At 69.7% G+C, this 55,707-nt stretch carries 51 protein-coding genes and 2 pseudogenes (1 of these 53 only partly in view); 26 read left to right on the forward strand and 27 right to left on the reverse strand.

The window, feature by feature from the left end:
* Nucleotides 1-64 precede the first annotated feature (64 nt).
* The 7 genes and pseudogenes from IE226_RS36235 to IE226_RS36260 form a co-directional block, all read right to left on the reverse strand.
* On the reverse strand, nt 65-298 hold the full coding sequence (locus IE226_RS36235; RefSeq protein ID WP_190085742.1) for a hypothetical protein: 234 nt from the start codon (nt 296-298) through the stop codon (nt 65-67).
* A 255-nt stretch (nt 299-553) separates the two neighbouring features.
* The gene (locus IE226_RS36240) at nt 554-1,501 is read right to left on the reverse strand and encodes an FAD-dependent oxidoreductase (RefSeq protein ID WP_190085743.1); all 948 of its coding nucleotides are present in this window, start codon (nt 1,499-1,501) and stop codon (nt 554-556) included.
* A gap of 200 nt (nt 1,502-1,701) precedes the next feature.
* Nucleotides 1,702-2,166, reverse strand: a complete 465-nt coding sequence (locus IE226_RS36245) for a cyclic nucleotide-binding domain-containing protein (protein ID WP_190085744.1) — start codon at nt 2,164-2,166, stop codon at nt 1,702-1,704.
* Between the two features lie 112 nt (nt 2,167-2,278).
* A pseudogene (locus IE226_RS44365) lies at nt 2,279-2,396 on the reverse strand (polyphosphate kinase 2); the annotation flags it as partial.
* Between the two features lie 133 nt (nt 2,397-2,529).
* Entirely contained in the window at nt 2,530-3,384 is an 855-nt protein-coding gene (locus IE226_RS36250) for a universal stress protein (protein WP_190085745.1), read from the reverse strand.
* Nucleotides 3,385-3,414: 30 nt separating this feature from the next.
* The gene (locus tag IE226_RS36255; protein WP_190085746.1) at nt 3,415-5,766 is read right to left on the reverse strand and encodes a phosphoketolase family protein; all 2,352 of its coding nucleotides are present in this window, start codon (nt 5,764-5,766) and stop codon (nt 3,415-3,417) included.
* A 54-nt stretch (nt 5,767-5,820) separates the two neighbouring features.
* Entirely contained in the window at nt 5,821-6,693 is an 873-nt protein-coding gene (locus IE226_RS36260) for a universal stress protein (RefSeq protein ID WP_229871757.1), read from the reverse strand.
* A 430-nt stretch (nt 6,694-7,123) separates the two neighbouring features.
* Between IE226_RS36260 and IE226_RS36265 the strand changes: the two genes are divergently transcribed.
* From IE226_RS36265 to IE226_RS45140, 3 genes are all read left to right on the forward strand, one after another.
* Nucleotides 7,124-7,300, forward strand: a complete 177-nt coding sequence (locus tag IE226_RS36265) for a HypC/HybG/HupF family hydrogenase formation chaperone (protein WP_229871758.1) — start codon at nt 7,124-7,126, stop codon at nt 7,298-7,300.
* 96 nt (nt 7,301-7,396) lie between these two features.
* On the forward strand, nt 7,397-10,090 hold the full coding sequence (locus tag IE226_RS36270; RefSeq protein ID WP_190085748.1) for a bifunctional acetate--CoA ligase family protein/GNAT family N-acetyltransferase: 2,694 nt from the start codon (nt 7,397-7,399) through the stop codon (nt 10,088-10,090).
* 40 nt (nt 10,091-10,130) lie between these two features.
* Nucleotides 10,131-10,415 carry a CBS domain-containing protein gene (locus IE226_RS45140; RefSeq protein WP_308429584.1) on the forward strand — a complete coding sequence of 95 codons (285 nt, stop codon included), beginning with the start codon at nt 10,131-10,133 and terminating at the stop codon, nt 10,413-10,415.
* A 168-nt stretch (nt 10,416-10,583) separates the two neighbouring features.
* Here IE226_RS45140 and IE226_RS36280 read toward each other — a convergent pair whose 3' ends face one another.
* A complete protein-coding gene (locus IE226_RS36280; RefSeq protein WP_190085750.1) occupies nt 10,584-11,156 on the reverse strand; it encodes an SMI1/KNR4 family protein in 573 nt (190 codons plus the stop codon).
* Between the two features lie 190 nt (nt 11,157-11,346).
* On the opposite strand from IE226_RS36280, the gene IE226_RS36285 reads away from it, so the two are divergent.
* Nucleotides 11,347-12,030: a response regulator gene (locus IE226_RS36285; RefSeq protein WP_190085751.1), complete on the forward strand. Its 684-nt coding sequence runs from the start codon at nt 11,347-11,349 to the stop codon at nt 12,028-12,030.
* Between the two features lie 11 nt (nt 12,031-12,041).
* On the opposite strand, the gene IE226_RS36290 is transcribed toward IE226_RS36285, so the two are convergent.
* The 4 genes from IE226_RS36290 to IE226_RS36305 all read right to left on the reverse strand — a co-directional run bounded on the left by IE226_RS36290 (nt 12,042) and on the right by IE226_RS36305 (nt 15,889).
* Entirely contained in the window at nt 12,042-13,775 is a 1,734-nt protein-coding gene (locus tag IE226_RS36290) for a sensor histidine kinase (protein ID WP_190085752.1), read from the reverse strand.
* A 216-nt stretch (nt 13,776-13,991) separates the two neighbouring features.
* A complete protein-coding gene (locus IE226_RS36295) occupies nt 13,992-14,435 on the reverse strand; it encodes a pyridoxamine 5'-phosphate oxidase family protein (RefSeq protein ID WP_229871759.1) in 444 nt (147 codons plus the stop codon).
* Nucleotides 14,436-14,509: 74 nt separating this feature from the next.
* Nucleotides 14,510-14,797, reverse strand: a complete 288-nt coding sequence (locus IE226_RS36300; RefSeq protein WP_190085753.1) for a hypothetical protein — start codon at nt 14,795-14,797, stop codon at nt 14,510-14,512.
* Between the two features lie 6 nt (nt 14,798-14,803).
* Nucleotides 14,804-15,889, reverse strand: coding sequence for a zinc-dependent alcohol dehydrogenase family protein (locus IE226_RS36305; protein ID WP_190085754.1), 1,086 nt, complete (start codon nt 15,887-15,889; stop codon nt 14,804-14,806).
* Between the two features lie 225 nt (nt 15,890-16,114).
* Between IE226_RS36305 and IE226_RS36310 the strand changes: the two genes are divergently transcribed.
* The 3 genes from IE226_RS36310 (at nt 16,115) to IE226_RS44370 (ending at nt 19,017) form a co-directional block, all read left to right on the forward strand.
* Nucleotides 16,115-16,627 (forward strand): hypothetical protein, encoded by a 513-nt coding sequence (locus tag IE226_RS36310; RefSeq protein ID WP_229871767.1) that lies wholly within the window; start codon nt 16,115-16,117, stop codon nt 16,625-16,627.
* A gap of 297 nt (nt 16,628-16,924) precedes the next feature.
* Nucleotides 16,925-18,340 carry an FG-GAP repeat domain-containing protein gene (locus IE226_RS36315; RefSeq protein ID WP_190085756.1) on the forward strand — a complete coding sequence of 472 codons (1,416 nt, stop codon included), beginning with the start codon at nt 16,925-16,927 and terminating at the stop codon, nt 18,338-18,340.
* A 431-nt stretch (nt 18,341-18,771) separates the two neighbouring features.
* The gene (locus tag IE226_RS44370) at nt 18,772-19,017 is read left to right on the forward strand and encodes a hypothetical protein (protein ID WP_229871760.1); all 246 of its coding nucleotides are present in this window, start codon (nt 18,772-18,774) and stop codon (nt 19,015-19,017) included.
* Nucleotides 19,018-19,075: 58 nt separating this feature from the next.
* Here the strand turns inward: IE226_RS44370 and IE226_RS44375 are convergent.
* Nucleotides 19,076-19,144, reverse strand: a pseudogene (locus IE226_RS44375) (hypothetical protein); the annotation flags it as partial.
* Between the two features lie 180 nt (nt 19,145-19,324).
* Here IE226_RS44375 and IE226_RS36330 point away from each other — a divergent pair.
* Nucleotides 19,325-20,002, forward strand: a complete 678-nt coding sequence (locus IE226_RS36330; RefSeq protein WP_190085757.1) for a molybdopterin-dependent oxidoreductase — start codon at nt 19,325-19,327, stop codon at nt 20,000-20,002.
* A 108-nt stretch (nt 20,003-20,110) separates the two neighbouring features.
* Here the strand turns inward: IE226_RS36330 and IE226_RS36335 are convergent, their stop codons facing one another.
* Nucleotides 20,111-20,701 (reverse strand): TetR/AcrR family transcriptional regulator, encoded by a 591-nt coding sequence (locus IE226_RS36335; RefSeq protein ID WP_190085758.1) that lies wholly within the window; start codon nt 20,699-20,701, stop codon nt 20,111-20,113.
* A gap of 85 nt (nt 20,702-20,786) precedes the next feature.
* Here IE226_RS36335 and IE226_RS36340 point away from each other — a divergent pair, with 85 nt between their 5' ends.
* A complete protein-coding gene (locus IE226_RS36340; RefSeq protein ID WP_190085759.1) occupies nt 20,787-21,800 on the forward strand; it encodes a Rossmann-fold NAD(P)-binding domain-containing protein in 1,014 nt (337 codons plus the stop codon).
* A 148-nt stretch (nt 21,801-21,948) separates the two neighbouring features.
* Here IE226_RS36340 and IE226_RS36345 read toward each other — a convergent pair whose 3' ends face one another.
* Nucleotides 21,949-22,146, reverse strand: a complete 198-nt coding sequence (locus tag IE226_RS36345) for a hypothetical protein (protein WP_190085760.1) — start codon at nt 22,144-22,146, stop codon at nt 21,949-21,951.
* 136 nt (nt 22,147-22,282) lie between these two features.
* Here IE226_RS36345 and IE226_RS36350 point away from each other — a divergent pair, with 136 nt between their 5' ends.
* Nucleotides 22,283-22,873 carry an NUDIX domain-containing protein gene (locus IE226_RS36350; RefSeq protein WP_190085811.1) on the forward strand — a complete coding sequence of 197 codons (591 nt, stop codon included), beginning with the start codon at nt 22,283-22,285 and terminating at the stop codon, nt 22,871-22,873.
* Nucleotides 22,874-23,079: 206 nt separating this feature from the next.
* Here IE226_RS36350 and IE226_RS36355 read toward each other — a convergent pair whose 3' ends face one another.
* Nucleotides 23,080-23,550, reverse strand: coding sequence for a DUF6640 family protein (locus IE226_RS36355; protein ID WP_190085761.1), 471 nt, complete (start codon nt 23,548-23,550; stop codon nt 23,080-23,082).
* A 565-nt stretch (nt 23,551-24,115) separates the two neighbouring features.
* Nucleotides 24,116-24,718 carry a CGNR zinc finger domain-containing protein gene (locus tag IE226_RS36360; RefSeq protein WP_190085762.1) on the reverse strand — a complete coding sequence of 201 codons (603 nt, stop codon included), beginning with the start codon at nt 24,716-24,718 and terminating at the stop codon, nt 24,116-24,118.
* Nucleotides 24,719-24,800: 82 nt separating this feature from the next.
* On the opposite strand from IE226_RS36360, the gene IE226_RS36365 reads away from it, so the two are divergent.
* From IE226_RS36365 to IE226_RS36375, 3 genes are all read left to right on the forward strand, one after another.
* Nucleotides 24,801-25,595 (forward strand): MBL fold metallo-hydrolase, encoded by a 795-nt coding sequence (locus tag IE226_RS36365; RefSeq protein WP_190085763.1) that lies wholly within the window; start codon nt 24,801-24,803, stop codon nt 25,593-25,595.
* Between the two features lie 119 nt (nt 25,596-25,714).
* Nucleotides 25,715-26,800 (forward strand): LLM class flavin-dependent oxidoreductase, encoded by a 1,086-nt coding sequence (locus tag IE226_RS36370; protein ID WP_190085764.1) that lies wholly within the window; start codon nt 25,715-25,717, stop codon nt 26,798-26,800.
* Between the two features lie 629 nt (nt 26,801-27,429).
* Entirely contained in the window at nt 27,430-28,701 is a 1,272-nt protein-coding gene (locus IE226_RS36375; protein WP_190085765.1) for an MFS transporter, read from the forward strand.
* Between the two features lie 126 nt (nt 28,702-28,827).
* Here the strand turns inward: IE226_RS36375 and IE226_RS36380 are convergent, their stop codons facing one another.
* The 3 genes from IE226_RS36380 to IE226_RS36390 all read right to left on the reverse strand — a co-directional run bounded on the left by IE226_RS36380 (nt 28,828) and on the right by IE226_RS36390 (nt 32,940).
* Nucleotides 28,828-29,463 carry a hypothetical protein gene (locus IE226_RS36380; protein WP_190085766.1) on the reverse strand — a complete coding sequence of 212 codons (636 nt, stop codon included), beginning with the start codon at nt 29,461-29,463 and terminating at the stop codon, nt 28,828-28,830.
* 242 nt (nt 29,464-29,705) lie between these two features.
* Entirely contained in the window at nt 29,706-30,074 is a 369-nt protein-coding gene (locus tag IE226_RS36385; RefSeq protein ID WP_190085767.1) for a YciI family protein, read from the reverse strand.
* Between the two features lie 139 nt (nt 30,075-30,213).
* Entirely contained in the window at nt 30,214-32,940 is a 2,727-nt protein-coding gene (locus tag IE226_RS36390) for a helix-turn-helix transcriptional regulator (RefSeq protein WP_190085768.1), read from the reverse strand.
* 460 nt (nt 32,941-33,400) lie between these two features.
* On the opposite strand from IE226_RS36390, the gene IE226_RS36395 reads away from it, so the two are divergent.
* Nucleotides 33,401-34,195, forward strand: a complete 795-nt coding sequence (locus tag IE226_RS36395; RefSeq protein ID WP_190085769.1) for an alpha/beta fold hydrolase — start codon at nt 33,401-33,403, stop codon at nt 34,193-34,195.
* Nucleotides 34,196-34,229: 34 nt separating this feature from the next.
* Here the strand turns inward: IE226_RS36395 and IE226_RS36400 are convergent, their stop codons facing one another.
* Nucleotides 34,230-34,649, reverse strand: a complete 420-nt coding sequence (locus IE226_RS36400; RefSeq protein ID WP_190085770.1) for a peptidoglycan-binding domain-containing protein — start codon at nt 34,647-34,649, stop codon at nt 34,230-34,232.
* A gap of 1,238 nt (nt 34,650-35,887) precedes the next feature.
* A complete protein-coding gene (locus IE226_RS36405) occupies nt 35,888-37,027 on the reverse strand; it encodes a PucR family transcriptional regulator (protein WP_190085771.1) in 1,140 nt (379 codons plus the stop codon).
* A gap of 86 nt (nt 37,028-37,113) precedes the next feature.
* On the opposite strand from IE226_RS36405, the gene IE226_RS36410 reads away from it, so the two are divergent.
* On the forward strand, nt 37,114-38,175 hold the full coding sequence (locus tag IE226_RS36410; RefSeq protein WP_190085772.1) for a ferredoxin reductase: 1,062 nt from the start codon (nt 37,114-37,116) through the stop codon (nt 38,173-38,175).
* Between the two features lie 7 nt (nt 38,176-38,182).
* Nucleotides 38,183-39,301 (forward strand): fatty acid desaturase family protein, encoded by a 1,119-nt coding sequence (locus tag IE226_RS36415; protein ID WP_190085773.1) that lies wholly within the window; start codon nt 38,183-38,185, stop codon nt 39,299-39,301.
* 686 nt (nt 39,302-39,987) lie between these two features.
* Here IE226_RS36415 and IE226_RS36420 read toward each other — a convergent pair.
* The gene (locus IE226_RS36420; RefSeq protein WP_190085774.1) at nt 39,988-40,290 is read right to left on the reverse strand and encodes a hypothetical protein; all 303 of its coding nucleotides are present in this window, start codon (nt 40,288-40,290) and stop codon (nt 39,988-39,990) included.
* A 339-nt stretch (nt 40,291-40,629) separates the two neighbouring features.
* Here IE226_RS36420 and IE226_RS36425 point away from each other — a divergent pair, with 339 nt between their 5' ends.
* The 5 genes from IE226_RS36425 to IE226_RS36445 all read left to right on the forward strand — a co-directional run bounded on the left by IE226_RS36425 (nt 40,630) and on the right by IE226_RS36445 (nt 46,184).
* Nucleotides 40,630-41,076, forward strand: coding sequence for a hypothetical protein (locus tag IE226_RS36425; RefSeq protein ID WP_190085775.1), 447 nt, complete (start codon nt 40,630-40,632; stop codon nt 41,074-41,076).
* A gap of 215 nt (nt 41,077-41,291) precedes the next feature.
* Nucleotides 41,292-41,930, forward strand: a complete 639-nt coding sequence (locus tag IE226_RS36430) for a nucleotidyltransferase domain-containing protein (protein ID WP_190085776.1) — start codon at nt 41,292-41,294, stop codon at nt 41,928-41,930.
* A 255-nt stretch (nt 41,931-42,185) separates the two neighbouring features.
* Nucleotides 42,186-42,722, forward strand: a complete 537-nt coding sequence (locus IE226_RS36435; RefSeq protein WP_190085777.1) for a dihydrofolate reductase family protein — start codon at nt 42,186-42,188, stop codon at nt 42,720-42,722.
* A gap of 491 nt (nt 42,723-43,213) precedes the next feature.
* Complete coding sequence (locus IE226_RS36440) at nt 43,214-45,373, forward strand: VCBS repeat-containing protein (RefSeq protein ID WP_190085778.1); 2,160 nt, start codon at nt 43,214-43,216, stop codon at nt 45,371-45,373.
* Nucleotides 45,374-45,617: 244 nt separating this feature from the next.
* Nucleotides 45,618-46,184 (forward strand): RICIN domain-containing protein, encoded by a 567-nt coding sequence (locus IE226_RS36445; protein ID WP_190085779.1) that lies wholly within the window; start codon nt 45,618-45,620, stop codon nt 46,182-46,184.
* 127 nt (nt 46,185-46,311) lie between these two features.
* On the opposite strand, the gene IE226_RS36450 is transcribed toward IE226_RS36445, so the two are convergent.
* On the reverse strand, nt 46,312-46,710 hold the full coding sequence (locus IE226_RS36450) for a hypothetical protein (RefSeq protein WP_190085780.1): 399 nt from the start codon (nt 46,708-46,710) through the stop codon (nt 46,312-46,314).
* Nucleotides 46,711-46,917: 207 nt separating this feature from the next.
* Here IE226_RS36450 and IE226_RS36455 point away from each other — a divergent pair, with 207 nt between their 5' ends.
* Nucleotides 46,918-48,081, forward strand: coding sequence for a serine/threonine-protein kinase (locus IE226_RS36455; RefSeq protein ID WP_190085781.1), 1,164 nt, complete (start codon nt 46,918-46,920; stop codon nt 48,079-48,081).
* A gap of 285 nt (nt 48,082-48,366) precedes the next feature.
* On the opposite strand, the gene IE226_RS36460 is transcribed toward IE226_RS36455, so the two are convergent.
* Both IE226_RS36460 and IE226_RS44385 read right to left on the reverse strand, forming a co-directional pair.
* Entirely contained in the window at nt 48,367-49,608 is a 1,242-nt protein-coding gene (locus IE226_RS36460; protein WP_190085782.1) for a hypothetical protein, read from the reverse strand.
* A gap of 276 nt (nt 49,609-49,884) precedes the next feature.
* On the reverse strand, nt 49,885-50,403 hold the full coding sequence (locus IE226_RS44385) for a hypothetical protein (RefSeq protein WP_229871761.1): 519 nt from the start codon (nt 50,401-50,403) through the stop codon (nt 49,885-49,887).
* Between the two features lie 212 nt (nt 50,404-50,615).
* Here IE226_RS44385 and IE226_RS36470 point away from each other — a divergent pair, with 212 nt between their 5' ends.
* The 4 genes from IE226_RS36470 to IE226_RS36485 all read left to right on the forward strand — a co-directional run bounded on the left by IE226_RS36470 (nt 50,616) and on the right by IE226_RS36485 (nt 54,886).
* A complete protein-coding gene (locus tag IE226_RS36470) occupies nt 50,616-51,695 on the forward strand; it encodes a serine hydrolase domain-containing protein (RefSeq protein ID WP_229871762.1) in 1,080 nt (359 codons plus the stop codon).
* Between the two features lie 463 nt (nt 51,696-52,158).
* Entirely contained in the window at nt 52,159-52,809 is a 651-nt protein-coding gene (locus IE226_RS36475) for a DUF6461 domain-containing protein (protein ID WP_229871763.1), read from the forward strand.
* A gap of 330 nt (nt 52,810-53,139) precedes the next feature.
* Nucleotides 53,140-53,991, forward strand: a complete 852-nt coding sequence (locus IE226_RS36480; protein WP_190085784.1) for an LLM class flavin-dependent oxidoreductase — start codon at nt 53,140-53,142, stop codon at nt 53,989-53,991.
* A gap of 457 nt (nt 53,992-54,448) precedes the next feature.
* Nucleotides 54,449-54,886, forward strand: a complete 438-nt coding sequence (locus IE226_RS36485; protein WP_190085785.1) for a hypothetical protein — start codon at nt 54,449-54,451, stop codon at nt 54,884-54,886.
* Nucleotides 54,887-55,003: 117 nt separating this feature from the next.
* Here the strand turns inward: IE226_RS36485 and IE226_RS36490 are convergent, their stop codons facing one another.
* Nucleotides 55,004-55,707: the 3' portion of a hypothetical protein gene (locus tag IE226_RS36490; protein WP_190085786.1), read on the reverse strand. It continues 232 nt past the right edge of the window; only the last 704 of its 936 coding nucleotides appear in the window; its start codon lies off the right edge, out of view; the stop codon is at nt 55,004-55,006.

The following is a 55,707-nucleotide window of genomic DNA, read 5'->3' on the forward strand; positions in this document are numbered from 1 at the left end:
AGGGGTGTCTGGACGGAGGAGGCCACGTCACCGCCAGTGACGCCCTACCTCCAAGCCCGGTCCTTTAGGACCGGGTCAAGTTGACATAGAGGGGGTCGGCGAGATCCCGCAGGGACTCCATGATCTCCGGAGCGAAGGCGATGGGCTCCTCCAGGTCCTCGTACACCTGCTTGATGTACTGGCACTGATGGTCAGCGACCCAGCTGTCGTCCATCCACCAAGGGAGCTTGAGGCCGTTCTCGTGGGCGACGTCAGCGCTGTGGACGGCCAGTTCGGCGACCGACTCCTCCACCGTCATGGTCTCGATCGGGAACCGCTCGGGGGCGAACGGTGCGAAATGAGAGCCGGTCGGTCGTGTGGGGTCCAGCAGAAGGTCGGCGATATGTTCGGCGATGGCCGGGGAGCAGTGGAATCCGTCGCGGTAGGTACCGGTGGCCGATGCTGCACGGGCCGATCACGGGGAAGCAGTCGAGCGAGATGGGGCGCACGCCCTGCAGCCATCGGACGATGGGCCAGGAGGCCATACGCCGGTCGATCTGTTCGCACACCGAGTTCAGCATGCCCTTGCCGGCGCCGAACTCGGGCCCGGCGACCGGGGTGCTGGTGATGACGTTGGAGGCACCGAAGTACTGCTGTCCGCTCGCGGGAAGGGGCACCGTGTGCATGCCGCACGTCGCGGCCCGGTTCGGGGTACGGATGACGTGGCGGGCCGCGGGCGTGGCGGCTCGACCACCAGGGCGAGGCCGGTGCCGTGGAGCAGCGGGGGCATGGCACCGGGCGGCAGTTCGGGGGCGGCGAGAGCGGCGCTCTGGCTGCCTGCCGCGAGCACTGCCGTGCCCGTGTCGATGCGGCTCCCGTCGCTCAGGTGGACACCTTGCATCTTGCCCCGGCCGGTGCTCAGGCGGCTCACGGTGTGGGGCGCCATGGTGATGTTGTGCCGGCGGCAGGCTGCTTCCAGCGCGCTCAGTACGCGGCGGGCGTCCACGGCCCCCTCACGCGGCAGGTAGAGCGCGTGGAAGGGGCGCGCAGCGAGGTCGGGTGAGAGGCCGTCGATCTCGACGTCGGTCGGGTCGACGTACTCATGAGGCTCGTCGTGCTCGGCCAGAGCGGCCCGGATGGCCTTGAAATTACGTGTGGCGACCCGCCCCGAACGGCCGCCCAGTACGACGAAGGTCCCCTCCACGCGGCTGGCGCGCAGCGCGTCGCCTTCCGGGCCCGCCGCCGCGGTGAGCATGTCCAGCCACTGGGGCCACATGTCCAGCGCTTGTCGTCCGATCGCGAACTTCGCCTCGGCCGCCGGGTGCCGGGCCGTGTACTGGGTGACCTCGCCGAAACAGTTGAACATCGCACCAGCTGCGGCTGAGGCGGCCCCTGGCCTCTCAGGCGGTCCGATCACGGCGACTCGAAGCGCGGGCGCGCGCCGTGCCACCGCGACGGCGACGGACAGTCCCAGAACGCCGTTGCCCACAACGACGACGTCGGCCGAAGGCCTGGTGGGCATGTGCTTCTCCCGGAGACCAGGCGCCGCAGCATCATGTGTGGTTCTCATAGGTACATGTCATCCCCGGTAGCGCTGCCTGGCCACCAGTGCTAGGCCAGGTTGGCCCCGCGTCGTCCAGGTCAGGCGTTGCGGCGTGCCGGGCGTGCATGGTTTCACTCCTTGATCGTTCACTCCTTTGTCGCGTCGGATTCGAGGTGTGATCACAGGGGGGTGCCGCTGCCGTACGGGGCGTACAGGTCAAGCAGCCGAGTGCGGGACAAACGCAGTCGCCGGGCGACGATGTTGCCCACCCACTGGGTGACCGCGTAGCCCAGGGCAGGGTCGTCCTGGCACATGGCCCGAACGGCCACAGCGTCGAACTCGTATGCCCGTACGGGCGTTGTGGTCTCGGCTCCCAGATGCCAGGAGTGTGGTCCGAACATCCAGGACCAGCCGACGAGTTCGTTGTGACCGAGAGTCTCGATGACGGCTGATCGCCGACCGGGCACGTGGACATCGAGGGCGATCGTGCCGGTGCGGATGATCCAGAACCGGTCGGCACGTCCGCCTTCCTCGAAGAGGCGGGTTCCTTGCGGGACTGACACCTCGCGTGCGATCCGCATCAACCGCTGCCGGAGCTCGGCGGGCAGGACCCGCAGCATGCCGTGTGAGGTCGAAGAATTCATGACGGCCCTCCAGGACGGGCGTTTTGACCTGTCGCATTCAGCATGTGTCGGAGCTGCGGGCACCGGCTATGGGCCACCCGGACGTTCGGCCGGGCCATCTGGTCCCGCGTTCCTGGTTGTCGTCGCTCTCGGTCACGTATCGCGGGGCTTCGGGGATGTCCGTGTGCGAACATCTCGTCCTTTGCCCGCGAGTACGCCTCCCAGCGCGTGATCGACTCCAGGTCGCTCGGCAACCGGGACCGTCCCGGTGCGGCACATCTGAGCGCGATGCGCGCATGCCGCGCTCGCCCGCGCGACCGAGTCGGTCCGGTCGCGCGGGCGCTTCGCGTTCTCCTGCGCTTACCGCGGGATGGAGAGCATCTGTCAGGCGTGCGGAACGATCGCGACCGCGCACCGGGCGTGGTGGATCGCCGAGTGCGCGGTCCGTCCCAGACGGGCCCCCGCAGGGATGCGGCGGCCGACTACGAGCAGGTCGGCGTCCGCGGCCGACTTGACGAGGTGATGGCCGGCCAGACCGTGTACGAGCCGCTCGGTGACCTGTGTTCCCGGGAACTTGTGCCGCCAGGGAGCGAGGGCTGCCGTGAGGTGGCGGGATTTCGTGGCCGCCGGATCGCTGGCATCAGCGGAGGGGACCAGGGGAGTCGCCCAGGCGTGTACGACATGGAGCGGGGCGCGGCGGGTGGAGGCAGTGAAGAAGGCGAACTCCAGCAGCTCGTCGCAGGGCCGGTACATGTCCAGGCCGAGCACGATTGGACGGCCTAATCCTTCTGGCGATGGCTCTCCCTCGTCCTCGGTACGGTCTTCGGCCCGCACCAGGACGACCGGGCAGTGGGCTCGTGCCGCGACTGCCAGAGCCACCGAACCGACCAGGACGCCGGCGAGCGCGCCGAAGCCGCGCGAGCCGAGGACCAACAGAGCCGATGATCCTGACGTGGCCAGCAAGGCCTCCGTCGGTGGTCCGGTGACCTGCTCGTGCAGGATTTCCTGGGTGGGGTGTGCGTGGGAGATCTGCCGGACGGCGCGGTCGAGCGCGCCGCTCTCGCGGTGGAACGGGACTTCGATCTCCGGCAGGTTGATGCGTTCCGAGGGCTGGTCGTAGGCGTGGACGATGTGGAGCGGCAGAGCGCGGTGCAGGGCTTCGCGGGCCGCCCAGTCGGCGGCGGCCAGGCTCTCGGGCGAGCCGTCGATGCCGGCGGCGATGGTCTGCGGTGTGGGCATGCTGTGCACCTCCGGGGTGCGGTCGGAGGATCAACCCGTCCAGGTCCAGTCGGCGACCTCCGGGAGGTCGGTGCCGTGTTCGCGGATCCAGGCATGGTGGCGGCTGCGGGTGTCGGCCATGGTCTGACGGACGTGCGCGGCGCGGACGGCGAGGCCGGGGACGCGGTCGATGACGTCCATGACGAGGCGGTAGCGGTCGAGGTCGTTGCGCACGACCATGTCGAAAGGCGTGGTGGTGGTGCCTGCCTCCTTGTAGCCGCGTACGTGCAGATGCGCGTGGCCGGTGCGGCGGTAGGCGAGACGGTGTACCAGCCACGGGTAGCCGTGGTAGGCGAAGATGACCGGCTTGTCGGCGGTGAAGAGCGCGTCGTATGCGGAGCCGGACATGCCGTGCGGATGTTCCTCCCGGGGCAGCAGTCGTGTCATGTCGACGACATTGACCACGCGCACGGCGAGTTCGGGCAGGTGGTCGCGTAGCAGGCCTGCCGCGGCCAGTACTTCCTGGGTGGGGACGTCTCCCGCGCAGGCCAGCACCACGTCGGGCCCGCGTTCACCGCTTTCGGTTCCGGCCCATCCCCAGATGCCGGCGCCGCGTGCGCAGTGGCTGCGGGCTTCGTCCAGGGTGAGCCAGTCGAAGCAGGGCTGCTTTCCGGCGACGACGACGTTGACGTGGTCGCGGCTGTGCAGGACGTGCTCGGCCACGGACAGCAGGGTGTTGGCGTCCGGCGGCAGGTAGACGCGGACGACCTCCGGGCTCTTGTTGAGTACGTGGTCCACGAACCCGGGGTCCTGGTGCGAGAAGCCGTTGTTGTCCTGGCGCCAGACGTGCGAGGTGAGCAGGTAGTTGAGGGAGGGCACCGGCGCGCGCCACGGCAGCAGCCGCGAGGTTTTGAGCCACTTGATGTGCTGGTTGACCATCGAGTCGACGATGTGCACGAACGCCTCGTAGCTGGAGAACAGGCCGTGGCGGCCGGTGAGGGTGTAGCCCTCCAGCCAGCCCTGGCACAGGTGCTCGGAGAGGATCTCGGTGACGCGTCCGTCCCCGGAGAGGTGCTCGTCGGTGTCGAGGGTCTGGGCCTGCCAGGCCTTGTCCGTCACGTCGTACAGCGCGGTGAGGCGGTTGGAGGCGGTCTCGTCGGGGCCCACGACCCGGAAGTCACGGCGCTCGGAGGTGTCCGCCATGATCCGTGCGAGCAGGCCGCCGAGGACCCGGGTGGGCTCGTGCAGGGTGGCTCCGGGCTTGTCGACGGGGACGGCGAAGCGCTCCAGCGGCTCCGTCGGCAGATCGCGGGTGAGCAGTCCGCCGTTGGCGTGCGGGTTGGAGCCCAGGCGCCGGCGGGCGGCGGGGACGCAGTCCAGAACCGCGGGGGAGGGGCGGCCGTGCTCGTCGAAGAGTTCCTGCGGCCGGTAGGAACGCAGCCACGCCTCCAACTGCTCCAAGTGGTCCGGGTTCTCGCGCACGGAGGGAAGAGGGACCTGGTGGGAGCGCCAGGTGCCTTCGACCGGTACGCCGTCCACGGCCGCAGGGCCGGTCCAGCCCTTGGGAGTGCGCAGCACGATCACAGGCCAGCGTGCACGGCCGTGCCCGGTCGCGCTCCGCGCGGACTGTCGGATGGCGGCGATGCGGTCGAGGGCCTGGTCCATGGCCTTGGCCATCGCCTGGTGGACCTTGCGCGGGTCGTCGCCGGTGACGTGCAGCGGCTCATGGCCGTAGCCCTTGAGGAGGGAGTCCAGTTCGGCCTCGGGGACGCGGGAGAGCACGGTCGGGTTGGCGATCTTGTAACCGTTGAGATGGAGGATCGGCAGGACCGCGCCGTCGTGCACCGGATCGAGGAACTTGTTGGAGTGCCACGAGGCGGCCAGCGGGCCCGTCTCGGCCTCGCCGTCACCGATCACGCAGGCCACCAGCAGGCCGGGGTTGTCGAAGGCGGCGCCGTAGGCGTGCGCGAGGGAGTAGCCGAGCTCCCCGCCCTCGTGGATCGAGCCGGGAGTCTCCGGTGCCACGTGACTGGGCACACCGCCGGGGAATGAGAACTGCCGGAACAGCTTCGCCATGCCCTCCGCGTCCCGGGTGATGTCGGGGTAGGTCTGGCTGTAGGAGCCCTCCAGCCAGGAGTTGGCAAGCACGGCCGGGCCGCCGTGCCCGGGGCCCCACACGCACAGGGCGTCCAGATCGCGCTCTTTGATGACGCGATTGAGGTGGGTGTGGACGAGGTTGAGGCCGGGGGAGGTGCCCCAGTGGCCAAGGAGGCGCGGCTTGATGTGCTCGGGCCGCAGCGGCTCGGTCAGCAGGGGGTTGCTCATCAGGTAGATCTGGCCGACGGCCAGGTAATTGGCGGCGCGCCAGTGGGCGTCCAGGGTCGTCAGTCGGGCGGATGCCACGGTGCCTCCAGCGTGTAGGGATGCGGGGTATGTCTCTGCGTTTACGGCGCGTGTTCAGGCGTGCGGGACGACAGCCACCGGGCATGCCGCGTGGTGCAGCACCGCGTGGTTGACCGGGCCGAGCTGCATGCCGACGTGCCCCTTGCGACGGCGGGCGCCGACCACCAGGAGATCCGCCGTGCGTGAAGCGTCGAGGAGCACGGTGCGCGCGTGGCCTTCGACGACCTTGCGGCGGACCGCGATGTCGGGATAGGCGGCCAACGCCTCCCGCAGGATCTCTTCGACCTGAGCCGTGGCACGTTGCTGATGTTCGTCGTGGACCGCCGTGGGGAAGTCGGGAACTTCCAGCGCCGGGCAGCGCCAGGTGTGCACGACGGACAGGGAAGCGTCTCGTGACTGCGCCTCGCGGAAGGCGAAATCCACGGCGAGGGTCGCCTCTTGCGGCAGGTCGATGCCGAGGACCACGCTGCGGAAGCCGCCCTTCACGTTCTTCTCGTGGCCGCGTACGACGATCACCGGTGACGCCGCGTGCGCGGCGACGGAGAGACTGACCGAGCCCAGCAGCAGCTCGGTGAGCTCACCGCGCCCTCTGCTGCCGACCACGACGGCGCCGGCTTCGGAACCGAGTCGCGCGAGCGCGACGGCCGGGTCCTCGGACAACACCTCGCCCGTCACCTTCACGGCACTGGTGCGGCGCTGGGCCCGCTCGACCGCCGAGGCCGCGATGTGGTCCGAAAGGGCCTGTACGGACGGCCGGTTGATGCCGAAGGACGGTTCGTGCCCCTCGTACCACTCCCACCGCGACGCATGGACGACCCGCAGCGGCACACCGTACGAAACGGCCACGTCCACCGCCCAGTCCAGCGCGCGCAGACTCGGATCCGAGCCGTCGACTCCGGCGATCAGGGGCTTGTCGGGCTTGTTCACGGTGCCACCACCTTCCGGCATGCCCCTGGCAGGGGCTCTGCTCCGGACGGTTCCACCGAGAAGACCGGCCGGGGAGGGGCGAACCGGCCCCGGTCGGGGACATTCGGCCCCTGTCGAGGCTGCCGACACATCCGCACAGTGGCAGCACGGCCCGGCGGAAGGAGGGGCGATGCCCCATCGGACGCGTATCGCGGTGATCGGCGTCGGCAACGAGTTCCGGTGCGACGACGGCCCGGGCCGGGTGGCGATCGACTGGCTCCGCGAGTGGTTCCGGCGGGCGACGGCGGATCAGCTACGGGCAGGTCGCTGCCGCCCGCCTGGCGGAGGAATGAGCGCGATGTGCCCGGGCATCCCGGCCGGGCCCTGGAGATCAGGGACGATGCCGGATTCCGCGTGCCACGGTCGACGTCGGGGGCGTGCGACGCGAGGCATGCCTCGCCTGCACACCGACGACCGCGCGGTCGGCATGTACGTCATCGTGCACGTCGGATCCGCCATCACCGAGGTCGACGAAGCCGAGGGCGAGCAGACCCTGGCCGTCCTGCGAGCGATGGCCGGGGCTGTGGAGGCAGAACTCGGCGGGTCGCTGCGCGGATCGGTCATATAGGGCCGGTCGGCCCTCGGCCGTACCCGGCCAGCCCCTGGGGCGCCGCACCTGACCGACCGATCCTCGAAGGGACGAACTGCCGTCAGGAGGCCCGAGATGACGCACGACGCGCGAAGCCGACCTCCGGTCCACGCCCTGCTCGCCGACGGGACGACGACCTGCATACGGGCCGTCCGACCCGACGATCACTCCCAACTGCGCGGCCTCTACGAGGAGATGTCACCGGAGAACCTTCGGCTGCGCTTCTTCACGGCGAGCCGCCGGTCCGCGGCACAAGCCGCGGACCGTGCATGCGCCGCGGCCCGCCCCGGGTACAGGGCGCTCCTGGCCGAGACCAAGGACCAGATCATCGGTCTCGCCGAGTACGAGAGGGCGGGCGAGCCCGAAACCGCCGAGATCTCGCTCGCCGTGGCGGAGGGCCTGCACCACCGGGGGGTCGGCACCCTGCTTCTGGAACACCTGGTCTCCGCCGCCCGCGCCGATGGCATCACCGCGTTCACCGCCGACGCGCTCGCCGAGAACCACGAGGTGCTGAGGGTCTTCGCCGGCCTCGGGCTGCGCACCGCCCGTTGCTTCGACGGCCCCGAGGTGCGCTGCACCATCCAGCTGGAGGAGGACGAAACCTACCTGACGGCCGTCGAGGAGCGCGGCAGCGCCGCCGACGTGGCCAGCCTCCAACCGCTGCTGAGGCCTGGCTCCATCGCCGTCGTCGGCGCGGGCCGCAAGGCCGGTTCGGTCGGCCGGGCCGTCCTGCGCAACCTACGAACGGGCGGCTTCACCCGGCAGCTCTTCACCGTCAACCCGAGCGTCTCGTCGCTGATGAGCGTGCCTGCTTATCCGTCGGTCGGCGCATTGCCCCGGGTCCCCGACCTGGCGGTCCTGGCGGTACCCGCGTCGGCCCTGCCCGCCACGGCGGAAGAGTGCGGCAAGGCGGGTGTGCGCGCCCTGGTGGTCGTCACGGCCGGCCTGGACGCCGTCCAGGCAACCGCCCTGTTGGCCACCTGCCGGACGTACGGCATGCGCCTGGTCGGCCCGAACTGCCTCGGCGTCTCCAACACGGACAAGGAGGTGGCGCTGGACGCGACCTTCGCCGCCCGCCGTCCACGTCCCGGCACGGCCGGTGTCGCCGTGCAGTCCGGGGGAGTGGGCATCGCCCTGCTGGACGGCCTGTCCCGCCTGGGCCTTGGCATCTCCACCTTCGTCTCGCTCGGTGACAAGTACGACGTGAGCGGCAACGACCTGCTCCAGTGGTGGGAGTGCGACGGCGTCACGGACCTGGCCCTGCTGCATTTGGAGTCCTTCGGAAACCCCCGGGCATTCTCGCGGACGGCGCGACGGGTGACCAGGCGCATACCCGTTCTCACCGTCGACGCGGGCCGCACCGACGCCGGCAGGCGTGCCGCCGCCTCGCACACCGCCGCCGCGGCCCCGCGGACCATGACCCGGCAGGCCCTGTTCACCCAGGCCGGCATCACGGCCACCCGAACGATCGCTGAGCTCATTCAAACCGCCGCCCTGCTGCACTCCCAGCCCGCGCCCGACGGAAACCGCGTCGCCATCATCACCAACGCGGGCGGTGCGGGAGTCCTCGCGGCGGACGCCTGCGCCGAAGCGGAACTCACCCTGCCGCTGTTGCCGGCCGACCTCACCGCCGACCTGCTCGCCGTCCTGCCCGAGGGCGCATCGACCACCAACCCGATCGATGCCACCGCGGCCGTCAGCGAGGATCAGCTCAGGAAGTGCGTGGACCGGCTCACGCTGTCCGGCTCCGTCGACGCCGTCCTGGTGGTACTGGTCCCCACTGCGGTCGCCACGGCGACCGGGGCCGACCTCGCCCGGGCCCTCACCCAGGCACCCGGTCGGCATGCTGGAGCTGTTGTCGCGGTCCGCCTCGACCAGGAGCTGCCCGTGCGGCTGCTGCCCACCACGACCACCGGCTCCATACCGTCCTACGCCGATCCGCAGTCCGCCGCCCGATCCCTGGCCCACGCGGTCCGCCGCGCCCGGTGGCTGTCCCGGCCGCCCGGCAGCGTTCCCGACCTGGCACGGATCGAGACGGCGCAGGCCCACGCCGTGGCCGACGCCTGGTTGGCCGGTCACCCCGAAGGCGGCTGGCTGGATCCGCGTACCTGCGCCGAACTCCTCGCCTGCTACGGCATACCCCAACTCCGCTGGGCCTGGGCCGAGACCGAGGACGAGGCCGTCATCGCCGCCGAGCGGTTGCGCGGTCCGGACGGCCGGGTCGTGCTGAAGGCGCACTGGCCCGGCCTGCTGCACAAGAGCGAGCAAGGAGCCATCCACCTCGACCTGCAGGGAGACGCCCAAGTACGGGCCGCCTTCCGAGACTTCGAGACCAGGTTCGCCGGGCTGCTGTCCGGGGTGGTGGTGCAGCCGTTGGCCGAGCGTGGCACCGAAATGTTCGCGGGCGTCGTCCAGGACGAGGTTTTCGGCCCGCTGGTCCTGTTCGGTCTTGGCGGCAGTGCCACCGAGCTGCTGGCCGATCACTCGGCGCGCTTGGCTCCGCTCACCGATTTCGACGTCCATGACCTGATCACCTCGCCGCGCTGTGCCCCGTTGCTCTTCGGCCACGGAGGCGGCGGGCCCGTCGACCTCGAAGGCCTGGAGCAACTGCTGCACCGGCTGTCGCGGATGGCCGGCGACCTGCCGCAGCTTGCCGAGGCCGACTTCAACCCCGTCCTGGCACGTCCCGGCGGCGTCACGGCACTCGATGCGCGCGTACGTCTGCTGCCGCGGACCGCCCATGACCCGTATCTGCGCCGGCTGCGCTGAGGAGGAGACAGAGACAAAGCACAGCAAGATCGGCTCTGTGATGACCGGTGAGGTCGTCGGCGCCCGGTACGGCACGCCGTTCAAGGACGTGGCCAAGCTGATTGCCGAGCAGCGCATCAGGGGGCTTCCCGTGATCGACACGGACGAGAAGGTGATCGGAGTGATCTCCGAGACCAATCTGCTCGTGCGAGAGGCGCAGGCCCCCGTCCCGGACCAGCGGCCGAGTCGCTTCCGACTACGTCGGACGAGCCCGTCGCCGCAGCGACGTCGTGGAGGCGTGGGCCGCCTGCGGCATCACGGCCGCCCCGGCCCCCGCGTGAGCTGAGATGCTTGTTGTACCGCGGCGAATGGATCGAGAGCCAGACCCTGCACATCTACCTCCTGTGCGCTCCCGACGTCCCGGGCTGCACGGCCTTCCTGGACCACGTGCACGAGGCGCAGCTCCCGCACTCCACCACCCCACTTCGCTCGTGCAGGCGGTGTGGTCACATGGTCAGTCGACGGGGTCTTCGGTCCATACGAGCGTCCTCGGGAAATCCGGGTGTCTGTCGGTCACCTCCCACTCTTCGTCACCCGGCAGTATCGCGATCCATGGACGCGGCGAGGACAGCAGGTTTCCCACGAAGTCCAGCGCGCTGGTGAAGGAATGCCAGAGGGGATCACGTTCCCGGGCGAAGCCCTGCTCGATGTCCCACCAGCCGATACGGCCTGTCCTGATGTCGACCAGGAGCTGGGTAACGCTCAACGCCGCGAACGGCACGAGAAAGGGTTTGTCTCCTTCTGCCAGGTTGCAGTCGTCCGGTGCCGCGTACTTCAACCAGGTCGCACGCTTCTTGAGGATGTCCTCGACGCCCAGGAGCGTGAACCTCGGCGGGAGAATCACGGTCAGGCCTGACCCGTTGTGGCGTAGCAGCGAGCGCTCGACATCATCCGGCAGCTGCCCGCCGAGAGACTCGTACAAGGCATCCAGGTCTGCGCGAGTACACGGAGCCGGCAATGGGTCTTCCTCCGGCGCATGCCGGGCTATCCAGCGTTCGATCTTTCCCCACGATTCCTCGACGCTCACGCGCCCTCCTCCACCCGGCTGGAGGCCAAGGATCCCAACTCGTCAACGGGCAAGACACCCGCCGGAGTTCAGAGGTGGTTTCCGAGTGATGGCCTCGGAGCAGTGTCGTTGGGGCCCATCCGGCCCTGGCGCGCCGCACCAGCCACCCGACACGATCTGCATGAGGGCCGTCGACACTCAGGGGGCGATCATGGCCGCACGTACGTTCTCGCCGGAACACCCGATCCGCGTGTTCCTCCTCGACGATCATGAGGTCGTGCGCAGGGGAGTCCACGACCTGCTCGACGCGGAACTCGACATCTCGGTCGTCGGCGAGGCAGGCACCGGCGAGCAGGCCATGGTCCGTGGTCCCGCCCTGCGTCCGGACGTGGCCGTCCTGGACATCCGCCTGCCCGACAGCGACGGCATCACCGTCTGCCGCGAACTGCGCTCGCAGATGCCGGAGGTGGCCTGCCTCATGCTGACCTCCTTCGATGACGACGACGCCCTCCTGGACGCGATCATGGCGGGCGCGGCAGGATACGTACTGAAACAGATCAAGGGCACGGATCTGATCGACGCCGTCCGCACCGTTGCCTCCGGCCAGTCCCTGCTCGACCCGGCCACCACGACCCGGTTGATGAGTACGCTGCGGGGTCCGGCCGAAGCGGCGGCCTCACCGGACGACAAGCTGGCGGGGCTGACCGATCGTGAGCGCAGCGTCCTGGCCCTGATCGGCGAGGGCCTGACCAACCGCCAGATCGGCCAGCGGCTCTACCTCTCCGAGAAGACCGTCAAGAACCACATCTCCCGGCTCCTGGCGAAGCTGGGAGTCGAACGCCGCATCCAAGCCGCCGTGATCGCCGCCCACTTCGACTCGGACCGTCCGACCTGACCGCACCGCACTCACCGGCCCGGCAGCGGAACCTGCCACTCCAGGCATGTGCCGCCATCCGGTCCGCTCCCTGTGGTCAGCGTGCCGCCCAGCCCCTCGGCCCTCTCGGCGATGTTGCGCAGACCGCTCCGACGCCCGCTCTCTTCCATGCCGATGCCGATGCCGACGCCGTTGTCCGTCACGCTGAGCGTCAGCTGCCCCTTTCGTACGACGACGGAGACATCCGTGGCCGATGCCCGGGCGTGCCGGGTGATGTTGGCGAGCGCCTCGCTCAGCACGGCCACCGCATCGTCGGCCACGGTGGCGGGAACATCGACGTCGATCAGGCCCTCCATGCGTAGCGCGGGGGTGAAGCCGAGGACAGCAACCGCTTCCTCCAACGTCCGCGCGACCCGCCCGCGTAGCCCGGGACCGCCCACGGTGCTCGCATCATGAGCGCGGAGACCGAAGATGGTCGATCGAATGATCTTGATCGTGGTGTCAAGATCGTCCACTGCCCGTGTCAGGCGCTCGGAAGCCTCGGGATGCCGGACGAAACGCTGCGCGCTCTGAAGGGTCATGCCGGTCGCGAACAGACGTTGAATGGCAAGGTCGTGCAGGTCCCTGGCGATCCGGTCCCGGTCCTCGAGCAGACTGATCTGCTCGGCGTCCCGCCGGCGGCCCGCCATCTCCAGGGCCAGCGCGGCCTGTCCGGCGAACCCGGGCAGGGGAGCGATCTCGGCCTGGCGGAAGGAAGGCCGGCCGGTGCGCCGTGCGAGAACCAGCACTCCGCGCAACCCGTCGGCCGTACCCATGGGAACAGCCACCGCCGGGCCCATTCCCTTCCACCTCTCCGGGGCGAAGGTGACCCGGGGATCACTGGCCACGTCTTCTGTGGCCACCAGCCCGCCGTCGCTCAACGCGGCTCCGGCCAGGGTTCCTTGTCGCGGAATTCGCTGGCCTTGGTGCACCTCAGCGCCCTCACCGAGGGCAAGGGCCTCTTGCAGCTCTTGACTTTCGGCCACCACCAGATCCACCACGCCGATGTCGGCCGCAGTGATCGCCAGGGCGCGCTCGACCATCAACTCCAGTACGCGGGCCTCTGGCGTTCCGGACAGCAGGGCGTTGGTGAGCTCGGCGCCGGCGGTCAGCCACCGCTCGCGCAGGCGCGCCTCTTCGTAAAGCCGGGCATTCTCGATGGCCACTCCCGCAGCCACGGCAAGGGTGGACAGCACCGCCAGGTCCTCGGCGTCGAACTCGGTCCCGCCTCGCTTCTCGGTGAGGTAGAGGTTCCCGAACACCTTCTCGCGTACTCGGATGGGCACGCCGAGGAACGTGTGCATGGGCGGGTGATGAGCCGGGAAGCCGGACGAGGCCGGGTGCTCCGAGAGCTCGCGAAGCCGCAACGGCTCGGGGTGCCGGATCAACTCGCCGAGCAGCCCGTGCCCCGAGGGGAGATCGCCGATCTGTGCCTGGACCTGGCCGTTGATCCCCACCGGCAGGAACTCGTCCAGTTTGCGCCCCGCGCCGATGACGCCGAGCGCTCCGTACTCCGCGTCCACCAACGTCACGGCGGTCTCGACGATGCGCCGGAGCACTTGAGGGAGATCCAGCTCTCGCCCGACCGAGAGCACCGCCTCCAGCAGGCCCTGCAACCGGTCCCTGGTGCCGCGGACCGCGTCGATGCGTACCTGGAGTTCTTCGAGCAGCTCATCGAGCCGTAAGCGTGGTAACTGCTCTGAGCTGCCGCGCTGTTCGCCGGCCATGCGCTGCCTCCGCCGGGGTGTGTCGGACAGGGCGTACACGTGTGCCCCAAACAGTAGCCATACGACGGGGAAGCGGGAGAGCGTGACGAGACCGATTCCGGCACGAGGTCGGGAAGTTTCGCGTGCGGGACGGCGAGGGGGCTCTACCGGTGGCTCGATCGCGTGCGCAGGCCGGCCTCTGTGCCAGTACCTCTGAGGACGAGCCGCGATCGCTCCTCAGCCGCCTCTCCCCACACGGAGAGGGGCACTGCCGACGAATTCACGTCCCGTCACCAGCTCGGCATCGACGCGAACGAGGACGTCTGCGGGCGATCCGGCCCGGGCGTCCGGGCCGGATCGGGAGAGCCGCTCGTAGACAGCCGGTTCGTTCACCACCGTGGACCTGCCGATGACCACGACGCTCCAGCCGGAGCGCGCGGCGGTATCGATCTCGTCCGCCTCGAAGGCGACCACGGCGCCGTCCAGTGCGCGGCTCAACTCCGAGTCCGCCGCGACCCGCACCAGGACGGTGGTGTCGGCGTCGAGGCTGAAATGCACGAGACAGACGGCGGGCAGAGCATCGCGAGTGTGGACGATGCGACCGACCGAAGCCCTGGCCAGCAGGCGCAGAGACTCCTGCCGGTCGAGTTCCCGGACCCGGTCGCCGAGCACATCACTCACCCCCTCCCACAGACGCAGGGACCGCGGTGATCCCGCGTCCGCTCACGCTGTCGAGCTCTATGCGCACCCACAGATCACACCGTCCGCCGGCCCCGGGGGGAGCTGTAAGCCTGGTCCTGCAACCGGCGCGCGGCGCCAGGGTCGGACACAGCCCTGGCGCGGCCGCGGACGAGTACGCTCCAGCCGCGGCTGAGAGCGTCGTCGATGGGGTGGCGTGCGGCCCGGCCGAGGCCGGGCGGCTGGTCGACACCGCCGCCGCAGAGCTCCGCCGCGGTGGTTTCCAGAGCGCCGGCCCGCCCCATGTTGCCCCGCGCGCCTGCGGTCGTTGCCCACCCGGCCTTCGAAGGCTGCTCTCCGGTCATGGGATCTCACTCCTTGGGAGAAGAGGGCGCCGTGCGGGCCAGGGCGGTATGGGACTGGCCGCCGAGGACGACCTTGAGCGCGCCGGTGCCGGCCGCATGGGAGAACACGTCGTACGCCTCTTCCATGCTGTCCAGCGGGAAGGTGTGGGTGGCCATGGACGACGTGGGCAGTCGTCCGGCCGACAGCATGCGCAGGAGCGTGGGTGTGGAGGAGGTGTCCACGAGACCGGTGGTGATCGTCACGTTCTTGATCCACAAGTCTTCCAGGTGCAGTGTCGCGGGCTTGCCGTGCACGCCGACGTTGGCCACGTGCCCTCCGGGCCGCACCATGCGCGTGCACATCTCGAAGCTCTCGGGCACCCCTACCGCTTCGATGACGACATCTGCCCCGAGTCCGTCGGTGAGGTCGGCGACCAGCTGCTCGGGTCCACTGCCCGCGTCGACGGTCACGTCGGCACCGAGACGCTTGGCCGCGTCGAGCCGGGTGTCGGCAAGGTCCACGGCGATGATCCGTTCCGGGGTGAACAGTCCTGCCGTCACGATCGCGGCGAGCCCGATGGGGCCGGCCCCGACCACGACGACGGTGTCACCCGGCTGTACGTGGCCGTTCAGCACGCCCACCTCGTAGGCGGTGGGAAAGATGTCGGCCAGGAGCACGGCGTCCGCACTAGCCACCGAGCCGGGCAACGCATGCACGGACAGATCCGCGTGAGGCACGCGGACGTACTCGGCTTGCGTGCCGTTGATCCGGTGTCCGAGGATCCAGCCGCCGCCGCCGAGGCACTGGCCGTAGGAGCCCTTGCGGCAGAAGCGGCATCGGCCGCACGCCGTGATGCACGAGACCAGGACCCGGTCGCCGGGACGCACCGTGCGCACATCGCTTCCGACCTGGACCACTTCACCGACGGCTTCATGGCCGAGGACCGTTCCGGGGCGTACTTCCGGCACGTCGCCCTTGAGGATGTGCAGGTCTGTTCCGCAGATCGTGACGGCGTCCACCCGGACGATCACGTCGGTGGCCTCCTGGACGCCGGGGTCGGGGACGGAGTCCCAGGCGGACTGGCCCGGACCGTGGAAGACGAGTGCCTTCATGACGATTCCTCTCCTGGGCCCCTGACTCGGGTTCCTCCAGCCTGTCGGGAACAGGCGCTCCCCGCATGGGCCGATCGGTCCCATTAGCCGAACCGGACCGGCCCTGTCTCCGCGTCGGCAAGCGGTCACCGGGACGGGGGTGGTGCCGAGTGGTGCCGAAGATCCCGCTGGCCGATATCTGCTGGCCGGCCGGCCCGAAGGCCGGGAGACTCAGGTGCTGTGGACATGGGTATTTCTGGTTTCGAGCCGTCGTTCCTGACGGGGGTCAACGCGATTCGGCAGGCGCACGGATCGAGCCTGGCGGCGCTGACTGATAGGCGGCTGACGGGGTTCGCGCTGGTGCGGTTCGTCGAGGACGGGGACTGGTTCGCCGACTGCCCGGTGGTGCTGGCCTTCGACGGTATCCAGGTGGAGGTGTGCCACTGGAAGTTCGACGAACTCTCGATCGGCTGGGACACGATCGACACCGCGGCGACCATCACCGGTTGGGAGTGGTCCGAGTTCACGCCGCAGTGGTCTCACGAAGATGAGAGCCTCGAACCGTTCGTCGGCCGGGAACTGCGAGAGGTCACGCTCCTTGAGTGGCGGCCGGCGGAGCATGATTTGGCGGCTGGAACGGTGGCGGTGGAGTTCGTCTTCGCCGGCGGCTGCCTGCGGATCGTCAACGGCCTGGACGAGAATCGCATCGAGGTCGATGCGCCCCACCGGGGTTACGTCCGGCACAGGCTGGGCCGTTGACCATCACTGGCGGCCGGTCTCTCTCCGGTCGCCCTCGATGACCGGCAGCAGGGCAGCTTGCGCTGGGATGCCGATCCGTGCTGCGGCCTGGTGGACTCGGCTAGTCCTCGCCCGGCGTAAAGCGGAAGAGCGGATCTGTGACAAGCCGATCTCTTGTTACGGTGCTGATCGTCAGGGGTGGCAGCGGGAGAGCTCATGAGTGCGTAGGCATTTGCGTATGCGGCCCCGGATCCTGGCTCCGCTGTGACGAGTGGCAGGGCAGACTCTTCCGACAACACCCTTGCGTCAGGAGCCCACGTGGTTGCACCCCGGTTCGCAATCGCCCTGCTGGGCTGCACGGCCCTCCTGCTCACGGGTTGCGCAGGCAATGGCGGGAGCCGGGACGGGACAGCCGACGGTACGGGGGAGAGCCGCCCGGCGCCGCGCGATCGCGACGGCCGTAGCGAGCCCGGCACCGGCGACTTCGACAAGGACGGCTATGACGACTTCGTCACCGTCGAGGCGAACCGCGCCTCCGGCGGGTCATGGGCCTGGCACGTAGTCGTCGTCCCGGGCTCGAAAGGCGGACTGGACGCGGCCCGCGCCACGCGTTACAGCGACGTCTACAGCGGCCCGCTGCTCCGCGGCGACCTCGACGGCGACGGCTTCACGGACCTGGTCGCCACCCGTGAACCCACGCGACCGGGCCGGAAAACCGAGCCGGGCGCCGCCTACCAGGCAGTGGTCATGTTCGGCGGTATGAACGGCCTCGGCAAACCGGTGACCGTGACCGCCAAGCGCCAGTTCCTCGCGATGGCCGTGGCTGATGTCAACGGTGACGGGGCCCTCGACCTGATCGACCGCGGCAAGGGGGCACAGGAGAAGGACCCCTCCCGGATACCAGGGCGGATTGCGTACGGCCCGTTCGGCCGGGACGGCGCCCCGGCCCGGCTGGTGGAGCAGGACTGGAAGGCCGCCGGAGGCGGGGCCACCGCCGGCGACTTCGAGGGCGACGGCTTTGACGACCTGCTCTTCACCGGCAGCCCGCCGTACTCGGACGACGAGGAGCCGGGCTCAGACCCGATCCCGGCAGCCGCCTACTTCCGCGGCAGCTCTGACGGGCCTGTCCCGGCCGCCCTGCCCGAGGGCCTGGACAACAGCACCGAGGACGGAGTCCTGACACCGCTGGCCGGCGACGCGGACGGCGACGGCATCACCGACCTCCTCGTCGGAGGAGGGGGCATTTCGTCGCCGGCCGACGGCCTCGACGCGGGACAGCTCACCATCGTCTACGGCGCCGCGGGCGGCCCTGGTACGGGCCGTCGCAACACGGTCTACGACCAGGAGACCCCGGGTATCCCCGGCGATTCGCAGGGCAGGGACATGTTCGGCGCCGTCTCCGGCACCGGCGACGTGAACGATGACGGGCATCCCGACCTGGTGGTCAACACCCCGGGCGAGGACAAGGCGGGCCGCTTCACGCTGCTGCCCGGCGCAACCGACGGCTCCGGCCCCGACCCGTCCCGGTCCACCGCCTTCGACGCGAAGACCTACGGCCAAAAATCGATCAGCGCCACCCTGCCCCTGCTGGACATCAACGGCGACACGCATGCGGACGTGGTGGCCGAGACGCCGGACGGCCTCCTGCTGTTCCCGGGAGGGAAAGCGAAGTTCCCCGCCAAGGCCCCGAAACTCACCGGAGCCGCGAAGGTGGGGATGGACTCGCGGAACTGACGCCGCGGGCTTCATCCCTGATCTCGCGTCGGTATCCCGCCGGGTGAAACCGGTAGGGGCTCTCCGGATGTGGCGGAAGCCGTGTTCGGGTTGCCGGGCCCGAGTGGTGGGATCACACGGAGGTGCGGCGGCCCGCGGGTCAACCGGCGGGCCGCCGTGCAAGCTACATTGCCTGGGCGCGCGGTTTGCCGTCTCCGCGTCGCGCGCCGGTACCTGTCAGCAGGTCTTGCCGGCGTACCAAGCGCCCTGGTAGTCAGGCCAGCCACCGCTAAGGACCGGCGCCCGCCAGCGCACGACTGGAGGAGCGGGAGCGAGAGATCACCGCGCAGGCCGGGGCGGCCCGGGAGGAGAGCGCGGGTCCGCCCGCGTTGCCGGGCGGGTACGACAAAGCTGTCGAAGAGGGCCGGATCACCCGCAAGACGCTGCTGGAGATGCCCGATCCACCCACGCCCCTTCCGCCGGCCCCGACGCTGCCGGACCATCCGGCCTGCCAGCCGATCATGGCCGTGTTCTGCGCGGCCGACTCCCCGCTCCGCGCGCGGGCGGTATGCGAGGCCATGGACCTGGCGGTTGCGCCCGACAACATCAACAATGTCCGCCTCAAGCTCAAGCGGCTGGCTGATCGAGGAATCCTGATCGAGCCCGGGCAGGGGCTGTTCACCCAGCCGCGGCCATAGCCGCCCGGCGAACCCCCGAGCAGCAGACTTCGACTTACCCGAATGCCCGAAACGGGCGTCAACTCACACGCCCACTGAGGGATCCGACGAAGGTCGTCCAAGCGTCGGCCGGGAAGAGGACGACCGGTCCTGCGGGGTTCTTGCTGTCGCGGAGGGGGAGGCGGGCGGGGGCAGGCGGAGTCGTTCACTTCGAGGCAGTCACCGCTGGTGCCGCCGCTGCAGGAGGACTTGCACTAGTCGGTCAGGCGCGAGGCGTAGTGAAGTAGCTTGTCGGGTGGCCGAGTTGGGTGCCTAACGGAGGATCGACATGACGCTTCGCCTTCCCCCAGGACAACGTGCCATCAGCGGGTTCCCGCGCTTTGGCAAGGACCTGAAGAACCCGCCGCCGCCCATACCGGCGGATCCGGTGATCGAGCTGGGGGGCGTTCTGACGGAGGGCGTCGCGCTGTCGGTGGCGGAGTTGGGGAAGTTGCCGCGGCGCGAGGTCCGGGCCGACTTCCACTGTGTGGCCGGGTGGTCGGCGACCGGTCTGGTGTGGGAGGGGGTCGCGTTCAAGGACTTCTACCGGGTGCTGGTGGAGCCGCGGCTGCGGCCGGGGGCGGTGGTGAGCCACCTCGTGTTCGTGGGGTCGGACGGGATGCGGGCGCTGGTGCTGCTGGAGGATGCGCTCGGTGAGGACGTGCTCGTCGCCGAGCGGCTCGGCGGGGAGCCGCTCACCGGCGATCACGGGGCTCCGGTACGGCTGGTCAGCCCGTGGCAGTACGGATACGTCAACATCAAGCACCTCTGCCGGATCGAGTTCCACGCCACCGAGCCCCGGGCCACCGACCCGTGGTCGCCTCTCGCGGCGCACGCCCGGGCCCGGGTGTGGAAGGAGGAGCGGCACCGCCGGTTGCCCGGCCGGGTGGTGCGGCCGCTGTACCGGGGGGTGGTCGTGGTGATCAGGGCGCTCAGTGCGAAGGGTGGGAGTGCGCGACAGGGGTGACGGCTGGGGGCGATGGCAGATGCTGCGGGCGTCGTCGTGGCGCCCATACCGCCCTTAAGACGGGCAAAGATCAACAACCCCCTGGCCGAGGGCCTTTCCATTGTGGCCCTAGCGGTTGGCCCTGGCATGGAGGCCGCCCAGGATGAGGTCGGTCAGCGCGGTGACCGCTTCGCCCTCGGTTGCCCGTCCGCCGTTCAGCTCGGCGGCCATCGCCTCCGCCGCGCCCAGCATGCCGACGCAGTGCAGCCGAAGGGCTCGGGGTGCAAGGCCGGAGTGCGGCAGCAGCGCCGTGACCATCAGGTCCGTGTAGCTGTCCGTCAATTCGTGCTGGATGGCCTCCATTTCCGGGCTTCCTTTGAGCGCGGCGGAAACGGCGCTGAGCTCTGGCATGTCGGTGGCGCAGGCGAAGTAGGCGGCGCTTATGACGCGTGCGACCGCACCGGCGTCGGGTACGGCATCCTGCAACGCCTGTGTGATCGCGGCCCGGTGGCGTTCGTCGAGCCGTCGGTAGAGCGCGAGCAGCAGGCCCGGTCGGGTGGCGAAGTGGCCGTATGTGATCGGTCTGCTCACCCCGGCCGCTTCCGCGAGGGTGACCAGCGTCAGACCGTCCGTGCCGTGGGTACGCACGATCGCCACCGCGGTGTCGAGCAGTTGCTCCCGTCTGGCCTGCTTGGACAGTCGGGTCGATGTGGTGGCCATGGTCCTCCCTTGCATTCACGTTCGAATGTAAGCTACAAAACGTAGGTTACAAAATGTAGCTTCATGGACGCGAGGGGAACCCACCGTGGAACAGCCGGAATCGGTCCTGATACTGGGCGGTACGGGTCAGGCGGGCTCGGGGGCCGCTGCCCTTCTGCGCCGGTGGCACCCGGCCCTGCCGCTGACGATCGCGGGCCGTGACCTCGAGCGCGCCCGGCGAGTGGCCGACGAACTGGGCACCGCAACGGCCGTGACCACCGATCTGCGACGCGGCGATCTCGGCCTCCCGGCCGCTCCCCGCTACTCCGCGGTGATCGCCGCCCTATGGGACGAACGCTTGCACGCTCTGCGCTACGCGCAGCATCGCGGGCTGCCCTACCTCAGCATCTCCAGCGGCCTGACGGACATCGCGCCGGAGGTCGTCGCGGGCGCCCAACAGGCAGGCGCTACGCCGATCCTGGTGGCCAGCCACTACTGCGCCGGTACCGTCGTCCTCGCGGCACTGCACCGGGCCCGGCAGTTCGACCGGATCCACACCATCCGGATCAGTGCCGTCCTGGACGAACTGGACACCGGCGGGCCCGCGGGAGTAGCCGATCTACAGCGGTGGTCCACCGCCACCTCGGCGGGAATGGTGCGCAGGGACGGCGTCTTCACCTGGATCAACGGACCCGACGCACAGACGGATGTGCGCACTGCCGACGGCACCGTTCTGCCCGGCCAGAGCATCGCCATCCTCGACGTACCAAGTCTCGCCCTCGCGACCAACGCGCCGAACGTCCGCTTCGACTTCGCCGTGGGCACGTCCGCCGGCCGGCGCCGCGGCGAGCCCCCTTCCTTCGAGGTCCGGCTCGACCTCGAAGGAGTACATCAGGGAGGTACACCGATCAGTACGAGCAACTACCTGGTCCACCCGGCAGGGCAGCGCCCCTTGACCGCACTCGGCATCGCCCTGGGCGTCGAGCGCCTGCTCGGATTGCGCGGCGACGCCGTCACGCCGGGCATCCACACTCCTGAGGCGCTGCTCGACCCGGCCTACGCGGTCGAGCGGATGGCCGAGACCGGCGGCGCCTTCATCGACGCACCCGTCAACAGCTGACCTTCACTTCAGAGGATCCCCACCCACCGCAGCAGCAACATTCTGCTGCACACTATGGCCTCCCCGGCCGCCGCCCTTTTGGACCCGGCCTCGCACCCGTCCGGGGTGGGGGCCTCGACGAAACCCACGTCGCTGTCGTGGAAGGTCATCAGGACGGCCGGGGCCCCATGTGCCGTACGAGGTCGGCCAGGCTGTGCTCTCCGGCATCGGCGAAGACCGTGACCTGCCGGCCCTCCGCGAGTGCTTTGGTGTCGTCGATGCCCGTGAACCCGGCTACCCGCAGGAGCTGGTGCAGTTCTCCAGGGGAGTGGGGCAGAGAGCGGGCCCTGGTACGCAAGTTGCACATCAACCTGCACATTGTCATGCACAGAGAATGTGTGAGAGGACGTCAGAAGAGCTCCGACCACACAAGGGGCAGGGATATGGCTACCCGCAGCGGCGCCCGCCCGGAGTGCGTGTGGATCTGCAGCCCGACTGGAGACTTGGCAGTTGCGGCGTCGGAGTTGCTGTCAGTGGGCTCTGCGATCGTGTGCGGCATGGATGAAGTCGTGGATCGGGTCGATGCTCAGGATCGTGTGCTGGGGCCGGTGAGTCGGAGGGACGCCATCCGGGAGGGCTGGCTGCACCGGGTCGCCGTGGTCGTGTGTCACGACCGGCAGGGTCGGATCCTCGTCCACCGGCGTGCTGGGCAGGTGCCCCGGTTCCCGGGGTATTACGAGGTCGGAGTCGGTGGGGCTGTGGGGGCCGGGGAGACCTATGAGCAGGCAGCTGTCCGTGAGTTGGACGAGGAGCTGGGGGTGTCGGCGGCAGTGCGCTTTCGGTTCAAGTTCCTTAACCGGAGCGGGCTGAGCCCTCACTGGCTTTGGGTGTGCGATGCCGTCGTTCCGCAGGCTGTCGTGCCGGACTCGAATGAGGTCGCCTGGCACGGCTGGCTGAGTGAGTCTGACCTGCCGCGGGTCCTTCGGGAGCGGGCTTTCACTCCCGATAGTCCGGAGATTCTGGATCGGTATTTCGCTGGTCGTGCTGGTTGTGGTGGTCGTGCTGGTCGTGCTGGTGGGGCGCCTGTGCAGTGAGTGTGCTCTTGAGCCGGGGCGAGATGAAGGTGTCGGTTGTTCCGCGCGACGCGGTGGGGGCTCGTTGGCGCGATGTCGTGACGTTCAGGGGTGGGGCCCTTGTGGTGTCCAGTACGTCAAGGGGCCTCTCCCAGTGGAGTTGCTGGCCGCCCTGACCGCTGCTGCCTCGGTACCCGGCCGCGTCGTCGACGGACCCGTGGGACAGTTCAGGTCGGCCGTGCCGCCGACGTCGCTCGCTTTCGGCCGTCCTGGTCGCGCAGGCGTCGCCGTTCCAGGGCGTATCCCAGTCCCACGAGCGTCAGTGAGGGGAGGGCGACGGCGGCTTGCGGGAAGAACTGTTTGCCGGGCGGATCGACGGCTCGGGAGCCGGGGTATGCAAGCGCGGAGATCTGCGTGGCCCAGTACAGCGCGGCGGACACGGCCCCGCTGTCCAGAGCGGCCTTGGCGCCGGCCGTGGAATCAGATGGACGCCACAGCTGCAGGAGAGCGGCTCCGGCCAGTCCGGCGCCCAGGCTCATGGTTTGGGCGTTGTGGAATTTGGCGTGCGGTGGCCAGTTCGGATTGTGGATGTGGGTCTCGTTCCAGTCCGCGATGTAGGGCCCCACTCCGGCAATCACGGCCGGAACCGAGATCAGTACCTTGCCGAGGCTGATGCGGCCGGTGAGTCGGTTGGTCATGGCTGGTGCTCCTGCCCTGTGGTGTCGGTAGAACCGGAATCCGTGCCGTGGTCGGTGACCGATGGCGACGTACCAATTATCCCGGCCGCCGCTTGCTCTGCGGTCAGCCGGCGACTCGATCACCGGTTCGGCGTGTAGCCGGTGCGGCCACCGCCTCCGGGCGTGTCCCCGCACCAGCGCCTGAAAGCCGCGTCCAGGGGATTCAACGCTTTTCCCAGCGGTCAACTACCGGCCTGCGGTGCGCGCCGGCCCCGATGGGTGTGCGGGTGAACCGGCGTGTCTGCCGCTGGAAGACCGTCCTCTACGCCTTCGACATCACCTTCGACGGCCGACTCAGCGCAGCACGCCGCTGACTACAACAACGGGCCGCGGAGCATCGCGGTGCCGAACGGCAAGGGGACTCGCTCACCCACGGCCGGCGCCGCGGCACCGGCGTCTGTCCGCAGTCGGCGACAGGGCGGCCGTCGAACAGGCGGGTCTGCAGGACCGGTTGCCCCGTGCTCGCGTGCTCGTCGTGTCCGGCACCGGTGTCGGCGACTCGTGCCGGGCCGGCGATGCGGCGTCGTCAGCCCGTCGCGTTGCGGCGGGCGTAGGCGCGGGCGGCGCGGGCGCGGTCGCCGCAGCGGGTGGAGCACCACTGGCGGCGCCCGTGTCTGACCAGGAAACGGTTGCAGGGCGGGGAGGCGCAGGCGGTCAGGCGGGTGGCGTCGGGGGAGGTGAGCAGGTCGGCGGCGTCGGAGGCGAGGGCGGCGAGGGCGTGTTCGACGATCGCGGTGGTGGGGTGGGGGGTGACGCGGTAGGGGCCGGTCTTCTCGTCCCACAGCAGCAGGGAGGCGGTGGGGACGCGGGTCATCGCGTCGTTGATCGCGGTGACGGCTGCGGGCAGGGCGGGCTGGCCGGCGACACGGGAGGCCAGCAGTGACCTGACCTGTTCGCGCAGCGAGCGCAGTTGCGTCGCGCATACCTCCGCCAGGCCGGTGCCTTCCGGTGCGAGGTCGCGCTGCGCCAGCCACTGCTCGGCTTGCGCCGGGGTGCCCAGCAGGTCGGCCGTGTGCCCGCCGGGCAGGGCGAGGGCGCTGTTGGCCAGGGCCAGGGAGGGGTGCTCCGACTCGCCCGGTGCCGGCGGCAGGGGCGCTTCGTCCATCATCAACTCTTCCACGCTTCTCATGGTACGGGTTGCATTCATCCGTGAGATTTACGTACAGTCGCCTCACGGTTAATCCGCAACCTATCCGTGAGGAACCTTTTTCGTGTCTTCTCCGACCCAGCAGACCGCCCCCTTCCCCGTGCGCGTCTTCGGCGGCCCGACCGCCCTCTTCGAGTACGGCGGCCTGCGCTTTCTCACCGATCCGACATTCGACGGCCCGGGCGATCACCAGGCGCCGGCCGTTGTACTGACCAAGACGGCGGCGGCTGACGGCAGCCCGGCAGACCTCGGCCGCGTCGACGTGGTCCTGCTCTCGCACGACGAGCACGCCGACAACCTCGACACCTCCGGCCGGGCCCTGCTCGCCGACGTTCCGCTGACGCTCACCACCCCCGGCGGCGGGGAGCGTCTCGGCCAGTCGGCCACCGGCCTGGCCGACTGGCAGGCGGTCGAGCTCGAGCGCCGGGACGGCGGGCCCGGCCCGGTCACCGTGACCGGCGTGCCCGCCATCCACGGCCCCGGCCCGCGCGAGGAGGTCGAGCCGATCTGCGGCGAGGTCGTCGGATTCGTCCTGACTGGCGAGGGCCTGCCCACCGTCTACGTCAGCGGCGACAACGCCTCGCTCGACGCGGTCAAGGAGATCGCCGAGCGTTTCGCCCCGGTGGACACGGCCCTCCTGTTCGCCGGTGCACCCCGCTTCCCCGATGTCTTCGACGGCGAGCTGATCGTCCTGGACAGCGCCCGGGCCGCCCGGGCCGCGACCATCCTCGGCGCCGGCCGCGTGGTCCCCGTCCACTACGACAGCTGGGCCCACTTCACCGAGGGCCGCGACGAGCTCGCCGCCGCCTTCGCCGCCGCCGGTCTCACCGACCGCGTCGACTTCGGTACCCGCGGCTGACCCCACCTACGCCGTCCCCGTACGCCGGACAGCCGGGCGCCGGCCGACAGAGACCTGCCGCGACTGTCGGCCGGCGCCCCCGCGCGCCGCACCCCTCGCATCCGAAGGACCGCACGAACATGACCGACCCCATCCGCGGCACCCGCCACGGCTCTGCCCCCGCCCCCCTGTCCGTACTGGACTCCGCCATGACCGGCACCGGCCAGAGCGCCGCCCGGGCACTGGCCGGCAGCATCGACCTCGCCAGGCTCGCCGACCGGCGCGGCTTCACCCGCTACTGGACGAACGAGCACCACGCGATGCCCGGCGTCTCCACCTCCAGCCCGCCCGTCCTGCTGGCCCGGCTCACCGCAGAGACCAGCAGGCTGCGGCTCGGCGCGGGCGGGATCATGCTGCCCAACCATCCGCCGCTTGTCGTCGCCGAACAGTTCGGCATGCTGGACGCCCTCGCCCCCGGCCGCATCGACCTGGGCCTGGGCCGCGCCCCGGGTACCGACCCCGCCACGGCCGCCGCCCTGCGCCGCGGCGCGAGCGACGCCGACGACTTCCCCCGGCAAGTGGCCGATCTGCTGCACTTCCTCGGCGACGATTTCCCCGCCGAGCACCCCTACGCCGACCGCGTGTACGCCGTTCCCGGGGCCGCCCAGGACCGGCTCAACGGCCTTCCGCCGGCCCCCGGGCGCCTGCCGGTGTGGCTGCTCGGCTCCTCCGGCTACTCCGCGCAGCTCGCCGCCCGACTCGGCCTGCCGTTCGCCTTCGCCGCGCACTTCAACCCGCGCGACGTGGTGTCCGCGCTGCGCCTGTACCGCGAGCGGTTCACTCCGTCCGAGGCCCTGTCCGAGCCGTACGCGCTGGTCAGCTTCACTGTCGCGGCATCCGACGACGCGCGTGAGGCCCGCCGCCAGGCCGGCACCCTCGCGCACGCCATGCTCCGCATGTTCCAGCGCAAGTCCTACCTGCTGCCGTCCCCCGAGGAAGTGGACGCCTATCCCTACGACACCTCAGAACGCCAGGCCGTCGACAGCTGGCTGACCCACGTCCCGCACGGCACCCCCCGGCAGGTCACCGCCCACCTCAACCAGGTACAGCGGGACTCCGGCGCCGACGAGCTCATGATCGGCAGCGTCGGTCATTCCATCCAGGCCCGGTTGCGCTCCATCGAGCTGATCGCCGACGCCTACGGCCTGCCCGACAACCCGCGCTGACACTGTACGAACAACCCCCAGCCCGCCTCCGCCCCCCCCCGGTGGCCCCAAGTCCCCGATCTACCGGGAGCTTCCGGGGGATTGTCGTGGCACCGTCCTGGCCTGTCCGCCATCTCCTCCCGGACGTGCCGTACTCCCTCCCGGCCGAGCACCACGTCTTCGTGGGCTCCCTGCGCGACCTGCTCGCGGCACCGCTTCTCGCCGCGGACACTCACGAGGCGGCCCTCGCCCGCGGCATGAGCCTGGTCGCCGCGGCCGACGCCCTCGCCGTGGCCACCCCCCCTCTATCAGGCCGCCTACTCCGACCCGCCCAAGACCTTCCTCAACCTGCTGCCCCAGCACGTGTTCACCGGCTCGCCCTCGACTTCTCCCTGCGGCCGGTCCTCACGTGCTCGGCGCCCGGGTCACCCAAGGCCGGTTCGCCCTGGACCGGCACGTCACGACCGCCCCCGGACTGCACGACGGCCCTCGATCACGACGACGAGCGGCAACCGGCCCGTGCCACCGGCCAGTTCACCCCCGTTCTCCCCATCCCGTGCACACCTGACCGCCGCCTGGCGACCACCAGACCGCCCCGCCCGGGGAAGCCGTCGCCCCGGCCCCCCCGGCAGCCCGAAAGGACGCACCACATGGCCCAGCCCTCGCGTGCTTCCATCCGCACCCCGCCCACCGCCGCCCTGGCACCCGCCATATCCGCGGTACAAAAGCGCACCCTGACCGTGCTGCTCGTCTCCCAGGTCCTCAGCGGGGCCGGCCTCGCCGCCGGTGTCACCGTCGCCGGCCTGCTCGCCGGGCAGATGCTCCACAACACCTCCCTGTCCGGACTGCCCATCGCACTGCTCACCGCGGGCTCCGCCAGCGCCGCCCTCGTCATCGGACGCCTCTCCCAACGCCACGGCCGCCGCCCCGGCCTGGCCGCCGGATATCTCACCGGCGCCCTCGGCGGTGTCGGCGTCGTCGTCGCGGCCGCACTCGACAGTCCCGTGCTGCTGTTCGCCTCCCTCTTCCTCTACGGCGCCGGCACCGCTTCCAACCTCCAGGCCCGCTACGCAGGAGCCGACCTCGCCGCACCCCATCAACGCGCCCGCGCCACCTCCACCGTCATCGTCGCCACCACCGCCGGCGGCATCGCCGGCCCCCTGCTCACCACCCCCGCCGGACACCTCGCGACCACGCTCCACCTGCCCGGCCTGACCGGTCTGTTCCTCCTGGCCACGGCCGCGTTCACGCTGGCCGCACTCACCCTCCTCCTATGGCTGCGCCCCGACCCGCTGGTACTCGCCCGTACCCTGCCGCCGGCCCCGGAAGAGAGCGCATCCGCGGACGCACCCTCCCGGTCGGGCCCCGGCCTGCTCGTCGGCGTGATGGTCCTCGTCCTCAGCCAGCTCGTCATGGTCGCAGTGATGACCATGACCCCCGTCCACATGCACGCCCACGGCTTCAACACCGCGGCATCCGGCCTGGTCATCGCCGTGCACACCGGTTCCATGTATCTGCCGTCGCCCCTGGCCGGCCGCCTCGTCGACCGATTCGGCGCGACCGCAATGAGCCTGGTGACGGCCGGGATCCTGCTCGCCGCGGGAGTAGTCGCCGCCCTCGCACCCGGCCACTCCCTCGTCCTGATTACCCTCGCCCTCGTCCTGCTGGGCGTCGGCTGGAACTTCGGCCTGGTCACCGGCACCGCGATCGTCACCAACAGCACGCCTCTTGCCTCTCGCGCCAAGGTCCAGGGACTGGTGGACGTCGCCGTCGCCGTCGCGGGCGCCGTCGGCGGACTGGCCTCCGGGATCGTCGTCGCCGCCACCAGTTACCCGATCCTCGCCGTCCTTTGCGGCGCTCTCGCCTTCGCGGCGGCGCCTGCGGCCATCGTCGCCGCCCGCAAAAGCTCCGCGCGCGCCTGACCGAGACGTAGTCGGGGCAAGACCGCAACGCGAGCAAGACGTGCCGCGCTCCCGGCGGGAGTCGCGGGCGCGGCACGTCTTGCTCGACCGTCTGGGAGTGCTGTCGGAGTGCGGGCTAGCGGCGCTTCACCGTCGGTCGGCGCCGGCGCCGGCGCTCGCAGCGGGCTGTACGGGGTGGCCGCCGCCGGGGGCTTGTCGTTCGGCCAGCAGCCTTTTGCGATGGCTTCTGCGGCGGAGGGCGGTGACGAGGGCGATGGTGGCGCCGATGCTGACTCCGAGTACCGGGAGAAGGACAGCGACCATCAGCCAGCCCCCGAAGGTGACGAAGCCTCCCGGGTCCCCGATGGCATATCGAGAGGGACCTTGGGAGGTGCAAGTGATCGTGTACTTGCCAGTCTGCGGCACATCGATGGTGTACAGCGGGTTCCAGGTCTCCTCACGGGTGAGGAACACATCGATTCCCGGGTCGGCGAGACCGGGCTCGCCCGGACCGGTGATGCCGCACGCCTGGTCGGATGACGGGCCCCGATCCCTGATCCAGATCGCCTTCTGGTGTCCCGGGTCGAGCCGCAGAGTGAGGGTGTCGCCGTCGGCGAACTGGTTGCCCGTATCCACCGCGTCGATCGCGTTGCTGAACCGGTGCACCCCGATGGCTATGCCCAGCACGGACAGAACGATGGCGATCGCGGCCGCCGTTGCATACCAGTGACGGCGGGGGCGGAGTTCGTTCGCCGATATCCGCGGCAACGGGGAGGGCTGCATCGACACACTCTAGATCGAGCCGCCGCCGAGTCGTTCGGCGGCGGGGTCAATGCATCGCGCCTGCGTGCCGGCACCGGATGGCTACGTGTTCACCACGCCCACCGGCCGCCCGCTCTCCCCGGGCCTCCGGGCGAAGGTGCTGATCGACATGCTCCCTCTTCCTTCGTCCGGGCCGTACGAGCTGCCGGGGTGGGTGACCGTTCGGGGAACGGTCACCGTGACCGGTGCCGGTGCGCGAATGGTCAGGCGCCGGGCTCCTCCTGGAGGGCACGCACCTCGATCTTGCTGCGCAGCGCCCGCGAAGCCTGCTTGGTCCATTCGATCGCGACGTCATCGTTCTCGGCCTCGATGATCCAGAAGCCGCCGAGGTACTCATCGGCCTTGACGAACGGGCCCGGCGTGAGCACGGGGCTGTCTCCGGAGTAGTCCACCGTGGTCGCGCTCGACGGCGGCTGCAGACCTCCGGCGGTCACGAACGCGCCCGCCTCCTGAATGGCGGTGTTGAACGCGCCGACCGCGGCGATGACCTCCTGCAGTTCCGCGGGATCCATGCTCTCCATCGTCGGCTCCTCGGCGGAGTCGTGCGGAAGGCTCAGGAAGTACTTCGTCATGGTCGTCTCCTCGTCGTACGGCCGGCAGCCGATGGCCGCTGCCTGGATGACCGAAACGTTAGGCGGGGCTCACCGCCGGCGAATCAGTCATCGTGACTGGTGTCCGGGAAACCGACGACCGGCGTCGGCCACCCGTCGGTCACCGGACGAGGTGGGCCAACTCGGCGCGCGCGGTGACGCCGAGCTTCGGGTACGCCTTGTAGAGGTGGTGCCCGACGGTCCGAGGGCTCAGGAAGAGCTGTGCCGCGATCTCCTTGTTGGTGCGACCGTCCGCGGCCAGCCGTACGACTTGCAGTTCCTGCGGGGTCAACAGAGTGAGCGGGCCGCCGGGCTGAGGCTCGTCGCCGCGCTCGCCGAAGGCGGCCAGCTCGCCGCGTGCCCGCTCGGCCCAGAGCTGCGCGCCGAGGCGCTCGAACGCGGACACCGCCGCCGCGAGATGGCCGCGGGCCTCGGCGCGGCGACGGCGGCGACGCAGCCACTCGCCGTAGACCAGCTGGGTGCGGGCGTGCTCGTAGGGGCCGCCCTGCTGCTCGTGGAGCCGCAGGGCGCGGGCGTACAGCGGATCGGCGTCGCCGTCGTCGGCCAGCAGGGCCCGGCACCGCAGGGCGAGTCCGGTGGCGAGGGGGCGGTCGACGTGCTCAGCCCAGTGCCCAAAGGCCGCCAGTGGTCCGTGGGCGCGATCCGGCATGCCGCCGCGCACGGCTGCTTCCACCAGGTCCGGCACCGCCCGCACCAGGAGGTCGCGGCTCGCGGGTCCCAGGCACACTTGCTCGAGCCGGTCGAGCGCGTCCCCGAACCGCCGGGCGGAAAGGTCGAGCATCCCGAGACCCCAGGCCGCGATCTCGGCATTGACCCGGTGCCGGGTGCGGGCTCGCGGGAGCACCTCCTCGGCGAGAGCCCGGCAGCGTGTCTCGTCACCCGACACGGCGTGCAACCAGACCTCCACCGACCGGTGGGCCAGGCTCTCGGTCGTATTCCCGAGTTCGTCGCTCACCGATACGCCTTCCGCCACACACGCGCGGGCGTCCGCGAACTCACCGCGCAACAGCCGCGCCACGGCAAGGACGTTCAGGGTGTACGGGACCCACCCCAGCGCCCCGGTGGCCCGCACCACGGCCAGCATGTCTTCGGTCTCGGCGATGACGCCGTCCTCGTCGGCGATCATGAGCCCGCCGAACCCGGCGGTGATGCGATGCATCAGGTCGTGCCCGTCACCGCGGGTGGCGGTGTGGAGGTCGCGCATCGGGCCGACGGCCAGCTTGGGACGTCCGGTGAAAAGCTCCGCCCACCCGAGAAGGGCGGCGACAACGGGCTCCCAGTGCTCGGGCGGGCTGAACCCGCGCATCAGATCCGCCGCACGTTGCAGGACGTCGTGCGCCGCCCCGTGCCGGGCGGCGTGCGCAGCCTCGTAGAGCGTGAGCGCGGCGCGCTCCGGATCGGTGTCGCGCACCAACGCGGCGGCCTCGAGGGTCAGTTCCGCGTCGGCCCGCGGCGAGGTGCGTTCGTACTCCACGGCGCCGCGGGTATAGATGGCATCGGCCCGGACGCCGGTGTCGGTGGTGAGCGCGAGCGCTTCGGCCGCAAGGCGGGCGGCGCGGTCGGCCTTGCCCGCGTCGAACGCGGCCTGGCTGGCCCGGGCGATACGCCTGGCCTTGAGCTCCCGGTCGGCACTGAGCCGGCCGGCGCGTTCGTAGGCGGCGCACACGGCCATCGCGCCGCCTCGGTGCCAGGCCCGCTCCGCCACGCCTTCGAGTTCGGCGGCCACCGCCTCGTCGGGTTGGGTGGTGGCAGCGGCGAGGTGCCAGGCCCGGCGGTCGGCATCGGCGTCCGTGCGCAGCGCCTCGGCGTACGCGCGATGTACCTCGATCCGCCGGTGCAGCGGCGCGTCCTGGTAGGCGGCTGCCCGTACCAGGGGGTGGCGGAACGTGATCCGGCCGTCGATCCGCACCAGCCGGTCGCGTTCGGCGGGCGCCAGGTCGTCGGCTGCGCCGCCGAGAGCTTCGATCACGTGCAGGATCGTCGCAAGGGGCGCCGCCGTGTCGGCTGCCGCCGCCAGAAGCGCGCGTTGGGCGGGGGCGGGAAGCTCCACGATCTGGTGGCGGAATGCCTCCTGTACGCGGCGGGTCACCGGCAGCGGGCCGACCTGCTCGGCCGGGTCGAACTCGTCGACATCGCGGGCCGCGAGCCGCGACGCCCCGAGCTCGATGATCGCCAGGGGATTGCCGCCGGACTCCGCGAGCACCCTGGTCCGCATCCGTTCGGCCAGTTGTGGTGCGTGGCCGTCGAGCAGCAGGGCGGCATCGGGCGCGGCGAGGCCGGACAGATCCAGGACCTCGACGCCCGCGATCACGGATGACACCGACGTCTCGCGCACCGCGAACAGCACCGCGATCGGATCGGCCACGAAACGGCGGGCCGCGAATAACAGCGCCTCCACGGAACCCTGGTCGAGCCATTGCAGGTCATCGACCACGCACAGCAGCGGGCCGTCCTCGGCCAGATCGGCGAGCAACGACAGGGTGCCGGCGGAGATCAGGAATCGGTTGGCGTCATCTCCCTCGGCCAGGCCGAAAGCGCAACGCAGCGCCGTCGCCTGGGGAGCGGGCAGCGCGTCCAACCGATCCAGGTGCGGAAACAAGAGCTGGTGCAGGCCGCCGTACGCCAGCTCGTAGTCGGACTCGATTCCGGCCCCGCGGATCACCTGCATGCCCTCTGCTTCGGCGATCGACACGGCGTGCTCGAGAAGGACCGATTTCCCGATCCCCGGTGCGCCCCGCAGCCCCAGCGCCCCGCTGCGTGCGTCGCGCGCATCCGCCAGCAGGCGCTGCACCCGCGCCTGCTCGTCGTCTCTCCCCACCAGTGACATGCGGGCACCCTAGTCGGCGGCTGCGAACCGGGTCGCCGCGGCACCCCCTCCGCGGCTGCTGCGGCGGGCCATGAGGTCGGTCATCGCGAGTTGAAGCATGGCTTCCGAACGGTGCGGACGGGTTTCGTAGGGGGATTACGGTGAACGCCCTGTAGCCCAGCGGGCGTTGGACGGGGTGCACGTCGATGCCGAGGCGGGCGCCGCGGTCGATGGCGGTGGTGCGGTAGCGCGCGCCCCGCACATGGGGGCGTGGCCCGCTTCGATCTTCGCCTCGCCCATCCCCGCACTCGGGACACGCGGGTATCGGCTATACGCAGCGGCCTCCTGTCCGTCAGCTCGGCCGGGCGGGCTGGGTAGGCTGCGCTCGTGGGACACGGGGGCGTTTTGAGCCCGATGGGGGCAAGAGCCGCCGGGTGTCCGTGTGTTCAGGAACAGCACGCCGGGATGAGACGGGGACCTGATGGCCACGATTCACGTAACGGTATGGGATAAGACCGGCGGCGAAGGCACCCCCGTGGTCTTCGCCCACAGCATTTTCACCTGGGGCAGCGATGCGGCGTACGGCTTCGCGGCCCAGCGACCGCTGGCCGACCACTACCGCCTGCTGCTGGCGGACCGCCGGGGCTACGGCGCCAGCCCCGACACCGACCGCAGCGACTTCGACACCGACGCCGACGACCTGGTGGAACTGCTGGAGCGGCAGGACACAGGGGCGCACGTGGTCGGCCACGGCAACGGCGGCCTGGCGGCCATGCTCGCCGCCGGGCGCCGCCCCGACCTCGTACGGTCCCTGACGTTGATTCAGCCCTCCGCGTTCTCCGCGGCCGCCGGTCACCCGGTGGTCGAGGCCATGCTGGAGCGGGTACGCGACAGCGCGGGTGTGCCGGATTCGGTGACGCCGGAGCAGTACCTGCGCGCCTCGACGGAGGGCATGGACATGCCCATGCCCGACCCCACTCCGCAGCGCCTTCGTGCCGTGGCCACGTCGATGCGCGAACGTCCCGTGTGGGAAGCGATCGTGCCCCTGAAACCGCTGCAGAACGCGCCATGGCCGACGCTGGTGATCTGCGGAACCTGGCAGGACGCGCCGGAGACGTACCGCAGGTATGCGGGAGAGCCGCTGATCGCCTGCGCCGAATCCGTGGCCGACGCCGTCGATGCCCGCCTGCTGCGCGTCCCCGGCTACTACCCGCACACCCAGCAACCCGCCGCCGTCAACGCTGCCTTGCGCGAACTGTGGGGTTCCTGCCGCTAACCAGCTGTGGCAGACGGTCAGACCCAGGCGGGTCCTAGTCGACGGGCCACACGCCCTCCCTGTACCTCGGATTCGGGTACTGGTCCGGGTGCAGGCACTCCCAGGTGTCGGGGCCCACGATCCCGTCCGCAGTGATCCCGCAGGCTCGCTGGATGCGGTGCATCGCCGAGTAGGTTTCCGTTCCGAAGTACCCGTCCTGGTTGATCAGTTTCCGGCCGCCGTGCAGGCTGTTCTGGGTGTTCCACAGACACTGAGCGTGTTTGACGGCGGAGGAGTAGCTGTCGCTGCGGGACAGTTCAGGGTGGCTCCCGCTGTAGGGGCACGTTCCCGCCGCCGCCTGCGCGGGACCGGGGTTCACCTCGGCTGCCGCCGGGACGCCGACCGCCAAAGTACCCAGCGTCAGGATGGTGATTGCGGCTGCGGAAAGACGGCCGCTTATCGTTCTGTGCCTCACAGGTTGCCCCCTCCTTCGTGAGCCATGGCGGCCGCAGCACAAGCGGATCTACGCATTCCATCCCCCTTTACTGGTGTGCGCCGAAATGGCGCAACGGTCAGTCGGACCGAGATCGCTCCCGGGTGACGCAGACTGTAGGAAGGGCTGTGGTGGCGGGCAATGCGCACGGTGCGCAGTTGCGGGGTTCGGGCTGTTCACAGTGCACGGTCGGCGTGTTGCGCGAGACCGGGAGCAGGTGGGTGAGAACTTTGCCCGCTCGCCGCTAAGCAGGTTGCTCTACCAAGCCTCGTGCCGCCTGGCCCACCATTCGGCGTATGCCGAGTTGTCTTTATTGCCGGATTTCGTGAAGTCCCGCTTACATAGACCCCATGAGCCAGACGGGTGAACGAGAACGTCCACAGTTCGAACTACGCTGCGGAGGACTGCACTTGGTCATACAGCGCGTCCCCGGATGGGTGCTGGCACTCCTCGCCACAGCGGCGGGGAGCGGGCTTACGTCGTGGCTGACGACCCGGTGACAGTCCGCGCGGGGAAGCCCTCGGCGGTCTCGGCCAAGGGGAAGCCGTGGCGGCGGGGTTGAACGTTGCCGCACCCGGCGCAGTGGGCGCCACCGCAGGCGCCGATCAGAGCACGGAGCCGAGTGGCCGTTCGATGGTGCCTTCGTTGCAGCTGCGGCGTACAGAGTCTGGTCGGCCGAAGCGGCCGGCGGCGGGTTCGGCCCAGACTTCGGGGTCGGACTGCTCATCGGGTTCAGGCGACAGTCTCCCCGTTCTGCGTTCAGATCCTTCCGGACGGGGGAGGATGGGGCGGATCATCACATGAATCTGGGGGAGAGCATGCTCGCGCTCGTATTGTCGGTCCTTGTTGTGCTGGTTATCGGTGGTTGCGTCTGTGTCTATTGGGATGCTCGGGGGGACGCTCCTCGTTGGGCGCGTGGTGTAGCCAGGGTGACGTTGCTAGGCAGTGATCTGGCCCGCAGCGCAGGCCGGGGTTCTCGCTCACAGCAGGGGCGCGGGGGCGAGTAGGCGCGTCGGTGAACGCCCCGCCCGGAGACTACGGCCGGGCCGGGCTGCATCGCGGACAGCGGCACGAAGCCGCACATGCGCGCGCACGTGAAGACCATCAGGCCATCGTCCCGCTGCACGCCCTGCCCTGCCCCTGCTGCGGACGTTCCTGCGCGCGGTGCGTCGGGAACTCGGGGACCTCGCGGATCTCGGGGGCCTCGGGGCCTCAACGCGTCAGCTGCCCCGAAGGCCGACCGCCAGGGTCAGTTCAAGAACCCGGTGTGGCGTTGCGAGGTCCGGAAACAGCTCCCGCAGCTGCGACATCCGGTATCGGACTGTCTGGGGATGGACGAACAACGCCGCCGCCACCTCGTCCCGCCTGCCCTGGTGCAGCAGCCACTCCCGCAACGTCTCCTCCAGTCGCCGTGCGGTTGCGGCAGGCAAGGTCCGCAGCGGTGCGAGGGCTCGGGTACGCAGGTCTGCGAGCGCGTCCGCGTCGGCGCTCAGCACCAGCTCGGGCAGGTGGTCCTCGGTGTCGCGAATGTCAGAGCAGAGGGAGCGTGCGCGTACGGCGCGTGCGTACGAGGCGGACGCACGAGTCCATGGCCGGGCCGGGCCGACCACGGCGATGCGCTCGGTCAGCTTCCGCAAGAGATGTGATCGGTCGGCATCGGGGACGAGCAACACACCGGTTGCATCCGGCAGATCGTCGAGGACGAGAGTGCTCGGGTCGAGCGTGCGGTAGGCGGGCCGGGCCTGGGCGGCGGGCAGCAGGACCGCGGTCAGCGACACCGGAGGCTGCCACCCGGCTCGTTGAGCAGAGGCCAGCAGTACGTCCGGGCTCGCGCCGGCGAGGAGGTCGCGGGCCAGATGTTCCAGGTGGCGCTCGTGGGCCCTGCCCTGGGCGGCCAGTTCGTCGGCGTGGCCCGCGGCGCTCGCGGCGGAGAGCTCGTCGATGTAGGCGAAGGTCAACTCGGCGAACTTGGCGACCTCGGCGGCGGGCAGACCTGCGGGTACGGCACCCGCTGCCAGGCATCGCCAGGCCACCCGGGCGCCGACGCGGTAGGCGCTGAGCAGGGCGTCCATCGAACGGCCGTCGCGCACCTCGCCGCGGCCCAGCTCGTAGGCTGCGTCGCCGCCGTCGCCGCCCGTGGCGTTCCCGCTCGCGAGATCCAGATAGTGCCCGAGGGCGGTGCGCACGGCTCGGCGGATGGTGGCGCCCATATGGCCCGAGAGGGCGTTGGCGTAGGAAGGGACCTCGTCGATGATCGCCTGGACGACCTCGTCGGCGGTGGCCCTCAGCGCGGCCCGAAGTGCTGTGACCGTCGTCTCATCCAGGTCCAGTTCACTGGCCCTGCGAATCACATGGCTCACTTTTTATTCCCTGCGAACAATTTAGCCGACCAGATTTACGTCCTGCGGTCAGGACTTTACGCCCTGAGGCGCAGCAAGCTGAAGTCATGACGAGTACAGCCCTCCGCAGCAGGGCGTGGAAACTACTGGAGATGGTCACGACGCCGCTGCTGCCGTCGGACTACCTCGACCTGGTCAGCCCGCTGCGTGCCGGCGCCGACCTGCGCGGGCGCATCGAGGCCGTGCACCCCGAGACGGGTGACGCCGCGACCATCGTGATCAAGCCGGGCCGGGGCTGGCGCGGCCACACGGCCGGTCAGTACGTGCGGCTCGGGATCGATGTCGACGGGGTGCGCCTGTGGCGTGCCTACTCCATCACCTCGCCGACCAACCGCTACCGCCAGGACGGCCGCATCACGATCACCGTGAAGGCGATCCCGGACGGCAAGGTCAGCAACCACCTGGTCCGAAGGGCGAGACCGGGCACGCTGATCCATCTCGACCAGCCGACCGGTGACTTCGTCCTGCCGCAGGCCAAGCCCGCCAAGGTGCTCTACCTAACCGCCGGCAGCGGCATCACGCCCGTGATGGGCATGCTGCGCGACACCGAGTTCGACGACGTCGTCATGATCCACAGCGCTCCGCAGCCGCACGACGTGATCTTCCGCGACGAACTGCACGACCTGGTCACGGACAAGAAGCTGCGGCTGACCGAGGTGCACACCGACACGGACGGCATGCTCGACATCGCCCGCCTCGACGAACTCGTGCCCGACTGGACCGAGCGCGAGACCTGGGCCTGCGGTCCCGCGGGCCTGCTCGACGCCGCCGAAAAGCACTGGGCCGACTACGGCGTCCAAGAGCGACTGCACACCGAACGCTTCCGCCCCAGCGTCGTCGTCACCGGCGACGGCGGCGAGGTCACGTTCAGCGCCACCGGCAAGACCGTCGACGCGGACGGCGCCACGCCGCTCCTCGACATCGGTGAGGAAGCAGGCGTCCTCATGCCCTCCGGGTGCCGCATGGGCATCTGCTTCGGCTGCGTCACGCCGCTCAAGACGGGCGCCGTCCGCGACCTGCGCACCGGCGAGATCACCGAGGCCGAGCCCGGCGTCCTCATCCAGACCTGCGTGTCCGCCGCGGCGGGCCCCTGCGACATCGAACGGTAGGAGCACCGTGACCGCCATCGACCCCACCGCCCATCTGACCGCGGAGCAGATCGAGGAGCTCGGCCGCGAGCTGGACGCGATCCGCGACGAGGTGATCGCCGACCGCGGCGAGAAAGACGCCGCGTACATCCGTAAGGTCATCAAGGCGCAGCGCACGCTGGAACTGGCCAGCAGGGGCGTGCTGCTCTTCTCGATCTTCCCGCCCGCGTGGCTGCTCGGCACCGCCGGCCTGTCCGTGGCGAAGATCATGGACAACATGGAGATCGGCCACAACATCCTGCACGGCCAGTGGGACTGGATGCGGGACCCGAAGATCCACTCCACCACCTGGGAGTGGGACCACGTCTCGCCGTCCGAACAGTGGAAGCACTCGCACAACGAGCTGCACCACACGTACACCAACGTGATCGGCAAGGACAACGACCTCGGCTACGGCATCATGCGCGTCGACGAGGACCAGAAGTGGCATCCGTTCCACCTCGGCCAGCCGCTGTGGAACTTCCTCAACGCCTGCTTCTTCGAGTACGGCATCGCGGCGTACGACCTGGAACTGGGCAAGAACCTCAGCAAGGCGCGCCGCAAGAAGCCGGAGTTCCGCGCGCGGGCCAAGGCCGTCGGCCGCAAGATCCGCAAGCAGGTGCTCAAGGACTACGTGATCCACCCGCTCCTTTCGGGCCCGTCGTTCCTGCCCACGCTCGGCGCCACGTTCACCGCGAACCTGGTCCGCAACCTCTGGACCCACTCGGTGATCATGTGCGGGCACTTCCCCGAGGGCGTGCAGGTCTTCGAGCGGCGGTCGATCAACGGCGAGACACGAGGCCAGTGGTACCTGCGCCAGATGATGGGCTCGGCGAACATCAGCGGCAGCAAGGCCATGCACTTCATGACCGGCAACCTGTCGCACCAGATCGAGCACCACCTGTTCCCGGACCTGCCGAGCAACCGGTACGCCGAGGTCGCGGTGAAGGTGCGCGCGCTGTTCGAGAAGTACGAGCTGGAGTACGTCACCGGCCCGCTGCCCAAGCAGGTGTTCTCCGCCTGGCACAAGGTCTTCCGGCTCTCGCTGCCGAACAAGAAGCCCGTGGTCAAGACGCCGGAGCGCGAACAGGAGCTCGTCGCGGCCTGATTCTGGGTATGGGTTCGGATCCTTCGTCCGTCGCGGCGCCACCGGGCATGGCTTGGGTGAGATCCGTGGCGGACGGGTTCACGTTCGGCGCTGTCCGCAGGGCGTCGTCGAACTTCCCGTCCATGTTCTGGAAGAACTCCAGCAGGTCACGGGCCCCGGGGGCCGGAGGGCTTGTTTCCTACCGACGCCCCAGCGAGGGCTCGTGACTGCTATCAGCCGGGCCGGTTCGAATGGTGGAGTCGGTAATTGGAACTGTCCGAAACACCTCAGCCATTGCGGACTCATGAGGTGAACTCATCGGCCGGGCCGAGCGGGTTGGCGGCCTCAGTCTGCCGGGCGATCGCCTCGTAGTACTCCAGCTCGTGGACGATCACCGGCACGATTCGGCCGACAGATCTTTCGATGACGCCGGCGGTATGGAGGGTTCGGGCGAGCCGGCAGCAGGTCTGGTGGAAGCGGGCCTCGATCTGCGCGGCGAGCGGCCCGATGGCTGAATCCCAGGCGGCGAGGTCAATCGGCTCCTCGTACCAAAGTCCGAGTTCGGTGATCCACTCCTGTCGAGCGATGGCCCCGCCGGGATCGCTGGTCAGGTCGCCGACGACAGCCAGTTGGTTCTGGATCCAGAAAGCGTAGTTCCAGCGGGCTTCTGCCTGGTCAAAGGAGTAGCCCGCCCGTCACAGGTGCAGTCACTTTGTGGAGGGCACCCGCGCATCCGTCGCAGGCGGCTCCGTGGCAGGAGTTGCCTTGTCCATCTCGGCTGCATCCATGTCGACCGCGCAGCCTTCCGGGATCTTCTCGCTGGAAGTCGCGCAGGCCGACGGATCAGCGTCGGGGACGCCCCTGTTCACCTGGCGCTGGCCATCGCCCTGTTCGTCCGAGGTCGCTGTGCCCGAAGTCGGGTTGCCGTCCGAGGACGACGAGCAGGCCGCCGAGCCCATCACAGTGGCCAGGATCAGAACCGCCGATGCGGCAGCAGTGCGAGTACGCATGAAAGTCCCCCCAACACGGACGCGGAGTGTCCGGCCCGTCAGTCGATCATCAACCATGCCACCTTGAGTCGTGCAGCTGGCGTGGGAAATGTGAAGAGATCGCATGCCTGCTTGACGCGTACGCGGCTAGAGAAAGCGTCTGACGGCCGTGCGGGACGGCTTCGGCGAGCGGTCACAGTAGCCGCGCGTCGACGTCGCGCCGTACCGCCGATGCCCGGAGCGGAGCAGTTCGCGCAAGCTGCCTGATCTGCAGGCACAGGGACGCTCCTTGGCAGTCGGCAGCTGGTGACCGCCGTTTGCGGCTTGTGGCGCTGTGCCATCGGTTGGGACCATCTGCGCATGTTCGAGTTGCTCCCCGGAGTCGGTCTCCGGCTCCCTGGCCGTGCCGGCACTCTCCGCTTCGGCATGGACGAGCACACCGCCCGGTGGGCCGTCGCCACTGTCGCGGATGTTCGCGATGGTTGGGTCTGCGGCGCCCGCTGGGCCCTCGGGGCGCAGTACCAGGGCCTGACGCTCGACGCCTACGGCGACACCACCGACCCGCGCGGCCGGCACCAGGACGCCCCCGGCCTGGCCGCCATCGGTCTCACCCGCGGCCCCTCCACGCTCACCGGGCCGTCGGCCTGCCCGGTTGTCCTGCGCGGCATCGACCTCTTCGGCTACCCGACCGCCGAGGTTTCCGAAGCCCTCAGCGAGGGCCTGCCCCCGACGCTCCGGCTCAGCGGCGACGGTCTCTACCTGACCGCCGTTTCGGTCCGCGCGGAACCCGTACCTGTCGAGAGCTGATCACGACGGCGAGCCGGATCGACGGGACCGAGCACACCGCCGGCGTCCTCGCCCGGACCCCGACTACCATGACGCGGGCCCCGGTGAGTGAGGCTCCTACCGACCGGGGCGGGTGGTCGGTGATGAAGCCGTATCAGGCCTGCGCGTGGGCCTGCCCCCGGGTGGCTGTACAAGGGCCGTTACCGGGGGCCGGGTTGCAGCAGTAGGTTGTGCCGATGACCGAATCCCTGCCGCCCGGCGGCGTTGTGCTCGATGTGGAGGAACTGGAGGCCCGCTGGGCGGTTGCCTGGCGTCCGGAACAAGTCGCGGAGCGGTTGGGCGGCATCGGTGCGCCCTGGTGCGTCGCGGCGGGGTGGGCGCTGGACCTGTTCCGCGGAGAACAGTCGCGGCCGCACGGAGATCTGGAGATCGCGGTGCCTGCGGCGGGGTTCCCGGCGATTCGGCACCGTTTCCCCGAGTGCGTGTTTGACGCTGTGGGCTCGGGGCGGGTCTGGCCGGCGGCGGGAGCCGAGACACTGGCGGCCACGCACCAGACCTGGCTGCGGGACCCGGAAAGCGATCACTTCCTGTTTGACGTCTTCCGTGAGCCGCATGAGGGAGGGACCTGGATCTGCCGGCGGGACGAGAGGTTGCGGCTGCCGTACGACGCGATCATCGAACAGACCGCGGACGGGATCCCTTACTTGGTACCGGAGTTGGTGCTGCTGTTCAAGGCCAAGGCCCAACGGCCCAAGGATCAGACGGATTTCGAGGGGGTGTTGCCGCTGCTGGATCAACCGCGGCGGAATCTCCTTCGCGGATACCTGGAGCTCGTCCACCCGGGACATCCGTGGATGGCAGAGCTGGCAGGGTGAGTGGTGCGGAGCCACGGAGTTCGCGTAGCGGACGGCGGTGACGGCGCTCATGCCGAAGACGGCGGCCAGGTGCAAGGGTCCGGGCCCCCGGTCGGCCGGCGTCAGTACGTCGATGAACACCGCGTTGATGTGCACCGCGTCAATGACACCGCGGTGGTGCCATCGGATAGGTCCAGGTCCTGGCTACCGCCGGAGAAGATGTCGCTGACCGACCTATGATGCGATCCCGGCCCTCCACCTGCTTGGAGAAGACGCATGACGGATGCGAGCACCGGCAAAGTGGTCGTGAACAGGGTGATGTCCCTCGATGGGTTCATCGCCGGTCCCGGCCATACGATGGACTGGATCTTCGAGCACATGACGTCGGCGACGTTCCCGGAGGTCATGGCGGCCACGGGCGCCATGCTCATCGGACGGGGTACGTACGACGTAGGCAAGCGTATGTCCGAGGAGAACACCGGCTATGACGGCGGGGCGCAGTTCGTCCTCACCCACCGTCCGCCCGACGAGCCGGACCCCAACGTCACCTTCCTCACCTGCGACGTCGCAGAAGCCGTGGCCACGGCACGCCGGGCCGCAGGCGACCAGAACCTGGAGATCCTCGGCGCCGACGTGGCCGCCCAGTGCCTGCAGCGCGGCCTCGTCGACGAGATCCTGGTGTACGTGCTGCCGGTGCTGCTCGGCGACGGCGTCCGCTTCGCGCCGCCGGGCCTCGACCGGATCGACCTGGAACCGTTCAGCAACGTCCAGTCGGGCGGAGTCACCATGCTGCGCTTCCACGTGCGCAAGTAGGCACGGTCGCAACTACTGGCCTGCTGTGGGCTTCCAAGGCGATCGACGCGTACGGGCGCGCGGTCGAGGACCACCTGCGGGCCCGTGCAGTTGCAGGCTCAGATTCCGTACTGGCCAGTGCGGACGCAATTGCCGCCCCAGGGTCAACCACCGGCTCGCCTCGCAGGCCGTGCGTGGTTGCTTCCGGGAGCCCTGTTGGCTGGGGGGCGTACGCCAAGTTGCCCGGGCCGGGTAGCGGGTTGGGCGTATTGACGGTTTGTGGTGGCAGGGGAAGCGTGGGATCCGGAACACGCGGGGGTGCGCCGGGGGGCGCGTCCATGGTTCGCGGATGGGCTGAGCGCGCGTTCTGTGCAGGAGCCCGGCCGTAGCGGTTGGCCGGTGCACCTGGAACGTCGGGTGCCGGGTGAGGCAGGGACGTCCTGGTTTTCGGCCGCCGGCGTGGAATGGGGCGTGAAGTGACCGGATTCCACGATGTCACCGAGCATGCGGTAATGGGACCGGATGTCGCGCAGGGGGCTGCGGCTCCGTCGTGGCCCGAGGGCGGTTACACGCTGCACCGGTACGGGCGGATCAGCATCGGGGCCTTGCCCGGGGGCCCCGCCGGCGATCTGCGCGGGCCGGAACCCGGCGGTAAGGACGCTCTCACCGAGGCCGAGGCACTGGGTCTGGCGGCGCTGCGGCTGCGGGAGTCGGATGCGTACCGGACGGCCAAGGAGAAGCGGCCACGCGCCGGTGAGAGCTGGGACATGCGGGGCTGCCTCGCGGCGGTGGGTCCACTCCCGGATTCCGGTGTGCTGAGCGCGGATGTCCAGCCGCATTCGACGAACAGTGAGTATCTGGAGGGCAGCGTCGCGGTCGGCATCGTCTTCGTGCAGGGGCCGACGGCCGACCTCCAGTTCACTGAGGACGAGGTGATCAAGGCCGTTGCCGAAGTGCAGGGCGGCCTGGGCTTCTTCACCACGGCCAACCCGGTCGCGGGCATCAGCTTCGCCTACGACATCCAGAACGTGGCCCTGACCGTGTCCCCGGACTCGTCCCTGCCGCCGGACGCGGATGCCGAGACGCTGGAGGCCGTCTGGCGCGATCCGACGCTGGCGTCGCTCGGCCACAAGGCCGACGCGAGCGGGGTTCGCTCCTACATCGAGGCCATCCGCAAAAGCTTCAGCACCCGCTGGGCGTACTGCGTCTTCTTCGCCAGGTACCCGCTCTACAGCTCTGCCTACGCGACCGCGGATCGCACTCACGTGGTGATGGACTATGACAACGGCGCCTACGGGCCGGACAACATCGACACTGTCTTCGCCCATGAAACCGGGCACGTCTTCGGCTGCCCCGACGAGTACGCGTCGGCAGTGCCTCCCTGCGACTGCGGCGGCTCCCACGGACGCTACGGCCTCGTCAACGGCAACTGCGAGACGTGCGCGGGCCGCGGCGGCGCCGACTGCCTCATGAAGTCCAACATCCTCACGCTGTGCCAGTACACCCCCGGCCACCTCGGCTGGTCCCCGCGCCTGCTGCTGCGCGACTACGGCTACGAGAAGGGGGGTTACCGGACCGAACGGCACGTGCGGACCATGGCGCGCGTGACGGCAAACAGGCGGCCGGCCATCTTCGGCTTCGCCGAGGACGGCGTATATCTGTCCCCGGGCCAGCCCGGCGGACGCTTCGGGACCCCGCGACGCGTCGTGACCGAACTCGGCTACGAGACCGGCTGGCGCGTGGAGAAGCACCCCCGCTTCCTGGCGGACGTGACCAGCAGCAGCGGTGACGACATTGTCGGCTTCGGCGATCAGGGTGTGTGGACCGCGCTGGCCGTCGGGGACGGGACGTTCAAGGAGGCGAAGTTCGTGCTCGCCGAATTCGGTTACGAGAGGGGCTGGCGGGTGGAGAAGCATCCGCGCTTCTTGGCGGACATCACCGGCGACGGTACGGCGGACATTGTCGGCTTCGGCGATCAGGGCGTGTGGACCGCGTTGTCGAACGGGGACGGAACGTTCAAGGAGGCGAAGTTCATGATCGCCGAACTGGGCTACGAGACGGGCTGGCGGGTGGAGAAGCATCCGCGCTTCTTGGCGGACATCACCGGCGACGGTACGGCGGACATTGTCGGCTTCGGCGATCAGGGCGTGTGGACCGCGTTGTCCAACGGGGACGGGACATTCAAGGAGGCCAAGTTCGTCCTCGCCGACCTCGGTTACGAGTCCGGGTGGCGCGTGGAGAGGCACCCGCGCCTCATGGCGACCATCACCCTTGACCCGGGGGCGGACATCGTCGCCTTCGGTGACCACGGTGTATGGAGCGCGGTCTCCAACGGCGACGGCTCCTTCCGGAAACCCAAGTTCGTCGTGAACCAGTTCGGCTACGTCGCCGGAGGCTGGCGGGTCGACAAGCACCCCCGTCTCCTGGCGGACACCACCGGTGACAGAGGCCTGGCCGACATCGTCGGGTTCGGTGCCGAAGGCGTCTGGATGGCCCGGTCGCTCGATGACGGCGAATTCGACACACCGGGGCTGGTCAGGCCGCAGTTCGGGTACAGCGCAGGAGGCTGGCGGGTCGACAAACACCCCCGACTCCTGGCGGACACCACCGGGAGCGGAAAGGCGGACATCGTCGGGTTCGGCAACGACGGCGTGTTCGTCGCCCGCATGTGACGCGGCACGTGACGCGGCACGCGGCACCTGTCTCCAGGGCCGTGGCATCCAGGAGAGCTGGCAGCGACTTCGGTCTGGCCGGATACGTGCGCACTACCGTGACGGTTTATGGCAGCTACTGCGAGGGTTTACTGAATCTGCCACCCATGGGTTGATTTGTTCCGAGTCGGGGCTCCGTAGGTTCTCGTCCAGGAAATTCGCGCCGGAAAGGCCGGTGCGAACGGACCGGAACACGGGGAGAAACATGCTGAGTCTGCAGAGGGCTGGCATCGCCGCATCAGCGGTTCTTGCCGGACTGGCCGCGACTGTCTTGCCCGTTGGTGCTGCCGCGGCTCAGGACAGTCCTGGCGGCCGCCAGAGTGTGGGGCAGCAGTTGTCGGCTCAGGCCGGCGACGGTTGGGGCTACATGAAGTTCGCGCACTCCGGGAAGTGCGCCGACCTGCCGGGGTGGAACACCGGGAACGGCGTACAGCTCGATCAGTGGTCGTGTGCTTCGCAGGGAAATCTCTGGTGGGGGTTCTACGGGGCCAGCGACGGCACGGTCCAGGTCAGGAACTACCACAGTCAGAAGTGCATGAACGTCAAGGGCGGGAGCACCGCCAACGGGGCCAAGGTCGTACAGTGGCCGTGCAACGAGCAGGCGAACGGGCTGTGGTACGCGGAAAGGTTCTCGGACGGCACGTACCGGCTGAAGAACAAGAAGAGCGGGAAGTGCCTGAACGTTGAAGGCGCCAGCAGGGGCAACGGCGCTGATCTCGTGCAGTGGCCGTGCAGCACAGCCGGCAACAACCGCTTCGCGTTCATCGACTGACCCCTGGCTGGGTTGAGGGTTCATTTTGCTGCGTCACCGTTGCTGCGTCGGCCGACGCAGCAACGGTGACGCAGCGTGGCCATGAACGTAGGCGCGGACACGTTCAAAGGCACGAGACGCCGCATCATCAAGGCTCCGAGCGGATTTCTGTGGGCCAGACGGTGAGTTGATCTCGGGTGTGCGTGAGGGTCCGGCCCGGAAGGAACTGTCGGAGTGCCGCGATCTCGGCGTCCTCGAAGTAGCCGGTCGCTGTGATCACACCGGTGAGGTGGAGCGTGATCCTCACAGTCCCCGGCGGCCAGATCAGGATTACTGCTCCGTCGCGGGTCACCTGACGGGCCGGCGCTGTGGCGCGTACGCGTTGCAGGTCGCCGTCGTCGAAGGCGCCCTCTAATCGGATGAGACCGGCGCGGTGGGTGAGTTTGCGCGTACGGGCGGGCCAACGTCCCTCTCGGGCGAGTTGCCGGGCGTCATCTGTGTCGAGCGAACGGTTGCGAATGGGAATGTCACTGCATTGTCTGGACATGCGTCACCCCGGATCGTCGGCGGTGTAGTTTGATTGGCGGCTGATTGGCTGCATCTTTGGCGCAGACCGAAAGCGTATGTGTTCACTTCAGCAAATTCAAGTGATCGGATGGGGCGCCGGGCGTCGAGCGCAGGGTTCGGCGGAGTCGTATCGAAAGTGGTGACACGCGCTGAGAGGGCAGTGGGTGTGGGGGAGTTGGGGGAGAGGATGAGTGGGAGCACACCGTTCGCGGGACGGTATGTGCTGGTCGATGAGCTCGGACGGGGCGCGTTCGGGCTGGTCCACCGCGCCTGGGACATCCGTGAGCAGCGGTACGTCGCGGCCAAGATGCTGCAGCAGTCCCGGGCGCATAATCTGCTCCGGTTCGTCCGCGAGGGCGCCACGCGCATCGAGCACCCCCATGTCGTGGCACCGTCCGGCTGGGCCGCAGCTGACGACAGAGTTCTGATCGCCATGGACCTCGTGGGCGGCGGCACGCTGGCGAGTCTGCTCGGTGACTACGGCCCGCTGCCGCCTCGCTATGTGCTCACGCTCGTCGACCAGGTGCTCGCCGGGCTCGAAGCCGTCCACGCGCAGCGGATCGTGCACCGGGACATCAAGCCGGGCAACCTCCTGTTGGAGGCCACCGGCTGGAAGGAACCGCGGGTACGCATCGGTGACTTCGGCCTCGCGCACCAGGGCGGCGACATCCGCATCACCCATGCCCACCAGGTCATCGGCACGCCGGGCTATATCGCCCCCGAACAGTACGACGGTGCCGAGCCGGGTCCGCCGTTCGACCTCTTCGCCGTGGGCGTGGTCGCCCTCCAGCTGCTCCAGGGAGAACACCTGGACGCTGCCGCCCTTGTGCAGGCCTTCGAAGACGACGGCACGCCCCCTGCCGCCCCCGAGCAGGTTCCCGACCCGTGGTGGCAGGTGCTCGCCCTGCTGCTGCAACCAGATCCGCGGCTGCGGATCCCCAGCGCGGCCCGCGCCCGCGAGGCCCTCGCCGCGATCGCACCGCTGCTGCCTGAGCATGACAGTGACAGCGCGATCGAGGTATTCGATCAACTCCCGCCCCTGCCCGACGGCTTCGGCCCCGCCGGCCCGGTCATCACCGAGCCCGCGCCGCCCCGCGCCCCGACGCCGCAGCCGACCGCCCCCACCATGCAACTACGCCGGCACGCCCTCGTGCCGATCGCCTCGCGGCCGGAGCCCGTCCCCACCCCGCCACACCCGCCGGCCTCCGCCGCCACTCCAAAGCCCCCGCCCCCCACACCGGACGCGGGCGAAGCGCCGCGCCCTGCCGGCGTGCCATCCGGGACGGGCCTGCTCACCGTGCTCGGCCTGCTCCTGATCGGTCTGGGCATCTGGGCCTGGGTTTTCGCCTGAACCGGGCCTACGGAGCGAGCAGGCCGCCCGTGGGTCGGCGGCACCGCGAGGCGCCGGGGACTCGTGCTGGTCGCGACCGTGCCGGAGCAGCCGGGGCTTCCCCGGTCGTGGCACCGACCCTGGCCTCGCTGATCACGGTCTCACCGGCTCGGACGGACCGGACGTACCTCTCCCCGAGCCCGTCCGGCCCGGGATCAGGGCGGCCGAAGGTGGCGCCGACGCCCTGCTGAGGGGCCCTGCTCGGCAAGGATACGAACAGGTTCGCAGCTCCGCGGGCGCAGGTCGCTACGCCGCCCGGCGCCGCGCACGCAGCACACGGCCGGCAGAGACGACAAGGACCAGCACACCAGCAGTGAACGAGCCGATCGCCAGCACCTTCATTCCGCCCCCACCGGCAGTCTCGGTTGCCGCGGGGCGCTTACTCCTCTGCGCGGGAGGCTGGGCACCCGGGACCTGGAAGACGCCCGGGTCACCGGCGTACACGGGCCGATTGCGGGCCGAGCCCTCCACGCCGAGGCGTACCGTCAGCCGCAGCGGCGTCCTGCCCCACGCGGGCGCGAGCTCGGGGGAGGCGGTCACCTGCACGAAGTACCAGCCGGGAAACCGCATCGCCGCCGCTTTGAGCTCTGGGGCGGTCCTGTTCTCGTACGCCACGGCAGGCAGCGCGTCCAGCTCGGCGGTGGCCGGCTCGCCGTGGTAGCTCGCCGAGGTGCCTGCCACCTTCATCCGTGCCGGGTTGTACACCGTGACCGACAATCCGTTCGCGACGTACGGCCCCTTCTTCCGCCCGGCGAGCTCGGCGGCAACCGTCAGTCGCTGCCCCCAGTCGACCGGAACCCTGTAGAACCGCGACTGCCCCGGGGCGATCTCATCGGTCGCGGCGCTGCCCCACACCCGTGCAGCCACCGCGAATCCCGCCCCGCCCTCCACCGCGACCGGGGTGCCGTCCGGCGCGGAGGGACGGGGGCTGCGCGCAGCCGGGGCGCCGGCTCGCGACTTCTTCAGCGGGGGCTCGGCGTCGACACGCAGATCAAGCCCCCACGGGGCAGCCCCGGCGCGCTGGCGGTAGCGGGAGACGGCCACGTAATAGGTGCCGGCCTGCTGGCACTTGGCCTCCGCCGCGTCTCCGGCCGGGGCGATCATGCGGCTCGCGGAGGCGGCGAGCGGCTGCGCGACCCCGATCGCGAACCCCGCACCCTGACGGTCACAGCGGTGGCCGTCGGCGTCGAGGAGGGTGACCCGCAGCGAGTTCGTCGCCGTGTGCTCGGTGCTCGGGCCGGGGATGCCCACCACGGACACGTACGTGTGCGACTTCGCGTCGAGGGCGACGCGGTAATAGACTGGTTCGCTGCCCCGGAGCGTGCCGCGATACGGCGTTCCTTTGGCCAGTTCAGGGGCGCTGAGCATGCTGGAACTGCCGCGGACGGTGTGCGCGTCGGGATCGTAGCCATAGGAGTCCGGCTCCGGGGCCGCGTGCGCCGAGGGAACCAGCAACGCGCAGACAAGGACCACGAGGCCCGCGGACATGCGTAACCAGGCTCTTTTCCGTGTCCCCAACCGAGTCCCTCCCGACTACCGTGCGGGCAGTGTGCCCCTGCTCCTCCGCGCCCTCAACTCGACCACAGCCGCAGCTTGTTCACGCGATCAGTATCCTGCCGTCTGCGGTGCTCGACTGTCCGGCCGGGGGGCGGCGAACACCCGGGTCCTGCGCAGTCATGTACGCACGTCTGGCTGTTGGGGAAAGCCGTCGCACAACTCCGGTCCTTCGCAGCCGATGCGCGACGCGAATCGGAAGCGGCTCTCTCAGGGCTGCTGGGTACTCACCTCGACTTGCTCTTCCTGCACGGTCATGGTGCCGAGCGCCGCAGCGCCCACGCCGAAGAGGACTGCGACGGCCGTCGCCGCGCCGACGACCGCAAGCCGCAAGCGCGATCGGCGTCGCTGCACGGGCGGGTCTGCGGCAGGTGGAGCGGGCGTGAGGGGCGTGACCGGCGTGACCCGCGTGATGAGGGTGACAGGCGTGACGGGTGGGGCAGATGGCTGTGCGCTCATCGCGAGCTCCCGGCGAGCAGCCACCCACCGCCGGGTGTCGTCGGCGTCGAGCCCGCATGCGACGACGAAGGCGACGAGGACGGTCTCACGGGGCAGGCGCTCCCGGCGCAGCATGGTCGCGGCCGTCGAATACGGCAGCACCTCGCCCGCCGCGGCAGCCGCGCGCTCCAGCTCCCGGTAGCTGAGGCCCGACCAGGCCTTCAGGCGGCGCAACTCCGCCATGAATGCGGGCGTTGCGGCGGTGCGTGGCGGCACGGGCGGTGGCGTCATGCGGGTCCCTCCGGTTGCAGTGGTGGTCGCTGACCTGCGTATAGGCAGACTCGCACAAGCTCGAACAGCTCATCCGTTGAACGAGCTCACGAGCGGGGCTCAGTTTTGGTCTCACATCTGTCGTCGTCTTCTTGGAGGCATACGTGGGCCGCCCCGGTTCCCTCGCGCTGATACTCGCCCTCGCACTCGTCGGGTGCTCAGATGCTCATACCGTGGCCGGACCAAGGTCCGGGGGAGGGAAGGCGGGAGAGGCCCCGGTCAGCCGGGACCCGGCGGATCCGGACATCGACCGCTACCTCGACCGCGTACTGCCGCAGGGGTCGGGCATCACCGTGGCCGCCGCCCGAGGGGGCAAGCTCAAGCACTGTGCGGGCCGCGGATACGCCGACCGCGCGGCGAAGACCCCCGCGACCTGCGACACCGTGTACGACGTCATGTCGATCACGAAGCAGTTCACCGCCGCCGCGATCCTGAAGCTGGAGATGAGCGGCAAGCTCCGGGTGAGCGATCGGATCGGCGAGCACCTGGGCGCCGTACCCGAGGACAAACGGGCCATCACGCTGCACCAGCTCCTTACGCACACGGCGGGCCTGCCCGAATCGCTCGGCGACGACTACGACCCGCTGTCGCGACGGCAGTTGCTGACCGGAGTACTGAAGGCCCCGCTGCGGTCGGCTCCCGGCAAGGAGTTCCGCTATTCGAATGCCGGCTACAGCCTGCTCGCCGCGATCGTCGAAAAGGCCTCGGGCCTGAGCTACGAACGCTACTTGGCCCAGAGCTTGTTCCGGCCCGCCGGGATGACCCGCACCGGCTATGTGCTGCCCGCGTGGAAGCGCGAGCAGGTCGCCGTCGAGTATGACCGGCACGGGCGCGCCCAGGGACGGCCGATGGACCATCCGTGGGCGCCCGACGGCCCATCCTGGAATCTGCGCGGCAACGGCGGGATGCTCTCCACGACCCGGGACATGTTCCGCTGGCATCGCGCCCTCACCGGCGACAGCGTCCTGTCCGAGACCGCGAAAAAGAAACTCTTCGCCCCGCAGGTACGCGTGCCGCAGCTGGACGGGGCCTATGGCTACGGCTGGGTCGTCGTTGACTCCGATGACGACCGGGTCGCCTGGCACGACGGGGGCAACGACTGGTCGCTGGCGACGGTCGCGGAGTTCCGGCGCGAGGGGATCTTCGTGTTCTGGGTGAGCAACCAGGCCTACCAGAAGGGCAAGTGGAACCTCGAGGACGACCAGATGAAGCTGACGCATGGCATCGCTGAACGGCTGCGACGCGGCGCCTGACGACACGGTCTGTTGGAGTGGCCGTCGGTGTGGGCCGTCGGTGCGGGCCGGGTGGAACCAGGCCCGCACCGCGCCTGCGGGGCCGGCCGCCTTGACACCAGTCTCACTCCAGAAGAGGCCGAAGCGCGAGCGAGACCGTCGCATCGCCTGCGCCCGGCCTCTCGGAGGGCCTTTCGGCGCATGGCGGCCGGGGCAGAGCGAAGAGCGTGGCCGCTTGTCCTGTGCGAGCGGTGCCGGGCAGACAGGCGTCCGGGAGAGGCCACCAGCCACCACAGTGCCCAGCACGGGCACGGGCGCATCGACTTCCCGTCCCCTAAGGGAAGTTGACCTTCCCAGATGTCGTGGCCATGCTGTACCCGCGAAAAAAGGGCCGGGCAGCAGCCCGGCCCGGACCGTCACGTGTGGGGCACGAAGGTGCCGGCCCCGCATCCGGGACGCCCGCTCGCCGCACCGGAGGACTCGCTTGCCCATCCACACGCCCGGATTCCCGCCAGGCACCCTCGCCGATGACGGTCTGCCGATCTGGATTCACGAGGTGGCCGCGACCGAGCAGCACCACGCCCTGCACGTCGTACGTGGTATCGGGCCCCAAGAGACGTTGGAGGCCCTGGGCATCGACCCCCGCAACATCCGCACCTGCATACTGCCCGCCGCCGGGGCCGACCGGTACACCTCCCTGCCTGCCGCGTTCCTAGAAGCCGAGCACGGTCACACCGACACCCTGCTGGCAGGGGCGAACGGGCCCTGGACCTTTGTGTACGACGACTCCGCCGCCGTCGACGAGGAACAGCTGACGGAGCTGTCCTCCGGGAGTCGCGCCGCAGCCTCCACCTCGGTTTCCATCAACGCCGACGTCAGCCTGTCCTACGCCGTCGACGGGGCGATGATCCACCACGTGGACCTCGACGACCTGGTCCTCGAACGCGATCTGCCGCACATGCCCGACGAGCTGCGCACGGCATTCCGGGCAGCAGGGACCGTCAAGCACGACTACCTCTCCGCGGGCAAGGCCGACCACGCGATCTGCATGCGGGCCGTCTGCGCTCTCGCCGGCCTGATCTGGACCGTCCAGGACCTGCGCAGCACACCGCTGTGGGCGGCGGCGTGCGAGTGACCCGGCGGCACCGAGGCCCCGGAGGGCAAACGGATCTGCGTAAGCGAGGGCGGTGACGTCGCATGACGACCGTCCGAGACCGCCGCTTCGAAGACATGGTGTCCACCACACCATGCCACGCACTGCCCGCGCCGATGGTCGGGGCTGCGCACCACGAAGGCCGCGCGGAAAAGCTGTTGTTCAGGCTCGGCCGAGCGCGATACGGTCACCGCACTCTAAAGATCACGCTCTCTGGAAACATCGCCGCAGAACGGGAGCACGCCCGCGCACAGCAGCGCGGAGCCACGGAGGGGCGGCGCCTGATTTTGTCTGCCCTCCGGAGGTTTTTCCATGAAGATCGGTCTCGGTCTCCCCATCGACGATCCTGCCCTGCTGCTGACCTGGGCCCAGCGTTGCGACGTCGGCCCCTTCAGTACGCTCGGCCTGCTCGACCGGCTTGTCTTCGACAACCCAGAGCCACTCATCACCCTTGCCGCACTCGCCGGCGCCACCTCCCGCATCCGCCTTCAGACCGAAGTGCTGATCGCGCCCGTGCACAACACGGCGGTGCTCGCCAAGCAGACGGCGACCCTCGACCGCATGTCCGGTGGCCGGTTCACGTTCGGCATCGGCATCGGCGGACGCGAAGACGACTGCCTGGCCGCGGGCATCGACATCCGGCGCCGGGGGCGCCGACTCGACGAGCAAATGCCTCTGCTGCGCCGGACCTGGCGCGGTGAACCGTATGTCGAAGGCGTCGGGCCGATCGGTCCCGCGCCCTCGACACCCGGCGGCCCGGAGGTGCTGTTCGGCGGCTTCGCCCCGGCAGCGATCGAGCGTGTCGGACGCTTCGGCGACGGCTTCCTCGGCGCGGCGCTGCCCCCGCAGTTCATGGCCGGCCTGTTCCGCGACGTGGAGACGGTCTGGAAGAAGTACGACCGCCCCGGTCGGCCGCGTCTGGTCGCCCAGGTCAACGCCGCACTCGGCCCAGAGCACACCGTCGAGCAAGCCCGGCGCAATATCCGTGACTACTACGCGTTCAGCGGCCGCGCCGATCACATGGCCGATGGTCTGCTCACCGCGCCGGAGACGATCCGTAAGACGGTCGATGACTTCATCGACATCGGTGCCGATGAAGTCATGCTCTACTGCTGGTCCCCGGCCATCGACCAGATCGACCGTCTCGCCGACACCCTCTTCTAGCAACTGACCGTCACCAACCGGGCTGCGGTGAGGGTGACGGGACCCCGTCGAAACCGGTGGGCCGGCTGCCACGGCTTCCACGCCGTTGGCGGTTGGCCCGATGGTCCTACGTCAGCGCGCCGTCCAGCCAGCAGTTGAAGAACCTCCGACCAGCGGTTGAAGCTCGGCCGCACCCAACGCGGTGCCCGATACCCGCTCGTCGAGCAGGAGTTGCGGCATGTCTCAACCCGGGCCGGCAACGCATCGCGCCCCGGCATGTCCGCGCGACCGTGGCACGGACGCGCACTACCGCCACGGTTTACCGGCTGAACCCTCGGGTGGAGAGGCCCTTCAACCCACCGGTTGACGCGCTGACCGGCTCACGTCCGTACCTTCTGTTGGCGTCAGGCAGCACGAGCACGAGCACGAGAACCAGTACGAGCACCAGCCCGAGCCCGGCAACAGATGGAGAACCGGCATGTCCTTCACCACACGCGCCGCCGTCGTCACCGCAGCAGCCGCACTCACCGGGGCGGCCTTCCTGCCCCAGGCCGGTGCCGCCGACACGACGTCTGCCGTACCGACCAGCAAGGTCATCGAAACCCGTGACGGCAGCCCCAAGGCCATCAGCTGCGAGAAGGGCGACGTCTGCTTCTACAACAGCAGCTGGCAGCGTTGCAGTTGGCCGGTGGCCGACATCAACTGGTCCACGGGCGTCCTGCAGTGTTCCTGGGCCAAGACACGCAATGTGTACTACGTGTGGAACAACGGCACATCCAACGCGTCAGGCGTCGCTTACTACCTCAACGTCAATCACAAGAACCGGGTCGGCTGCACTCGCCAGCAGAAGAGCGGCTACCTGCAGAACACGTACAAGGTCGCCTCACACCAATGGGTCAGCGGCAGCTGCGGCTGATCTGCGCCTCGAGGTCGAGAACGACCTCGAGGCGTGCGCGGGAGACGGCTCTGGTCGCCCTGGAGGTCGCCACTTTGCTGCTCGCCCGCCGCGGCCTGTGGACCGATGCCGGTGGGGTTAGTTGAGGTTGCCTTCCATGGCGCTGTAGAGCTCGGTGGCTTCGCAGAAGGCAAGGCCGAGGTGTTCGGCGACGCCCATTGCTTCGTTGATTTTCTGTGCGTCGATCGCGTCGCATTTCAACTCGTGGCGATGGGCGGCCAGGTAGGCGCGGGCGGCGGGAACGGAGGGGGCGGGGGTCAGCCCGCCGATCGCGTAGTTGCTCACGATGGTGGCGGGCGGCGTCGGCCATTGCAGGTGGGGGAACTCCTGGCGCAGCAGGCCGGTCAGGGCGGTCGGCGCGGTGAACCCCGTCGTGTCCAGGCCGGCTTCCGTGCACAGGCGGGTGGGCCAGGTGTATCCGCGGGACATCCATCCGGGTAGCAGGGCTGCGGCGAATTCCACGGCGCAGTAGGGGACCTCGCGTGTCAGCAGCAGGGCCGCGTCGAATTCCCGGCCGTCTTGGCGGCGGACGTGTCGCTCGCCGTTGCGCAGCGCGATCGCTGCCCCGCGCAACATGCGCAGCGGGGTGGTGAGGCTGTCGGCGAGTGCGTCATCGCCGGGCAACTGCCCGGTCGTGTCGGGTTCGATCCGTCGGGCCAGGGCGGGGTCGAGCCGGTTGGCCATCTCGGCTGCGATGGCATCCACGCCGTCGGCGGGTGCCGCGAGGTAGCGCTGCAGATCCCGGGTGATCTGCTCGGGGCCGTCGCCGGTGATGAAGAACG

It is taken from the genome of Streptomyces longisporoflavus, from assembly GCF_014649775.1.
GTDB lineage: Bacteria > Actinomycetota > Actinomycetes > Streptomycetales > Streptomycetaceae > Streptomyces > Streptomyces longisporoflavus.

What these genes read in the sequence shown, in the direction of transcription:
- IE226_RS36235 (WP_190085742.1), bottom strand. Translation starts at nt 298, where the DNA reads ATGACGGTGGAGGAGTCGGTCGCCGAACTGGCCGTCCACAGCGCTGAC.
- IE226_RS36240 (WP_190085743.1), bottom strand. Translation starts at nt 1,501, where the DNA reads ATGCCCACCAGGCCTTCGGCCGACGTCGTCGTTGTGGGCAACGGCGTT.
- IE226_RS36245 (WP_190085744.1), bottom strand. Translation starts at nt 2,166, where the DNA reads ATGAATTCTTCGACCTCACACGGCATGCTGCGGGTCCTGCCCGCCGAG.
- IE226_RS36250 (WP_190085745.1), bottom strand. Translation starts at nt 3,384, where the DNA reads ATGCCCACACCGCAGACCATCGCCGCCGGCATCGACGGCTCGCCCGAG.
- IE226_RS36265 (WP_229871758.1), top strand. Translation starts at nt 7,124, where the DNA reads ATGCCTCGCCTGCACACCGACGACCGCGCGGTCGGCATGTACGTCATC.
- IE226_RS36270 (WP_190085748.1), top strand. Translation starts at nt 7,397, where the DNA reads ATGACGCACGACGCGCGAAGCCGACCTCCGGTCCACGCCCTGCTCGCC.
- IE226_RS45140 (WP_308429584.1), top strand. Translation starts at nt 10,131, where the DNA reads ATGACCGGTGAGGTCGTCGGCGCCCGGTACGGCACGCCGTTCAAGGAC.
- IE226_RS36285 (WP_190085751.1), top strand. Translation starts at nt 11,347, where the DNA reads ATGGCCGCACGTACGTTCTCGCCGGAACACCCGATCCGCGTGTTCCTC.
- IE226_RS36290 (WP_190085752.1), bottom strand. Translation starts at nt 13,775, where the DNA reads ATGGCCGGCGAACAGCGCGGCAGCTCAGAGCAGTTACCACGCTTACGG.
- IE226_RS36300 (WP_190085753.1), bottom strand. Translation starts at nt 14,797, where the DNA reads ATGACCGGAGAGCAGCCTTCGAAGGCCGGGTGGGCAACGACCGCAGGC.
- IE226_RS36305 (WP_190085754.1), bottom strand. Translation starts at nt 15,889, where the DNA reads ATGAAGGCACTCGTCTTCCACGGTCCGGGCCAGTCCGCCTGGGACTCC.
- IE226_RS36310 (WP_229871767.1), top strand. Translation starts at nt 16,115, where the DNA reads ATGGGTATTTCTGGTTTCGAGCCGTCGTTCCTGACGGGGGTCAACGCG.
- IE226_RS44370 (WP_229871760.1), top strand. Translation starts at nt 18,772, where the DNA reads ATGCCCGATCCACCCACGCCCCTTCCGCCGGCCCCGACGCTGCCGGAC.
- IE226_RS36330 (WP_190085757.1), top strand. Translation starts at nt 19,325, where the DNA reads ATGACGCTTCGCCTTCCCCCAGGACAACGTGCCATCAGCGGGTTCCCG.
- IE226_RS36335 (WP_190085758.1), bottom strand. Translation starts at nt 20,701, where the DNA reads ATGGCCACCACATCGACCCGACTGTCCAAGCAGGCCAGACGGGAGCAA.
- IE226_RS36345 (WP_190085760.1), bottom strand. Translation starts at nt 22,146, where the DNA reads ATGTGCAACTTGCGTACCAGGGCCCGCTCTCTGCCCCACTCCCCTGGA.
- IE226_RS36355 (WP_190085761.1), bottom strand. Translation starts at nt 23,550, where the DNA reads ATGACCAACCGACTCACCGGCCGCATCAGCCTCGGCAAGGTACTGATC.
- IE226_RS36360 (WP_190085762.1), bottom strand. Translation starts at nt 24,718, where the DNA reads ATGAGAAGCGTGGAAGAGTTGATGATGGACGAAGCGCCCCTGCCGCCG.
- IE226_RS36370 (WP_190085764.1), top strand. Translation starts at nt 25,715, where the DNA reads ATGACCGACCCCATCCGCGGCACCCGCCACGGCTCTGCCCCCGCCCCC.
- IE226_RS36375 (WP_190085765.1), top strand. Translation starts at nt 27,430, where the DNA reads ATGGCCCAGCCCTCGCGTGCTTCCATCCGCACCCCGCCCACCGCCGCC.
- IE226_RS36380 (WP_190085766.1), bottom strand. Translation starts at nt 29,463, where the DNA reads ATGCAGCCCTCCCCGTTGCCGCGGATATCGGCGAACGAACTCCGCCCC.
- IE226_RS36385 (WP_190085767.1), bottom strand. Translation starts at nt 30,074, where the DNA reads ATGACGAAGTACTTCCTGAGCCTTCCGCACGACTCCGCCGAGGAGCCG.
- IE226_RS36390 (WP_190085768.1), bottom strand. Translation starts at nt 32,940, where the DNA reads ATGTCACTGGTGGGGAGAGACGACGAGCAGGCGCGGGTGCAGCGCCTG.
- IE226_RS36395 (WP_190085769.1), top strand. Translation starts at nt 33,401, where the DNA reads ATGGCCACGATTCACGTAACGGTATGGGATAAGACCGGCGGCGAAGGC.
- IE226_RS36410 (WP_190085772.1), top strand. Translation starts at nt 37,114, where the DNA reads ATGACGAGTACAGCCCTCCGCAGCAGGGCGTGGAAACTACTGGAGATG.
- IE226_RS36420 (WP_190085774.1), bottom strand. Translation starts at nt 40,290, where the DNA reads ATGCGTACTCGCACTGCTGCCGCATCGGCGGTTCTGATCCTGGCCACT.
- IE226_RS36425 (WP_190085775.1), top strand. Translation starts at nt 40,630, where the DNA reads ATGTTCGAGTTGCTCCCCGGAGTCGGTCTCCGGCTCCCTGGCCGTGCC.
- IE226_RS36430 (WP_190085776.1), top strand. Translation starts at nt 41,292, where the DNA reads ATGACCGAATCCCTGCCGCCCGGCGGCGTTGTGCTCGATGTGGAGGAA.
- IE226_RS36435 (WP_190085777.1), top strand. Translation starts at nt 42,186, where the DNA reads ATGACGGATGCGAGCACCGGCAAAGTGGTCGTGAACAGGGTGATGTCC.
- IE226_RS36440 (WP_190085778.1), top strand. Translation starts at nt 43,214, where the DNA reads ATGGGACCGGATGTCGCGCAGGGGGCTGCGGCTCCGTCGTGGCCCGAG.
- IE226_RS36445 (WP_190085779.1), top strand. Translation starts at nt 45,618, where the DNA reads ATGCTGAGTCTGCAGAGGGCTGGCATCGCCGCATCAGCGGTTCTTGCC.
- IE226_RS36450 (WP_190085780.1), bottom strand. Translation starts at nt 46,710, where the DNA reads ATGTCCAGACAATGCAGTGACATTCCCATTCGCAACCGTTCGCTCGAC.
- IE226_RS36455 (WP_190085781.1), top strand. Translation starts at nt 46,918, where the DNA reads ATGAGTGGGAGCACACCGTTCGCGGGACGGTATGTGCTGGTCGATGAG.
- IE226_RS36460 (WP_190085782.1), bottom strand. Translation starts at nt 49,608, where the DNA reads ATGTCCGCGGGCCTCGTGGTCCTTGTCTGCGCGTTGCTGGTTCCCTCG.
- IE226_RS44385 (WP_229871761.1), bottom strand. Translation starts at nt 50,403, where the DNA reads ATGACGCCACCGCCCGTGCCGCCACGCACCGCCGCAACGCCCGCATTC.
- IE226_RS36480 (WP_190085784.1), top strand. Translation starts at nt 53,140, where the DNA reads ATGAAGATCGGTCTCGGTCTCCCCATCGACGATCCTGCCCTGCTGCTG.
- IE226_RS36485 (WP_190085785.1), top strand. Translation starts at nt 54,449, where the DNA reads ATGTCCTTCACCACACGCGCCGCCGTCGTCACCGCAGCAGCCGCACTC.